47 protein-coding genes and 1 rRNA gene (1 of these 48 running past the window's edge) are annotated in these 56,466 nt (G+C 68.4%); 27 read left to right on the top strand and 21 right to left on the bottom strand.

From position 1 onward, the window contains the following. Positions 1–135, bottom strand: the 5' portion of a protein-coding gene (locus AC3WLF_RS05785) for a four-helix bundle copper-binding protein (protein WP_010814048.1). Its footprint begins 216 nt before the window's first position; 135 of the gene's 351 nt are visible here — the first part of the coding sequence; it begins with the start codon at positions 133–135; its stop codon lies beyond the left edge, outside the window. 322 nt (positions 136–457) lie between these two features. On the opposite strand from AC3WLF_RS05785, the gene AC3WLF_RS05780 reads away from it, so the two are divergent. Then, a complete protein-coding gene (locus AC3WLF_RS05780) occupies positions 458–832 on the top strand; it encodes a hypothetical protein (protein WP_010814047.1) in 375 nt (124 codons plus the stop codon). Between the two features lie 18 nt (positions 833–850). Here AC3WLF_RS05780 and AC3WLF_RS05775 read toward each other — a convergent pair whose 3' ends face one another. Next, on the bottom strand, positions 851–2,842 hold the full coding sequence (locus AC3WLF_RS05775) for a sensor domain-containing diguanylate cyclase (RefSeq protein ID WP_492357120.1): 1,992 nt from the start codon (positions 2,840–2,842) through the stop codon (positions 851–853). A gap of 229 nt (positions 2,843–3,071) precedes the next feature. Between AC3WLF_RS05775 and AC3WLF_RS05770 the strand changes: the two genes are divergently transcribed. From AC3WLF_RS05770 to AC3WLF_RS05755, 4 genes are all read left to right on the top strand, one after another. Further along, positions 3,072–6,347 carry a bifunctional diguanylate cyclase/phosphodiesterase gene (locus tag AC3WLF_RS05770; RefSeq protein WP_492357940.1) on the top strand — a complete coding sequence of 1,092 codons (3,276 nt, stop codon included), beginning with the start codon at positions 3,072–3,074 and terminating at the stop codon, positions 6,345–6,347. A 163-nt stretch (positions 6,348–6,510) separates the two neighbouring features. Further along, positions 6,511–7,605, top strand: a complete 1,095-nt coding sequence (locus AC3WLF_RS05765) for a putative 2-aminoethylphosphonate ABC transporter ATP-binding protein (protein WP_492319314.1) — start codon at positions 6,511–6,513, stop codon at positions 7,603–7,605. Beyond that, positions 7,602–9,329 carry a putative 2-aminoethylphosphonate ABC transporter permease subunit gene (locus AC3WLF_RS05760; RefSeq protein ID WP_492319313.1) on the top strand — a complete coding sequence of 576 codons (1,728 nt, stop codon included), beginning with the start codon at positions 7,602–7,604 and terminating at the stop codon, positions 9,327–9,329. The genes AC3WLF_RS05765 and AC3WLF_RS05760 overlap by 4 nt, the downstream gene beginning before the upstream one ends. Positions 9,330–9,391: 62 nt before the next feature. Continuing rightward, on the top strand, positions 9,392–10,420 hold the full coding sequence (locus tag AC3WLF_RS05755) for a putative 2-aminoethylphosphonate ABC transporter substrate-binding protein (RefSeq protein WP_492319312.1): 1,029 nt from the start codon (positions 9,392–9,394) through the stop codon (positions 10,418–10,420). Positions 10,421–10,502: 82 nt separating this feature from the next. On the opposite strand, the gene AC3WLF_RS05750 is transcribed toward AC3WLF_RS05755, so the two are convergent. Next, positions 10,503–10,826, bottom strand: a complete 324-nt coding sequence (locus AC3WLF_RS05750) for a PadR family transcriptional regulator (protein ID WP_492319311.1) — start codon at positions 10,824–10,826, stop codon at positions 10,503–10,505. A 516-nt stretch (positions 10,827–11,342) separates the two neighbouring features. On the opposite strand from AC3WLF_RS05750, the gene AC3WLF_RS05745 reads away from it, so the two are divergent. From AC3WLF_RS05745 to AC3WLF_RS05735, 3 genes are all read left to right on the top strand, one after another. Beyond that, entirely contained in the window at positions 11,343–12,272 is a 930-nt protein-coding gene (locus tag AC3WLF_RS05745) for a DMT family transporter (protein ID WP_492357122.1), read from the top strand. A gap of 76 nt (positions 12,273–12,348) precedes the next feature. After that, a complete protein-coding gene (locus AC3WLF_RS05740; protein ID WP_492319309.1) occupies positions 12,349–12,603 on the top strand; it encodes a type II toxin-antitoxin system RelE family toxin in 255 nt (84 codons plus the stop codon). Further along, the gene (locus AC3WLF_RS05735; RefSeq protein ID WP_492319308.1) at positions 12,587–12,916 is read left to right on the top strand and encodes a helix-turn-helix domain-containing protein; all 330 of its coding nucleotides are present in this window, start codon (positions 12,587–12,589) and stop codon (positions 12,914–12,916) included. The genes AC3WLF_RS05740 and AC3WLF_RS05735 overlap by 17 nt, the downstream gene beginning before the upstream one ends. A gap of 22 nt (positions 12,917–12,938) precedes the next feature. Here the strand turns inward: AC3WLF_RS05735 and AC3WLF_RS05730 are convergent, their stop codons facing one another. Both AC3WLF_RS05730 and fur read right to left on the bottom strand, forming a co-directional pair. After that, positions 12,939–13,202 (bottom strand): hypothetical protein, encoded by a 264-nt coding sequence (locus AC3WLF_RS05730; protein ID WP_010814037.1) that lies wholly within the window; start codon positions 13,200–13,202, stop codon positions 12,939–12,941. A 23-nt stretch (positions 13,203–13,225) separates the two neighbouring features. Continuing rightward, positions 13,226–13,714: a ferric iron uptake transcriptional regulator gene (fur, locus tag AC3WLF_RS05725; RefSeq protein WP_492319306.1), complete on the bottom strand. Its 489-nt coding sequence runs from the start codon at positions 13,712–13,714 to the stop codon at positions 13,226–13,228. A gap of 677 nt (positions 13,715–14,391) precedes the next feature. Here fur and AC3WLF_RS05720 point away from each other — a divergent pair. The 3 genes from AC3WLF_RS05720 to AC3WLF_RS05710 are packed head-to-tail and all read left to right on the top strand — an operon-like array spanning position 14,392 to position 16,675. Beyond that, positions 14,392–14,685, top strand: a complete 294-nt coding sequence (locus tag AC3WLF_RS05720) for a DUF3649 domain-containing protein (protein WP_492319305.1) — start codon at positions 14,392–14,394, stop codon at positions 14,683–14,685. Continuing rightward, on the top strand, positions 14,685–16,328 hold the full coding sequence (locus AC3WLF_RS05715; protein ID WP_492357939.1) for a PepSY-associated TM helix domain-containing protein: 1,644 nt from the start codon (positions 14,685–14,687) through the stop codon (positions 16,326–16,328). Before AC3WLF_RS05720 ends, AC3WLF_RS05715 begins: the two co-directional genes overlap by 1 nt. After that, on the top strand, positions 16,325–16,675 hold the full coding sequence (locus tag AC3WLF_RS05710) for a DUF3325 domain-containing protein (RefSeq protein ID WP_492319303.1): 351 nt from the start codon (positions 16,325–16,327) through the stop codon (positions 16,673–16,675). Before AC3WLF_RS05715 ends, AC3WLF_RS05710 begins: the two co-directional genes overlap by 4 nt. 19 nt (positions 16,676–16,694) lie before the next feature. Here AC3WLF_RS05710 and AC3WLF_RS05705 read toward each other — a convergent pair whose 3' ends face one another. From AC3WLF_RS05705 to AC3WLF_RS05695, 3 genes are all read right to left on the bottom strand, one after another. After that, positions 16,695–17,120 (bottom strand): PRC-barrel domain-containing protein, encoded by a 426-nt coding sequence (locus AC3WLF_RS05705; protein WP_492319302.1) that lies wholly within the window; start codon positions 17,118–17,120, stop codon positions 16,695–16,697. A gap of 199 nt (positions 17,121–17,319) precedes the next feature. Next, positions 17,320–18,423, bottom strand: a complete 1,104-nt coding sequence (locus tag AC3WLF_RS05700) for a porin (protein ID WP_492357938.1) — start codon at positions 18,421–18,423, stop codon at positions 17,320–17,322. A 423-nt stretch (positions 18,424–18,846) separates the two neighbouring features. Next, positions 18,847–19,764, bottom strand: coding sequence for a LysR substrate-binding domain-containing protein (locus AC3WLF_RS05695; RefSeq protein ID WP_010814030.1), 918 nt, complete (start codon positions 19,762–19,764; stop codon positions 18,847–18,849). 188 nt (positions 19,765–19,952) lie between these two features. Here AC3WLF_RS05695 and AC3WLF_RS05690 point away from each other — a divergent pair, with 188 nt between their 5' ends. Next, positions 19,953–20,975: a DUF1338 domain-containing protein gene (locus AC3WLF_RS05690; protein ID WP_492357125.1), complete on the top strand. Its 1,023-nt coding sequence runs from the start codon at positions 19,953–19,955 to the stop codon at positions 20,973–20,975. Positions 20,976–21,067: 92 nt separating this feature from the next. Here the strand turns inward: AC3WLF_RS05690 and fusA are convergent, their stop codons facing one another. Beyond that, complete coding sequence (fusA, locus tag AC3WLF_RS05685) at positions 21,068–23,173, bottom strand: elongation factor G (protein WP_492319299.1); 2,106 nt, start codon at positions 23,171–23,173, stop codon at positions 21,068–21,070. A 292-nt stretch (positions 23,174–23,465) separates the two neighbouring features. Between fusA and AC3WLF_RS05680 the strand changes: the two genes are divergently transcribed. Beyond that, positions 23,466–24,095, top strand: a complete 630-nt coding sequence (locus AC3WLF_RS05680; protein WP_492319298.1) for a response regulator — start codon at positions 23,466–23,468, stop codon at positions 24,093–24,095. A 68-nt stretch (positions 24,096–24,163) separates the two neighbouring features. Here the strand turns inward: AC3WLF_RS05680 and AC3WLF_RS05675 are convergent, their stop codons facing one another. Continuing rightward, entirely contained in the window at positions 24,164–24,937 is a 774-nt protein-coding gene (locus AC3WLF_RS05675) for a FadR/GntR family transcriptional regulator (protein ID WP_492319297.1), read from the bottom strand. Positions 24,938–25,092: 155 nt separating this feature from the next. Between AC3WLF_RS05675 and gudD the strand changes: the two genes are divergently transcribed. From gudD to AC3WLF_RS05660, 3 genes are all read left to right on the top strand, one after another. Continuing rightward, entirely contained in the window at positions 25,093–26,448 is a 1,356-nt protein-coding gene (gene gudD, locus AC3WLF_RS05670) for a glucarate dehydratase (RefSeq protein WP_492319296.1), read from the top strand. 82 nt (positions 26,449–26,530) lie between these two features. Beyond that, entirely contained in the window at positions 26,531–27,553 is a 1,023-nt protein-coding gene (locus tag AC3WLF_RS05665) for a Bug family tripartite tricarboxylate transporter substrate binding protein (protein WP_492352709.1), read from the top strand. A 100-nt stretch (positions 27,554–27,653) separates the two neighbouring features. Continuing rightward, on the top strand, positions 27,654–28,652 hold the full coding sequence (locus AC3WLF_RS05660) for a Bug family tripartite tricarboxylate transporter substrate binding protein (RefSeq protein ID WP_492319294.1): 999 nt from the start codon (positions 27,654–27,656) through the stop codon (positions 28,650–28,652). A 167-nt stretch (positions 28,653–28,819) separates the two neighbouring features. Here the strand turns inward: AC3WLF_RS05660 and AC3WLF_RS05655 are convergent, their stop codons facing one another. Together AC3WLF_RS05655 and kdgD are read right to left on the bottom strand one after the other, a co-directional pair. Next, positions 28,820–30,346 carry an aldehyde dehydrogenase (NADP(+)) gene (locus AC3WLF_RS05655; protein WP_492357937.1) on the bottom strand — a complete coding sequence of 509 codons (1,527 nt, stop codon included), beginning with the start codon at positions 30,344–30,346 and terminating at the stop codon, positions 28,820–28,822. Positions 30,347–30,449: 103 nt separating this feature from the next. Then, positions 30,450–31,364, bottom strand: coding sequence for a 5-dehydro-4-deoxyglucarate dehydratase (gene kdgD / locus AC3WLF_RS05650; RefSeq protein ID WP_492319292.1), 915 nt, complete (start codon positions 31,362–31,364; stop codon positions 30,450–30,452). 410 nt (positions 31,365–31,774) lie between these two features. Here kdgD and AC3WLF_RS05645 point away from each other — a divergent pair, with 410 nt between their 5' ends. Further along, positions 31,775–32,755 (top strand): DedA family protein/thiosulfate sulfurtransferase GlpE, encoded by a 981-nt coding sequence (locus tag AC3WLF_RS05645; protein WP_492319291.1) that lies wholly within the window; start codon positions 31,775–31,777, stop codon positions 32,753–32,755. A 25-nt stretch (positions 32,756–32,780) separates the two neighbouring features. On the opposite strand, the gene AC3WLF_RS05640 is transcribed toward AC3WLF_RS05645, so the two are convergent. The 6 genes from AC3WLF_RS05640 to AC3WLF_RS05615 form a co-directional block, all read right to left on the bottom strand. Then, entirely contained in the window at positions 32,781–33,737 is a 957-nt protein-coding gene (locus tag AC3WLF_RS05640) for a DUF1177 domain-containing protein (RefSeq protein ID WP_492357127.1), read from the bottom strand. Positions 33,738–33,795: 58 nt separating this feature from the next. Continuing rightward, positions 33,796–34,956 (bottom strand): porin, encoded by a 1,161-nt coding sequence (locus AC3WLF_RS05635; protein ID WP_492357936.1) that lies wholly within the window; start codon positions 34,954–34,956, stop codon positions 33,796–33,798. Positions 34,957–35,089: 133 nt separating this feature from the next. Next, positions 35,090–35,845 carry a dipeptidase PepE gene (pepE, locus tag AC3WLF_RS05630; protein WP_492352711.1) on the bottom strand — a complete coding sequence of 252 codons (756 nt, stop codon included), beginning with the start codon at positions 35,843–35,845 and terminating at the stop codon, positions 35,090–35,092. Between the two features lie 44 nt (positions 35,846–35,889). Beyond that, entirely contained in the window at positions 35,890–37,083 is a 1,194-nt protein-coding gene (locus tag AC3WLF_RS05625) for an aminotransferase class V-fold PLP-dependent enzyme (RefSeq protein ID WP_492357935.1), read from the bottom strand. Positions 37,084–37,150: 67 nt separating this feature from the next. Then, positions 37,151–38,758 carry an OPT/YSL family transporter gene (locus AC3WLF_RS05620; protein WP_492357934.1) on the bottom strand — a complete coding sequence of 536 codons (1,608 nt, stop codon included), beginning with the start codon at positions 38,756–38,758 and terminating at the stop codon, positions 37,151–37,153. A 64-nt stretch (positions 38,759–38,822) separates the two neighbouring features. Further along, on the bottom strand, positions 38,823–39,536 hold the full coding sequence (locus AC3WLF_RS05615; protein WP_492319285.1) for an IclR family transcriptional regulator: 714 nt from the start codon (positions 39,534–39,536) through the stop codon (positions 38,823–38,825). A 204-nt stretch (positions 39,537–39,740) separates the two neighbouring features. Between AC3WLF_RS05615 and AC3WLF_RS05610 the strand changes: the two genes are divergently transcribed. Continuing rightward, positions 39,741–42,524, top strand: a complete 2,784-nt coding sequence (locus AC3WLF_RS05610) for a hypothetical protein (RefSeq protein ID WP_492319284.1) — start codon at positions 39,741–39,743, stop codon at positions 42,522–42,524. Positions 42,525–42,536: 12 nt separating this feature from the next. Here the strand turns inward: AC3WLF_RS05610 and AC3WLF_RS05605 are convergent, their stop codons facing one another. Further along, positions 42,537–43,292: an IclR family transcriptional regulator gene (locus AC3WLF_RS05605; protein ID WP_492357933.1), complete on the bottom strand. Its 756-nt coding sequence runs from the start codon at positions 43,290–43,292 to the stop codon at positions 42,537–42,539. A 191-nt stretch (positions 43,293–43,483) separates the two neighbouring features. On the opposite strand from AC3WLF_RS05605, the gene AC3WLF_RS05600 reads away from it, so the two are divergent. From AC3WLF_RS05600 to AC3WLF_RS05565, 8 genes are all read left to right on the top strand, one after another. Then, the gene (locus tag AC3WLF_RS05600) at positions 43,484–44,524 is read left to right on the top strand and encodes an LLM class flavin-dependent oxidoreductase (protein WP_492357932.1); all 1,041 of its coding nucleotides are present in this window, start codon (positions 43,484–43,486) and stop codon (positions 44,522–44,524) included. Between the two features lie 216 nt (positions 44,525–44,740). Continuing rightward, entirely contained in the window at positions 44,741–46,747 is a 2,007-nt protein-coding gene (locus tag AC3WLF_RS05595; protein ID WP_492357931.1) for a sigma-54-dependent Fis family transcriptional regulator, read from the top strand. A gap of 235 nt (positions 46,748–46,982) precedes the next feature. Beyond that, complete coding sequence (locus AC3WLF_RS05590) at positions 46,983–48,062, top strand: ATP-NAD kinase family protein (RefSeq protein ID WP_492319280.1); 1,080 nt, start codon at positions 46,983–46,985, stop codon at positions 48,060–48,062. 71 nt (positions 48,063–48,133) lie between these two features. After that, positions 48,134–49,135, top strand: coding sequence for a thiamine pyrophosphate-dependent dehydrogenase E1 component subunit alpha (locus AC3WLF_RS05585; protein WP_492357930.1), 1,002 nt, complete (start codon positions 48,134–48,136; stop codon positions 49,133–49,135). A 36-nt stretch (positions 49,136–49,171) separates the two neighbouring features. Continuing rightward, positions 49,172–50,188, top strand: a complete 1,017-nt coding sequence (locus AC3WLF_RS05580; protein WP_492319278.1) for an alpha-ketoacid dehydrogenase subunit beta — start codon at positions 49,172–49,174, stop codon at positions 50,186–50,188. Beyond that, the gene (locus AC3WLF_RS05575) at positions 50,188–51,312 is read left to right on the top strand and encodes an acetoin dehydrogenase dihydrolipoyllysine-residue acetyltransferase subunit (protein WP_492319277.1); all 1,125 of its coding nucleotides are present in this window, start codon (positions 50,188–50,190) and stop codon (positions 51,310–51,312) included. Before AC3WLF_RS05580 ends, AC3WLF_RS05575 begins: the two co-directional genes overlap by 1 nt. Positions 51,313–51,391: 79 nt before the next feature. Continuing rightward, positions 51,392–51,733, top strand: coding sequence for a carboxymuconolactone decarboxylase family protein (locus AC3WLF_RS05570; protein WP_340525849.1), 342 nt, complete (start codon positions 51,392–51,394; stop codon positions 51,731–51,733). Positions 51,734–51,779: 46 nt separating this feature from the next. After that, positions 51,780–52,541, top strand: coding sequence for a lipoate--protein ligase family protein (locus AC3WLF_RS05565; RefSeq protein ID WP_492319276.1), 762 nt, complete (start codon positions 51,780–51,782; stop codon positions 52,539–52,541). A gap of 182 nt (positions 52,542–52,723) precedes the next feature. Here AC3WLF_RS05565 and AC3WLF_RS05560 read toward each other — a convergent pair whose 3' ends face one another. Both AC3WLF_RS05560 and AC3WLF_RS05555 read right to left on the bottom strand, forming a co-directional pair. Then, positions 52,724–53,545, bottom strand: a complete 822-nt coding sequence (locus AC3WLF_RS05560) for a hypothetical protein (RefSeq protein ID WP_492357134.1) — start codon at positions 53,543–53,545, stop codon at positions 52,724–52,726. Positions 53,546–53,978: 433 nt separating this feature from the next. Next, on the bottom strand, positions 53,979–54,368 hold the full coding sequence (locus AC3WLF_RS05555; RefSeq protein ID WP_010813534.1) for an OsmC family protein: 390 nt from the start codon (positions 54,366–54,368) through the stop codon (positions 53,979–53,981). Between the two features lie 564 nt (positions 54,369–54,932). Between AC3WLF_RS05555 and AC3WLF_RS05550 the strand changes: the two genes are divergently transcribed. Continuing rightward, positions 54,933–56,464 (top strand): 16S ribosomal RNA (locus AC3WLF_RS05550). The last annotated feature ends 2 nt before the right edge of the window (positions 56,465–56,466 follow it).

Here is a 56,466-nt window from a genome sequence, read left to right as displayed (position 1 = left end):
GCGCGCCATCTTGCGCACGTCCTGTTCTTCCAGGCAGGCCGCGGCGCACTTGAGTGCGGCAGCGGATGCGGCATTGCAGGCGGCAATGCAGTCGGCGTAGCGGGCGGCGTTTTCCTGCACGGTGGGTCGGATCATGGAACGTCCTCCTTCGGGGGTAGGTGGATGGGACCAGCATGCCCACGGTGCCGGAAGCGGCGCATCCGCACGTGCACGGGGCATCGTTATCCACAATAGCAGGCGCTGCCGGTTCCTGTCGGCCCGGTATTTGCTGCGCCCCGCTGGTTACAATGCCAACTGAGCGCAGCAGATCGGCGACGGCGCGCACGCAGCGCCGCCGTCACCTGCGACCATGGCCGGGCACCACCGGCCCGCATTGCGCATCTAACAGGCACGGTCCGGCCGCACTGGCGGGGCCGATGCAAACACACACCGGCAGCACGGGGAAGGAAGGCACATCATGGGCGAGGCAAAACGGCGGGGAACCCCCGAGGAGCGTGCGGCACAGGCACGCGCAAAGATCGAGGCCTTGCGCCCCGCCCAGCTGGTCTGCGGGCACTGCAAGACCGCGTTCGCGCAATTCGACGCGCTCGACGTGCCGGGCCTGCCCGGCATCGATGCCGTATTCGGCGGCGAATGCCCCGGCTGCGGCAACGACGTGGTGGTGTTCAAGGGCGCGCCCGATGCGGTGGCCCAGGCCATGATCGCGTGGGAGAAGATGCTGGGCGCCGATGCGCAGCTGGGCTACCAGTCCAGCGATGGCCGCCACGTGCCGTTCGAGCCCGAGGGGGCCGGCGGCGCGGCGTCGGACAAGCCCGGCGGCACCATCCACTGAGCCCCCGGCCGGGGCCGCCTACTGCGGGCTGAGCTCGCCCGCCAGTTCCGGCGGGCCGATCTCATAGCGCCCGCGGCCCGCGCCCTTGGCGCGGTATAGCAGCACGTCCGCCAGCCGCATCAGTTCGCGGTCCTGCGCCGGGCCGCCGTTGTAGAGCGCCACGCCGATGCTGACGTCCACGTCGGCGGATACGTCCTCGAAGTCGAAGGGCTCGTCCATCGCCTGCAGGATGGCCTGCGCCACGCGGCGTGCCGCGGCGGGCTGGGTCATGTCTTCGAGCACCACCGCGAACTCGTCGCCACCCAGCCTGGCGACGGTGTCGCGCTCGCGCACGCAGCGGCGCACGCGCTGGGCAAAGGTCTGCAGCAGCTGGTCGCCGGCGGCGTGGCCGTGGATATCGTTGACGGCCTTGAAGCGGTCCATGTCCAGGTACAGCAGGGCCATCAGCGTGCCATGCTCGCGGCTGCGCACCATCGCCGCGTGCAGCTGGCCCTCGAAGGCGCTGCGGTTCATCAGCTGCGTCAGGTGGTCGGTGCGCGACATGCGCGCCAGGCGTTGCGTCTCCAGCTTGCGCTGCGTGATGTCCTGCACGTGGATATGCACGCCCACCACCTCGCCGCCGTCGGCGCTCCATTCCGGGCGCAGGCTGCTCTCCATGCAGTGGTATTCGGGGTCGCTGTCTTCGGTTTCGAAGGTCACCGCAGTGCCCGCCAGCGCGCGCTGCATGAAGGGCTGCACGCGCGCGTAGCGGGCCTCGCCCAGGATTTCGCGCACGTGCCTGCCGCGCAGTTCCTCCGGCTTCAGGCCGAAGACACGTTCGTAGGCCTGGTTGTTGAACACATAACGCTCATCGGTGTCGATAAAAGCCAGCAGCGACGGCAGCGTGTCGGTCACCGCGCGCAGGCGCCGTTCGCTGCGGTCCAGCGCCTGGCGGCGCTCGCGCACGTCGCGCATCAGCTTGATGAAGGCGCGCGTCAGGTCGCCGATCTCGTCGCGCTGCTGCCGTGTCGGCAGCCGCTCGAACGCGGACAGGTCGTTGGCGCTGGCCTGCACCACCTTGTGCAGGCGCGCCAGCGGCGCCAGCTGGCGCCGCACCGCCAGCCAGATCAGCAGGGCCACCGCCGCCATGGCCACCCCGGCCATGCCCAGGAAGCGCTGCTGCATCTGGTGCAGCGGTGCGTAGGCCTCGCGCGCGGGCAGCAGCGCCACCAGTTCCCAGCCGGTGCTCGACATCAGGTAGCGCGCGATCACCGGCCGAGCCGGCGTGAGGAATTCCAGCGGCGCGGGGCTGTCATCCTCGCCGCAGGTATCGGCCACGGCCAGCGCCGGCTGGCGCGCCTGCGCGGGATCGGGATGGCGGATATAGACCGGCTTGGGGCCGGCCGATACCAGGCAGTAGTAGCCGGTGGTGCCAAGGCGGTTGTGCAGGATCTCGACCAGGAAGTTGGCGCTGGACAGGTCCAGCCAGCCGCCCACCAGGCCGACGAAGGTCCGGTTCGGCGTCAGCACCGGCACCGCCACCATCACCCCCATCTGGCCGTTGGTGCGCGAGCGGATGGGCGGCGACACCACGGGCGCGAGCGAGCGGGCGGCCTCGCGGAAATAGCTGCGGTCGCCAACCTCCGCCCCGCTGCCGCGGTTGCTGACGATGTTGCCCTGCATGTCGGCAACCAGCAGCGCGTTGAACGCGGCCGGCACCGGGATCGCTGCGGACAGCGCATCCAGCGCCCGCTCGCGCACCGCGGCGGCCTGCGCGCCGTGCGCCTGCGCCAGCAGGCCGCTGAGTTGCGCAGCCTGGTGCGACAGCAGCACGATGCGGTCGTTCATGGCGGTGTCGAGCTGGCTGGCGGTCAGCTTGACGACGGAGTCCTGCTGGACCTGCAGCGCATCGTGCAGGTCGCGGTGGGCATCGTACAGGGCGGTCAGTACGATGCCGGTGCCGAACACCGCGGCCAGCACGGTGGTGATGATCGCAATGCGCGCTTTCAGCGTGGGTGTGTAGACGGGCATGTAGGGCGCAGTTGGGGCGCCAGTGGCGCGGACTGTCGCGTACTTGTGGGGCATCTCCGGTGCAACCCTAACATACCCTGCCGTAGTGGGGCATGCGGTCTTTCCCCCGAACGGGTTCATCCCCGGCGGGGGTGTGCGGGCTGCCTGTGCCACGGTATAGTCCCCGGTTAATGCGAAGGCACGTCCACGCAGACGGCATGCCCCTGCTGCATGCCGGAACCGATCGACCATGAGACTGACTTCGCTTTCCCCTGCCCTGTTGTCATTGCTGGTCGCGGCCGGCGGCGCGCTGTTGACGGCAGGGGCATGGCTGCAGGCGGAGCGGCTCGAGCGCCGCGAGGCGCAGCAGCATTTCGACGCGCTGCTGGGACAGGCCGGCAGCGCGCTGCGCGAGCGCATGCTCGAGAACGAACGCCTGCTGCGCGGCGTGGCCGCCGTGCTGAGCGCCAACCCCGACACCTCGCGCACGCAGTGGCGCGACTATCTCTATACCGCCCAGCTCGACGACCTGCCCGCGGGCACCCAGTCAATCGGCTACGCGCCGCTCACGCCGTTGCAGCGCGTGCCGCGGCTGGTGCAGGCCGCCCGTGCCGACGGCCTCGCCGACTATGACATTCATCCCGGCGGCAAGCGCGACCTGTACGCACCGATCTTCTATATCGAACCGCTGGACGGGCGCAACACGCGCGCCGCCGGCTTTGACATGCTGTCCGAGCCGACGCGCCGGGCGACGCTGGAAGCCGCCCGCGACAGCGGCGAACCGCGGCTCACGCCCGGCCTGGCACTGGTCCGCGAAACCGAGGCGGCGCAGCGCCAGCACGGCGCGCTGGTATTCCTGCCGGTCTACGCCGGCGAGGCGCCGGTCAGTACGGTGGCGCAGCGGCGCCAGGCGGTGCTCGGCTATGTCTACGTGTCGCTGCGCCTGGGCGACCTGATGCGCGCAGTCGGCGCCCCGGCGGCGGCGGAACTGGAGCTGTCGCTGTATGAGGGCTCCCCGGCCGCTCCCGGGCCGATGCTGTCCGGCGGGCCGACCGAAGGCGAGCGCCGCGAGGACGGCAGTGCCGCGCTGCTGCAGGGCGAGCGCCAGCTCCAGTATGGCGGGGTCACCTGGACGCTGCGCGGCGCCACGCGCCCCGCCTTCGAAGCCGCGCATGGCCCGCGGCAGGCGTACCTGGTGCTGGCCGCGGGCACGCTGGCCACGCTGCTGCTGGCGTGGCTCGCCCATGCACTGGCACGCCAGGGCCGCGCCGCGCGCCAGCGTGAAGCGCAGGCCGTCCATGCCTGGGAAGATGACAACGCCATGCTGCAGGCGTGCATGGCGCAGTCGAACGACGGCTTCCTGCTGGCCGATGCACAGGGCGTGGTGGTGCGAGCGAGCGAGCGGGCAGGGCAACTGTTCGGCGCCGATCCCGCGGCACTGGCCGGGCGCAGCCTGGACACCCTGGTTCCCGGCGCCACCGGCGTAGTCCCCAGCGGCGCTGCCGCAGGGGCCGAGGCCCACCGTGAACTGGCGGGCGTGCGCGCAGACGGCAGCCGCTTCGCGCTGCGCGCCAGCGCCGCGCGCCTGCCTGCGGCCAACGCCTGCACCGCGCACTGGCTGTGGGCGGTCACGGACCTGGAGCCGGAACGGCGCGCCCAGCAGTCTGCCGCGGTGCAGGCCGCGCGCTATGCCGGGCTGCTCGACCATGCCGCCTTCTGCGTGATCACCTTCGATGAGGACGGGCTGATCACCGGCATCAACGCGGCTGGCCAGCGCATGCTCTGGTACAACGCCGCGGAACTGGTCGGCCGCATGCACATGACCGGCCTGCATGTTGCCGACGAACTGGCCGACCATGGCCGCGTGCTCAGCGGCGAGCTGGGCGAGCCGGTGCCGCCGGGACTGCCCGCCCTGGTGGCCAAGGCACGGCTTGGCCTGACCGACGAGCGCGAATGGACCTGGGTGCGCAAGGGCGGCTCGCGCATGCCGGTGCAACTGGCGGTGTTCGCCCTGCCGGCGCCCATCGAGGCTCCGGCCGCTGACGCTGCGCCAGCCGGGCCCGCCGATGGTGCCGATGGTGCCGATGGTGCCGATGGTGCCGATATGCCCCGCTCCGCGCCGTCGCCTGGCTACCAGGCCATCGGCTACGACCTGACCGAGCGCCGCCGCGTCGACAAATACATCCGCCACCTGGCGCTGCACGACCCGCTGACCGGCCTGCCCAACCGCGCCGAGCTGAGCGAGCGCGCGCAGGCGCTGCTGCTGCACGCGCGCACCCACGGCGAGCGCGTGGCCCTGCTGCTGCTCGACCTGGACCATTTCAAGCACATCAACGACTCGCTCGGCCACCCGGTCGGCGACGACGTGCTGCGCACCATGGCCGACCGCCTCAAGGGCGCGGTACGACAGGGCGACCTGGTGGCGCGCATGGGCGGCGATGAATTCGGCGTGGTGCTGGGCGGCCTGCGCCACGACAGCGAAGCCGAGCTGATTGCCGCCAAGATCCAGGCGCGCGTCAATGAAGAACTGCAGGCCGGCGGCCAGCGCCTGCGCGTGACGCCATCGATCGGCATGGCGATCTTTCCGGACGATGGCGATAGCCTGACCGAGCTGCTCAAGGCTGCCGATTCGGCTGTCTACGCGGCCAAGCACGACGGGCGCGCACAGTTGCGCCGCTTTGCCAGCGCCATGGCCGAGGCCTCGCTGGCGCGCTTCACCATCGAAGGGCTGCTGCGGCGCGCGCTCGCCGGCGATGAGTTCCGGCTGCGCTACCAGCCGATCGTCGATGCCGCGACCCTGGCGATCACCGGCGTCGAGGCGCTGATTACCTGGAACACCCCGGAACGCGGCGCCATGCAGCCGGCCGAGTTCATCCCCATCGCCGAGCAGAGCGGCCTGGTGGCGCCGCTGGGCGAATGGACCCTGGCCACCGCCTGCCGCGAAATCCAGGCCCTGCGCCAGGCGCTGGGCAGCGAGATCGAGGTCGCGGTCAATATCTCGCCACTGCAGCTGCGCCAGGCCAACTTCCCCGATACCGTGGCGCACTGCCTGCAGCAGGCCGGCCTGCCGCCGCAGGGACTGGTGATCGAGGTCACCGAAGGCATCCTGGTCGACGGCGGCGAGACCACCATCGAGACCTTCCGCCGGCTGCGCGAGCTGGGCGTGGGGCTGTCGATCGACGACTTCGGCACTGGCTACTCCGGGCTCAATTACCTGACCCGGCTGCCGATCAGCCGGCTCAAGATCGACAAGTCCTTTGTCGACGACGTGGCCACGCCCGGCCACGACCAGGCGGTGGCCGCGGCGATCATCGCGCTGGGCCACCAGCTGCACCTCAAGGTGATTGCCGAAGGGGTGGAGACGGCGGCGCAGTTCGAGTTCCTGCGGGCGCAGGGGTGCGACGGGCTGCAGGGGTTCCTGTTCAGCCAGGCGGTGCCGCACGAGGTGCTGCGGGAGATCCTGGAAAAGGGGATTCGCGTGCCGACCCCCACGTCTGCGGGCGCCACGGCGCTGCGCGAGTCCTGATCGTCCAGGGGCATCATTTATAACTTGCCGGCGTGCATGCGCCGCTGCCCCATCCCAAATCCCCCGATACCTCCATCGAAATACTTTGCCGATCTGCCACACGGCTGGCATCTGCGCTGCCTATGCTGGCGACCGATTCAACTGAGATTGCGGAGATTCGGTGATGCAGGCAGGCAAGTCCGGGGAGGGCCGGGCATTCCTGGCGGTGGAGCAGGTCAGCAAGCGCTTTGGCAGCTTCGTCGCGCTGGACGGCGTGTCGCTGTCGGTCGGGCAGGGGGAGCTGCTGTGCCTGCTGGGCCCGTCCGGGTGCGGCAAGACCACGCTGCTGCGCATCATCGCGGGACTTGAGCGCGAGGACGCAGGGCGCATCCATGCCGGCGCGCGTGAACTGACCGGCCTGCCGCCGCAGGCGCGCGACTACGGCATCCTGTTCCAGTCCTACGCGCTGTTTCCCAACCTGACCGTGGCGCAGAACGTGGCCTATGGCCTGCATGGGCGCGGCATGGGACGCACGCACCGCGACGCGCGCGTGGCCGAGATGCTCGACCTGGTCGGCCTGGCCGGCAGCGAGCGCAAGTTCCCGGGCCAGCTCTCCGGCGGTCAGCAGCAGCGCGTGGCGATGGCCCGTGCGCTGGCGCCGGCGCCTTCGCTGCTGCTGCTGGATGAGCCGATGTCGGCACTCGACGCGCGCGTGCGCGAACACCTGCGGCTGGAGCTGCGCCAGCTGCAGCGCAGGCTGAATATCACCACCGTGATGGTCACCCACGACCAGGAAGAGGCCATGACCATGGCCGACCGCATTGCCGTGATGGACGGCGGGCGCATCGTGCAGGCCGGCACTCCCGCCGAAATCTATGAGCAGCCGGCGTCGGCCTTTGTCGCCGGTTTTGTCGGGCAGGCCAACTGGCTGCCGGGGCGCAGCGCGCAGGCCGGGCGCTTCACCGTTGGCGAGGGCAGCCAGGCCGTCGAATTCCTGGTCGACACGCCGCAGCCGGCGGCATCCGCCGGCCGGCTGTGCTGCCGCCCGGAAGCGGTGCGGCTGGACCCGGATCCCGCCGAGCCCAACCGGCTGCTGGCGCGCGTGGTCGACCAGACCTACCTCGGCAACCGCTACCGGCTGGCGCTGGAAGCGGACCGCCTGCCGGGGCTGGCCCTGTTTGCCGACGTGGCGCGCGAAGCTCGGCACCGGCTGCCCGACGCGGGCGGCCACAAGTTCTGGATTGCGCTGCCCGCGCGGGCGTTGCGGGTGTTTGCATGATGCGCGCGGTCACTGTCGTCCTGCCCGCGGCTACCCAGGCAGTATCGCCGCGCGGCACCGGCCTGGCCTCCCGGCTGGCGCACGGTGCCCCCGCCGCGATGAAGTGGCTCTGGCTGGCCGGGCTGGCCGTCGGCCTGCTGCTGCCGTTGCTGGCGCTGTTCCGCCAGGCGTGGTTCGATGCGGCGGGGCAATGGGCGCTGGGCGCGCGCATGGCGGCGCTTGTGACCAGCCCCAACTTCCTGCCGATGCTCGGCCGCAGCGTGGCGGTGTCGCTGGCGGTGGTGGCGCTGGTGGTGCCGCTGGCATTTGGCTTTGCCTATGCGCTGCAGCGTTCCTGCATCGCACTGCGGCCGCTGTGGCGCGGCATTGCGCTGTTGCCGCTGTTTGCGCCGTCGCTGCTGCCGGCGATCGCGCTGGTCTACCTGTTCGGCAACCAGGGCATCTTTCGCGGCGCCTTCGGGCCGGGCGGCATCTATGGCTTCTGGGGCATCGTGCTGGGCGAGGCCTTCTACACCTTCCCGCATGCGCTGATGGTGCTGGTGGCGACATTGTCGCTGGCCGATGCGCGCCTCTATGAGGCGGCGCGCGCGATGGGCGCCAGCCCGTGGCGCACCTTCTGCACGGTCACGCTGCCGGGCGCGCGCCAGGGCCTGTTCGCCGCCGCCTGCCTGGTGCTGACGCTGGTGATCACGGACTTTGGCGTACCCAAGGTGGTGGGCGGCGGTTATCCGGTGCTGGCGCTGGAAGCGTACAAGGCCGTGGTCGGGCAGCAGCAGTTCGACCGCGGCGCGCTGATTGGCATGCTGCTGCTGGCGCCCGCGCTGCTGACCTTTGCCGTGGACATGGCAATGCAGCAGCGCCAGCGCACGCAGATGGGCAGCCGCGCGCAGGTGTATGTGCCGGCGCCCGCGCGCGGCCGCGACAGCGCGTGCCTGCTGCTGGTGGCGCTGGTCAGTGCCGCGCTGCTGGCAGTGATCGCCACTGCGGTGGGCGCGTCGCTGGTCAAGCTGTGGCCATACAACCTGGGCCTGACGCTGGCGCATTACGACTTCGACAACATGGACGGCGGCGGCTGGCTGGCCTACCGCAACAGCCTGAAGCTGTCGGCGCTGACCGCGCTGGCGGGCACGGCGGCGATCTTCCTGGGCGCCTGGCTGACGCTGCGCACGCGCGGCCCGGCCTGGCTGCACGGCGTGCTGCGCGCGGGCTTCCTGTTGCCGATGGCGGTGCCGGGGCTGGTGCTGGGCCTGGGCTATGTGTTCTTCTTCAACGCGCCCGGAAATCCGCTGCACGCGCTGTACGGCACCATGGCGCTGCTGGTGCTGTGCAACGTGGCGCACTGCTACACCACCGGCCACCTGACCGCGGCCGCGGCGCTGCGCCAGCTCGACAACGAGTTCGAGGCCGCGGCGCTGTCGCTCGGGGTGGCGCCGCTGGTGACGTGCTGGCGCGTGACGGTGCCGGTGTGCCTGCCGGCACTGCTCGATATCTTCCGCTACCTCTTCGTGTCGTCGATGACCACGGTCTCGGCGGTGATCTTCCTGTACAGCCCCGACACCGTGCTGGCGGCGATCTCGGTGCTGAACATGGACGATGCCGGCGACACCGCGCCCGCTGCCGCGATGTCGACGCTGATCCTGCTGACCTCGGTGCTGGCGGCCTTGCTGCTGCACGCGGTCTCGGCCGGCTGGCTGCGCCGCGCGCAACGCTGGCGCGCCGGCTGACCCTTGCCCGCTTCGCCGTACCCCTGCATTCCGGAACACTGACCGAACCCAAAGGAGAAACCATGTCCCGCATCACCAACCTTGTCGCGGCGCTTGCCGCCGCGGCCGCCCTGCCGATGCTGGCCGGCAATGCCAGCGCCGCCACCGTGCTGACGGTCTATACCGCGCTCGAAGCCGACCAGATCGCCGCCTACAAGACCGCGTTCGAGAAGGTGCATCCCGATATCGAAATCAAATGGGTGCGCGACTCCACCGGCATCGTCACCGCCAAGCTGCTGGCGGAAAAGGCCGCGCCGCGCGCCGATGCGGTGTGGGGCCTGGCCGGCTCCAGCCTGGCGATCCTGGACAAGGAAGGCATGCTCGACCCGTATGCGCCGAAGAACCTGGCCGCGATCGATGCCAAGTACCGCAGCCCGGCCAACCCGCCGGCATGGGTCGGCATGGACGTGTGGGGCGCGGCGATCTGCTTCAACACCGTGGAGGCGCAGAAGCAGGGCCTGCCCAAGCCGACCTCGTGGGCCGACCTGACCAAGCCGATCTACGCGGGCAAGGTGGTGATGCCGCACCCGGCCTCGTCGGGCACGGGCTTCCTCGATGTCAGCGCCTGGCTGCAGATGATGGGCGAGCAGAAGGGCTGGCAGTACATGGATGCCCTGCACAAGAACATCGGCCTGTACACGCACTCGGGCTCCAAGCCGTGCAAGATGGCCGCGCAGGGCGAGTTCCCGATCGGCATTGCGTTCGAGTACCGTGCCATGAAGTCGAAGAAGGAAGGCGCGCCGATCGATATCGTGCTGCCTGGCGAAGGCCTGGGCTGGGACATCGAGGCCACCGCCATCGTCAAGGGCACCAGGAACCTGGACGCCGCGCGCAAGCTGGCTGACTTCTCGGCCTCGCGCGAAGCGATGGCGCTGTATGAGAAGAACTTTGCCGTGCTGGCCGTGCCCGGCATTGCCAAGCCCGATGCGCTGCTGCCCGCCGACTACGAAAAGCGCCTGATCAAGAACGACTTCCGCTGGGCGAGCGACAACCGCGACCGCATCCTGGCTGAATGGAGCAAGCGCTACGAAGGGAAGGCGGAGAAGAAGTAAGGCACAAGGCGCGCCTCGCGGCGAGGAGATGGCCCGCAGAAACGGGTACGCTCCCCGCGCCGCGGCAGCCGCGCTGGCCGGATCAGGCCTGGCGCGGCACTTCGTCGGTGGCCGGCTGGCCGGCGTGCAGGCGGCGGTAGAGATCGTCGATGCGCTGGCGGCTGGCCTGCAGTTCTTCTCGACCGCGCTCGGTCAGCAGGTAGACCCGGCCGATGCCGTCGCGCAGCACGCTTTCCAGATAGCCTTCCATTTGCAGGGCGCGCAGCAACGGGCGCACTGAACCGATATCGACCTGGAAGCCGTATTCCAGCAACATGTCGGCAAGCATGGCCACTGTAGCCGGGACTTCGAGCGCAAATTGCAGGACGTAGACGCGGGCCAGCAGGCCCAGGAACTGTCGTTTCATGTGGACTGGCAACGCGGCAGGCGCCGCGCCGGTTGACGCAGGCGGCGTCCGGAGCTCGGTGTTTGCAGGCGTTGTGATGCCGGCGGCGCGGCAGCCTGTCATCCTGTTGGACTGGTGCGCATGCGCCTGATAAGGCGCATTTTACCCTTTGGACAAAAAAGAAGCCGCCAGGAGCCCTGGCGGCTTGTCGGGAATGCGTCGGAGGGGTCAATTAACTCTGGCGCAGACCAGAGTTTAATTTAATCGAAGGCGGCTTGTCACGCCTCGGTAACAGCGCCCCCTCCAGCGTGGGGTGATGATGAAAGGCTCTGTAAGAAAAGTGACGAGTTTGCGCGACATTGTGCGGAGAACGGCGCTCAAAAATGTTGTAAATCAGTCAACACCACTTGGATTCCTGCCGGAAAGCGGGTCGCCATCGTGGCGACGGCGGGGCACAGGTCCGAATCCGGCTTGCGGTATGCGCCGCACAGGCGTCAAATCGCGGCAACCTTCAACCCGCGCCTCCCGGTTCCCCTGATGAAACCCGCCGATCTCGCCCGCTTGCTTGCCCTGGCCGCCATCTGGGGGGCCAGTTTCCTGTTTATCCGCATCGGCGTGCCAGTGCTGGGACCGATGCCGACCGCCTTCGCCCGGGTGCTGATCGGGGCGCTCACGCTGGCGGCATGCCTGCCGCTGCTGAAGCTGCGCTGGGATTTGCAGGGCAAATGGCCGGCGGTGCTGGCGCTTGGTGTGGTCAATTCCGGTATCCCGTTTGTCATGTACGCCATCGCCGCGCTGTGGCTGCCGGCCGGTTATTCGGCCGTGTTCAATGCCATGACCCCGCTGATGGGCGTGCTGATCGGCGCGCTGGCGTTTTCCGAACGGCTCACGCGCGCCAAGGCCGCGGGCGTGCTGCTGGGCGTGGCGGGCGTCGCGGTGCTGACCCGCACCGGACCGGTGGCGTTCTCGGCGGACGTGCTGCTGGGCGCGCTGGCCTGCCTGCTGGCCACCGCCTGCTACGGGCTGTCCGGCTTTCTCGCGCGGCGCTGGATCACGCAGCGCGGCGGCCTCGACAGCCGGCTGGTTGCCGCCGGCAGCATGGTCGGCGCCACCGTGTTCCTGCTGCCCTTCTGCCTCGCCGCGCTGTGGCGCCACAACACGCTGCCCGCTGCCGGCGCCGGCGTGTGGGCGGCCATGCTGGGGCTGGGCGTGCTGTGCACGGCGCTGGCCTACATCCTGTATTACCGACTGATTGCCGACCTGGGCCCGGTGCGCTCGCTGAGCGTCACCTTCCTGATCCCGCCGTTCGGCATCGTCTGGGGCGCGCTGTTCCTGGGCGAGGCACTGTCGTGGGCGCACGCTGCGGGTGGCGCGCTGATCGGGGTGGCGGTGTGGCTGGTGTTGCGGCCGGTGGCGGGGGTGGAGCAGGGCGTCAGTCCGGCAGCTGGTGTAGCGGTCAAACGTTGAGCTCCTCCGGGTAAGAATAAACTTATATTCATTGCCATAGTGTCTTTGTTGCCTATAATTTTCTTATATTCGAGTGATGAACTCGATATATTGGGCAACGAAGGCCACGAGGCAAGTCCGAAAGCTCGACAAGCCAATGCGCGTCGCGATCCTTGATGCGATTGAGGGCTTGGGGCATATGCCGAACTGCCAATATGTCAAAGCGCTAGCCAACCATGCCTATGGCTATCGGCTCAGAGTCGGCAACTACCGGGTGCTGTTCGACTGGGACGGAGCGATACGAATCGTGGAAATACAGGAAGTGAGAAAGCGGGATGAACGCACCTACTAACATCCAGACGATCATCGGGCCGGATGGCAAGCCGGCGTTTGTCGTGATTCCCTATGGGGACTACGTCTCGCAATATGCGCGCGCCAGTGATCTGGTTCCGCATGCGGTCGTGCGTCGCGTGCTAGCCGATGACGTGCCGCCTCTGCGCGCCTGGCGCGAGCATCTTGGCCTGACCCAGGCAGACGTCGCAGTGCGCCTCGGCATTTCACAGCCAGCCTATGCGCAGCAGGAGAACAGCACCCGCCTGCGCAAGACCTCGCGTGAGCGCATTGCCGCCGCACTCGGCATCACTGCAGCGCAGCTCGATATCTGAGCCAGGACGCCAGGCCACTGACTCAGGCCTGTGCCGCCGTGCCCGCCGCCACGTTGTACTGCTCGCGCACCATCATCACCACGCGGCGCGCCTGGCGCAGGTGACGCACGGCGTCGGCTTCGCTGCGTTCGGGGAAGTCGACTTCGGCGCTCCAGTTGCAGCCGGTGTGGTCGGGCCGGTGCACGCAGACCGCGCGCAGCTGGCAGTCGTGGCAGCCGGGCTCCTGCCGCAGGCACAGGTTGATCAGGCGTTTCAGTTCGGACAGGGGCTTGTTCAGGCGCTCCATGGATGGCTCCGTCAGGTGCGCGCTTACGCCCGGGCGGGCAGCTCCGGCGTGGGCTCGGCCTCGGTGGCGCCGGCCCGGCATTGCGGGCAGACGCCATACAGCACCAGCATGTGCTCGCGCAAGACAAAGGCGTTGTCGGCGGCTACCTGGCGCTGGCGCTGTTCGATGCTTTCATCGCGGAATTCCTCCACGCGGCCGCAGGCGACGCAGATCAGGTGGTCATGGTGGCCGCCTTCGTTGAGTTCGAACACGGCGTGGTCGGACTCGAAGCTGTGCCGCAGCAGGATGTCGGCCTGCACCAGCTGGTTGAGCACGCGATACACCGTGGACAGTCCCGCATCCTCGTCCTGGGTCAGCAGGATGCGGTAGACGTCTTCGGCGCTCAGGTGGCGCTGGGCGCTGGTGCGGAACACTTCAAGGATCCGCATGCGCGGCGACGTGGCCTTCAGGCCGGCGCGCTTGAGATGGATCGGGTTTGTGCTCTCGAATGACATGGCGGAAGGCATTGGCATGCGGCTGGCGCCCCGCGCGCAGGGCGGCGCCCGGCCTGGCGCCGCGCACTGGCGGCGTCGATGGCTTGGCGGGATTTCAGGCTGAAGCGCCAGGGCCGGACCAGCGCTGGCGCTCCCGTCCCTGGCGGCGCGCCGTGCCTGCACGACGCGCGGAATAAAAAGGTGGCCTGGCTTGTCACCGGAAGACGCGATCGGGAAAGCGGGGTCTGGTTGCTTTCCCGATCTTCCGAAGACTGGCTACTGCCAAACGCTCCGCGTGACGGAGCGGTCCCCACAAAAGTCGGTGTCGAATGCCGCAGCGGCGGCATCCGGAAAATCCTGTCGTTCCTGCCAGCTTCGGTTGCTGCCGCGTGCCGCGGCGCGCCGGAGCTGGCCGGTCTGCCTGTCGGCTGGTGCATCGTGCGTCAGGCAGTGATCGCATAGTAAATGGGAATCGATCTCATTACAAGGAAAATTTTACGGGTGGCCTCGTTTTTTGAGGGTGACCCGGTGGCGCAATGTACGACCTTGAGGTCAGTAATGAGAATTGTTATCATTCTTAACGATTTCTTGCCCCGGTCCTGCGCCATGTATCGACTTTCCTCCCGCCATCGACGCCCCGTCTCTGGCATGCCGCTGCAGTCGGCCCCAGCCATGACGGCCGGCCTGGCCTGCGGCGCAGTACTGCGCGTGCCGGCATGAGCCAGGCCCACGCGTCCGGCTGGCGCTATCGCGCCGGGGTAGCCTCGCGCGCGGTCGCGGCCATTGCTGGCGGCTACGCGCTGGCGGCGTTGGCCACCGCGGCCCTGTCCGTGTGGCTGCCGATGGCGCGGCCCGATGCCGTGACCACGGCCACGCTGCTGTCCTTTGCGATCTATGCCGCGGCGGTGGTCTGGGTCTTCGCGGTGCGCAGCGCGTGGCGAGCCTGGGCCGGGCTGGCGCTGCCGGCAGCGCTGCTGTTGGCGCTGCTGGCCGTGGGACGGGGCGGCTGATGCGCGCGGGTTTCAGGCAGTCGATGGCATGGCTCCATACCTGGAGTGGCCTGCTGGTGTGCTGGGTGTTGCTGCTGATGTTCTGCGGCGGCACCGCCAGCTATTTCAAGGAAGAGATCTCGCTGTGGATGCGGCCCGAGCTGCATCGCACCGCGCCCGCCGCCGAGGTGCCGGCCGCGCAGGTGGCGCAGAACGCGGTGCGCTACCTCAGCCGGCAGGCACCGGATGCCGCGCGCTGGTTCATCACGCTGCCCGACGATCGGCGCCAGGCCGCCACCGTGCGGTGGGTCTACAAGCCGGGCCAGGCGCCGCGCGACGCCGACGGCAAGCCGCGCCGGTTCGACAGCCGCTTGCTCGACCCGGCCACCGGCGCGCCGCTGCAGGCCGCGCGCGAGACCCGCGGCGGCGAGTTCCTGTACCGGCTGCATTTCGACCTGCACTACATGCCGGCCAAGTGGGCGCGCTGGATCGCCGGCTTCTGCGCCATGTTCATGCTGGTAGCCATCGTCAGCGGCGTCATCACGCACCGGCGCATCTTTGCCGACTTCTTCACGTTCCGGCGCGGCAAGGGCCAGCGATCCTGGCTCGATGCGCACAATGCGCTGGCGGTGCTGGCGCTGCCGTTCCACCTGATGATCACCTACACCGGGCTGGTCACGCTGCTGTTCATGTATATGCCCTGGGGGATCGAGGCCGCCTACCGCGGCGGCGAGCGCGCTTTCCAGGCCGAGGCGATGCTACGTCCGCGGCCAGCCAGCTCAGCGGGCACGCCCGCCGCGCTGGCAAGCGTGGCAGACATGGTGGCGCAGGCGGAACGACGCTGGCAGGGGGCCGCGCCGGGGCGCATCACCGTGAACCTGCCGGGCGATGCCAATGCCACCGTGGCGCTGACCCGTGCCGAGCCGCCTACGCTGGCACACGATGCGTCCACGCTTGAATTCTCCGGCACCAGCGGCGCCATGCTGCGCGCGTACGCAGAAGACAAGTCAGCGGCAGAGCTGACGCGCAGCGTCATGACCGGCCTGCATATCGCCGGCTTTGCTTCACCAGGCCTGCGCGCGCTGTTCTTCCTGTGCGGTCTTGCCGGCACCGCCATGGTGGCTACCGGGGCGATCCTGTGGGCGGTACGCACGCGCCAGCAGCAGGCCAAGGCGCTGGCTGCAGGGGCACGCCCCAGCGCTGGCCTGCGCCTGGCCGAGGCGCTGAACATCGGCGCCATCGCCGGCCTGCCGATTGCCTTTGCCAGCTACTTCTGGGCCAACCGCCTGTTGCCGGTGGAACTGGCGCAGCGGCCCGAGGCGGAGATCCGCTGGTTCTTCATCGCCTGGGCCGCCAGCGCGCTGCTGGCGCTGCTGCGCCCCGCGCGCGGCATGTGGCGCGCGCAGTTGTGGGTGGGGGCGGCGCTGTTCGGGGGCGTCCCGGTGCTCAATGCCCTGACCACCGGATCGCACCTGGGCGTGAGCTTGCTGCAGGGACGCGGGCCGGCGGCGGTGGCTGGCTTCGACCTGGTGACGCTGGCGCTCGGCATCGCGCTGGCAGCCGCGGCCTGGATGGCCGGACGCAGGCAGCCGGCACCGCGGCGCACGTTGCGCCAGCCGCAGAAGGTGGCCGAAGTGGCTGCCGTCAAGCAGGAGCCCGCATGAATATGCTGGCTGCCTTCGCACTGTCGCTGTCAGGATTCGCCGCACTGGCGCTGTCGCTCGACCGCCACCATGCCGATATCCATGGCCGCGGCAGCATGCCGTCGCGGCGCGCCGTGGCCGGGCTGCGCGCGGCGGGTGCCGGCGCGCTCGCGCTGGCCTGGTCGCTCCATGTTGCTGCCGACGGCGGGCCGCTGGGAACGGTGTCGTGGCTTGGCACGCTGACCGCCAGCGCGTTTGCCGTGGCGCTGGGCCTGTCCTATGCGCCACGCGCGGTGCAGCGCCTGCTGCCGGGCGTGGCGGGTATCGGCCTGGCCGCGCCGGCCGCGCGCTGGCTGCTTGCCACCTGAGCGTAGCCCCTGCGCAGGCCTACAGCGGCGGGGACACCCAGTACGGGTCACGGCCGTAGTATTCGTGCAGCGACTTGCCCCACTGGGGATCGGCCATGCTCGGCCAGCTGTCCTTGTTGAAGCCCGGTGCGGATTTGAGCCGGTCTGCCGTCACCGCAATCCGGAAGCATTTCTCGTCGGTGTCCATGACCAGTGCATTCCATGGGATGGCGTGCAGCGTGTCGCCGATGCCGAGGAAGCCGCCGGTGGTCAGCACCGCGTAGGCGATGCGGCCGTGCGGCACGTCCAGCATGATTTCGGAAATCTTGCCGACGTGTTCGCCATCGGATGAATAGGCCTTGGTGCCGTCAAGGCTCGATGCCGCCATCACTTCAGGGCCCGGGCCTTCGCCCACGCCTGAACCGATGATGGCCGCGCCTGCACTGGTGGGAGGTTGGTTCGGCATGCTGTGCTCCTTGTCGCAAGAGTTGGAATGCATGGCATGCGCAATGACCATGCCTGCGCCGTTTGTGGCGCAGTACGCATGGGGCTGAAGTTGCCGGCTGCCGCCGTGGTAATTCTTTCGTGCGGCATGGAAAAAAAGGCGCGTCAGCATGGCGCTGCGCGCCTTCCTGCAGCGGCACCCGGTGGAGCCGCCGCGATCCTCAGAAGTGATGCCGCATGCCAAGCATGACGCCCACGCGCGTGGTGCTGTCCACGCCCGCGGCGGGCGCGCCGGCCCAGTATTCGGTCTCGCGTCCGACCGCGCCGCCGCGCGCGTGCACGGCATCGGCTTCCAGGTACAGGCTGGTGCGCTTGGACAACGCATAGTCGGCCACCACGGCGATGCTGTCAGCGTTGCCGCTGCCCAGCAGCGCCGGCACGTCCTGGAACTGCGTAGTCACGTTGCCACCCTGCCAGTAGCGGTAGTAGGCGCCCGAGACGTGCAGCGCCGGCGTGAGCTGGTAACCGAGGCCGGCAAAGGCAATATTGAAGCGAGCGTCGCCCGCCGATTCGCGCCGGCCCATATGTCCGAGGTAGGCCGTGGCCTTGCCGAAAGCGTAGGAGCCGCCCACCGAGTAGTTGCGCACGGTGTTGCCGCCGTCGGCGCTCTTGCGCTGGTCATAGGCCGTGCCCAGCGCCAGCGCGCCCTGCTGGAACATCAGCCCGCCCCCCAGCGTGGTGCCGCGCGCCAGGCTGCCGGGCTGCTCGCCGGCGCCGTAGTCCAGCTGCAGCGTGAGCGGGCCTGCGGTCTTCTTGTAGACCACGCTGTTGTTGATGCGGTAGTCCTGGAAGAAGATGTCGCCGCCGATATACAGCGGGTCGGACCAGAAATTGCCCCAGCCCTGGTCCAGCGGATTGAAGGCCCAGCCAATATTGTTCAGCGCGTTGTACTGGCGCCCGAAGGTCAGGCTGCCCCAGTCGCCGGAAAGTCCCGCATAGGCCTGGCGCCCGAACAGCGCGTTGTAGCTGGAGCGGCCGTCGTCACTGCCGATGCCGGCCTCGAGCTGGAAGATGGCGTGGTTGCCGCCGCCCAGGTCTTCATCGCCCTTCAGGCCGAAGCGGCTGCCGACCATGCCGCCGGAGACCAGTGCGGCCTGGCGGTTGTGGTGGCCATCCAGGTTGGAGGTGTAGCGCACGGCGGAGCTGGCGATGCCGTACAGGGTCACGCCTGGCTCGGCGTGGGCGTTGGTGCCGGTGAGGGCGGCAAGGGCGACGAAAGGCAAAAGCCCGGCCGCCAGCAGCCAGTGGCTGGCTGTCTGGTTCATGGATTTCCTCCGGAAGTCCGAGCCGCCCCGGTGCTTGCAGCGCGCCGGCGCGGTTCCGTCAGGCCGATGGCCTGCGGGTTCCAGTCCCGCGCGGGGGCGCGCGGGTCGTCATCGGGCGCAGCGCAACGGATGCGCAGGGCCCGGGCGAAGGTCGAAGTGGGCGGCGATGCCTGGTTGGCGGCGAATGCCGGCAGTGTTGCCGGGCAAGCCTTGGGCAGCGCCGGTTGCCGGCGCCACGGGAGCGGCCCGAAGGCCATTGAGCGGGTTCGCCGGCGCCCGCTTCGGCAGTCATGGCGGCCAGGGCCGATATGACCGGGGAGGCATGTTCCGGGTCGTCCCGGGTGCGGCGAACAGGCGCTAGTTTACCTGCATTGCGCAAACGCCCCCGGAAAGTGCGTCATGGGGCGCAGCGAGGCGGCGCGATCAGTTGCCGGCAGCGGTGGCCGGCGCATCGCGCGACAGGCCCAGGATCCAGTTGCGGAAGGCCGCCAGCGCTTCGGATTCGGGCCGGCCCTCCGGATAAGCAAAGTAGTAGCCCTGCTGTTCGTCCAGCATGCCCGCCAGCGGGATCACCAGCTGGCCGGTCTGCAGCTCGCGCTCGATCAGCAGGCGCGGCGCCAGGCCGATGCCAAGCCCGGCCGTAGCGGCGGCCGTCATCATCGTGAACAGTTCGTAGCGCGGCCCGCGCGAGGCGGCCAGGTCATAGGCCCAGCCCTGTGCCGCGTACCAGTCGCGCCAGGCGTTGGCGCGCGTGCTCAGGTGCAGGTGGCGGCAGCGCGCCAGGCTGGCGGCGTCGGTCACGGGATGCCCGGCCAGGAAGGCGGGACTGCACACCGGCACCATGCCGCCTTCGCGGAAGATCACGCCGCCGCGCGTGCCGGGCCAGAACTGGTCGCCGAAATAAATCGCCGCGTCATAGGCGCATTCCTGGAACGAGAACGGCTGCGAGCGCGCCGCCAGGTTGACCGTCACATTGGGATGGCGCCGCGCAAAGTCCGGCAGGCGCGGGATCAGCCATTGGGTGGCAAAGGTGGGCACCACCGCCAGCTCCAGCGTGTAGCCCATGGCCCGGCCGGTGGTGATTTCCAGCGTGTCGCGCTGCAGGTGGTCCAGGTGCCGGCGAATGCGCGCGGCGTATTCGCGCCCGGTATCGGTCAGCTCCAGGCGCCGGCGCACGCGCGTGAACAGCGCCACGCCCAGGCGCTGCTCCAGCTGCGCCACCTGCCGCCCCACCGCGCTGTGCGTCAGCGCCAGCTCTGCCGCGGCGCGGGTAAAGCTGCCCAGCCGCGCCGAGGCCTCGAAGGCCTGCAGCGCGCCCAGGTTGGGGATGTCGTTTCTCATGGGACTGCGAGGGAAGGAAGGCTGACAGTATAAACAGCGGCGCCAGGCCGCACCGCTACCGCGGTCGTGCGCCGCACGCACAACGTTGTGCGCAATGCGCGCTTGTGCGCGCCATGGGGGTGCCCCTATCCTGCCCCGCGTATCGTCGCCAGCCCGGCTGCCATCCCAGTGTTCACCTGTTTGCGCCCATGACCTCCAATCTCTCCACGCTTCTCACCGCCAACGTCGGCGCCGCCCGCGCCGCGCAACTGCTCGCGCTGGTCACCTTGCCCGCGGATCTGCCGCAGGCCCCGCAGGGCCGCGCCAGCCGCGCGGAAATCGCCCAGGCCCTGAACATGGTGCTGTTCGGCGGCATCCTCGAGCGCGTGCCGAGCGGCCGCGCCTACACCGACGACGTTGCCGCCGCCGGCGGCAAGGTCACCTTCGACCACGGCGCGCTGCGCACGGTCAAGTGGCGCGACAACGGCGCGCTGCCCGAAGGCGAGGCCGCCTTCACCCGCATCCTGCGCCCGCTCGGCTACGTGCTCAACGGCACCTATCCGCTGGACCGCATCGGCATGACCGGCCGCTCATACGCGCATGCCGACGCGCCCGAGGACATCGCCCAGTTCTTCCTCAGCGAATTCCATCCGGAACGCTTCAGCGAAGCCTTCCGCGCCGCCGTCAGCCGCGTCACCGGCACCTCCGCCGACCCGCTCACGCCGCGCGCGCAGACCCTGCTGTGGCAGCTGGAGCGCGACGGCGCGCTGGACCTGGTTGACGGCGCCGAGCTGGTCGGCCTGCTGGTGCCATGCTTCGAGCGCCAGCACGCCACCCCGAGCCTCGCCGACTATGAAACCCTGCTCAGTGAATCGGCGGAGATGGCCTGGGTCGCCACCGAAGGCAACGCCTTCAACCACGCCACCGACCGCGTCGACGATGTGTTCGCGCTCGCCGAGCAGCAGAAGCAGCTGGGCCGGCCGATGAAGGACAAGGTGGAAGTCTCGCGCAGCGGCCGCGTCAAGCAGACCGCGTTCCGCGCGGATACGGTGCGCCGCGCCTTCGTCGGCGCGCACGGCGAGACGATGGAGCGGGACGTGCCGGGATCGTTCTACGAGTTCATCACGCGCGACCGCTTTGCCGATGAAGCGGCAGCGCCGCAGCGTTATGACCTGGGGTTTGATGCCGGGAATGCGCAGGGGATCTTCAAGATGACGGCGGCGGCCTGCTGATCGCGATCAAGGAGGAGGGCACGGGTGCGTGGATGCGCCGGCCCTCTGCCCCGGCCCCTCTCCCGCACGCGGAGGAGAGGAGCAAACCATTGTTACCCCCGCTTCGTCGATATCACCGCCTCAGCCACATTGGCCGGCGCCTCGGCATAGTGCTTGAACTCCATCGTGTACGTCGCGCGCCCCTGCGTCAGCGAGCGCAGCGTGGTGGAGTAGCCGAACATGGTTGCCAGCGGCACCTCGGCGCGCACGATCTTGCCGCCGCCACCGGCGATGTCTTCCATGCCGTGCACCATGCCGCGTCGTGACGACAGATCGCCCATCACGTTGCCGGTGAATTCCTCAGGCGTTTCCACCTCGACGGCCATCATCGGCTCCAGCAGGACGGGTCTGGCCCGGCGCATGCCTTCCTTGAACGCCATCGAGCCGGCCATGCGGAATGCGTTCTCGTTCGAGTCGACGTCATGGTAGGAGCCGAACACCAGCGTGGCCTTGATGTCGACGATCGGGTAGCCGGCCAGCACGCCTGACTGCAGGGTCTCGCGGATGCCCTTGTCCACCGCGGGGATGAATTCGCGCGGCACCACGCCGCCCTTGATGGCATCGACGAACTCATAGCCGCCGCCGTGCGGCATCGGCTCGAGGTTGAGCACCACGTGGCCGTACTGGCCGCGTCCGCCCGATTGCTTGATGAACTTGCCTTCCACGTCCTTGACCGGCTGGCGGATGGTCTCGCGGTAGGCCACCTGGGGCTTGCCGACCGATGCCTCCACGCCGAACTCGCGCCGCATGCGGTCGACCAGGATTTCCAGGTGCAGCTCGCCCATGCCGGAGATGATGGTCTGGCCGGATTCCTCGTCCGTGGTCACGCGGAAGGACGGGTCTTCCTGCGCAAGGCGGTTCAGCGCAATGCCCATCTTTTCCTGGTCGGCCTTGGTCCTGGGTTCCACTGCCTGCGAGATCACCGGTTCCGGGAAGCTCATGCGCTCCAGGATGATGACCTTGTCGGGGTCGCACAGGGTGTCGCCGGTGGTCGCTTCTTTCAGGCCGACGGCCGCGGCGATGTCGCCGGCGCGCACCTCCTTGATCTCCTGGCGCACGTTGGCGTGCATCTGCAGGATGCGGCCCAGGCGCTCGCGCTTGGCCTTGACCGGGTTGTAGACGGTGTCGCCGGATTTGACCACGCCGGAATAGACGCGGAAGAAGATCAGCTGGCCGACAAAGGGGTCGGTCATGATCTTGAACGCCAGCGCGGCAAAGGGCTCGTCGTCGTTGGGATGGCGTTCGGCTTCGCGGTCGTCTTCGGTGTGGCCCAGGATGGCCGGCACGTCGGCGGGCGAGGGCAGGTAGTCGATGACCGCGTCCAGCATGCTCTGCACGCCCTTGTTCTTGAAGGCGCTGCCGCACAGCATCGGCACGATCTCGTTGGCGATGGTGCGCTTGCGCAGGCCGCGCTTGATCTGCTCCTCGGTCAGCGGCTCGCCCGACAGGTACTGGTTGAGCAGCGTCTCGTCGGCCTCGGCGGCGGCTTCGACCATCTTGTCGCGCCATTCCTGTGCGGTCGCCAGTAGCTCCGCCGGGATGTCCTGGTAAGCAAAGCGCACGCCCTGGCTGGCATCGTCCCAGACGATGGCCTTCATCTTGACCAGGTCGACCACGCCCTGGAAATGGTCCTCGGCGCCCAGCGGGATCTGGATCGGCACGGCGCGGCCCTTGAGGCGGTCGGCGATCTGCGTCTGCACGCGGAAGAAGTCGGCGCCGACGCGGTCCATCTTGTTGACGAAGGCAATGCGCGGCACCGCGTACTTGTTGGCCTGGCGCCAGACCGTCTCGGACTGTGGCTGCACGCCGCCGACGGCGTCGTAGACCATGCAGGCGCCGTCAAGCACGCGCATGGAGCGCTCGACTTCGATGGTGAAGTCGACGTGTCCCGGCGTATCGATGATGTTGATGCGGTGTTCGGGGTAGTTGCCGGCCATGCCTTTCCAGAAGGCAGTGGTGGCGGCCGACGTGATGGTGATGCCGCGCTCCTGCTCCTGCTCCATCCAGTCCATGGTGGCCGCGCCATCGTGCACTTCGCCCAGCTTGTGGTTGACGCCCGTGTAGAACAGGATCCGTTCGGTCGTCGTGGTCTTGCCGGCGTCGATATGCGCGCTGATGCCGATGTTGCGGTAGCGCTCGATGGGGGTCTTGCGAGGCACAGTGTTCTCCATGGATGAAACACGCTGGAATAGAGTAGCACCACTGGCTGTTTGCCGTTGTCCCTGCCGTGCGCAGGGGCACACCGCCACCGCCCGGTGCTCCGGCATGAGCGCGTGTCTGAGGCGGGCCTAGGATTCGGCCTCATGCGAAACCGATTTCTCCCATCCTGCCAGCGTCCGCGGCTCCCTATACTGGCGCAGCGTCGCGCCCCGCGTGTTGATCGCCCTGCCATCCCATGCCCGGGCAGAATGCGCGCCGTCGCCGATGCGTTCCCGGACTACGAAGCCACGCATGACAACCATCCTGATCGTTGACGACCATCCGGCGATGCGGCTGGTGCTCAGGCACCATCTGCTGCAGCTGCTTGGCGTAGACGAGGTGATCGAAGCAGACAACGGACAGTGCGCCATCGAGCTGGTGCGCGCGCGCACGCCGGACCTCGTGCTGCTCGACCTGGACATCCCGCGCTCCAGCGGGCTGGATGTGGCGCCGCGCCTGCGCGCGATCCATCCGCAGGTGCGCATTCTGGTGGTGACGGCGCTGGACCCGGCGGTGTTCATCAGCCGCTCATGGCAGGCCGGTGCGCAGGGCTTCGTCAGCAAGACCCAGGACATCAAGGAAATCCTGCGTGCGGTCGAGGCGGTGCTGGCGGGCTATACCGTGTTCCCGATGCTCAGCCGCGGCGGCGCGCCGCGCCAGGCCATGTCGGCGGATGAGGAGATCCTGCGGCGCCTTTCCGACAAGGAACTGGTAGTGCTGCAGATGCTGGCGCGCGGCATGTCCTACAAGGCCATCAGCGCCAGCCTCTTTATCAGCAACAAGACCGTCAGCAGCTACAAGGCACGCATCATGGGCAAGCTGCAGGTCTCGTCCCTGGTGGAGCTGGTGGACTTTGCGCGGCGTTGCCGGCTGACCCCTTAATTCCTGGTCGTTATCATTAGACATCGTATGACTTGGCGGGCGCACCACACCCAGTGCGGGTGCGCCGCTCAGCCCTGGGCACCGGCCGGCGCCGAGGCCTTGCGCAGCCGTTCGCGGCTGTTGGTCAGGTGCATGCGCATGGCGGCCTTGGCCCCGTCGGGGTCGCGGCGCTCGATCGCGTCGTAGATGTTCTCGTGCTCGATGCTGACGCGGTCCAGGTACTGCTCGCGCTCGGGCGTGCTGACCTGCAGGCGGCTGCGCGGGATCACCATGGTGCCCAGGTGGCCCATGATGTCGGTGAAGTAGCGGTTGCCGGTGGCGCGTGCAATCGCCAGGTGGAAGGCAAAATCGCTCTCCACGGCGTCGTTGCCGGCGCCGGCACTGCGCTTGAGCTCGTCCAGCGCCTGGCGCATCGCGGCCAGCTGCGCGTCGGTGCGGCGCGACGCGGCCAGGCCCGCGGCCTCGGCCTCAAGGCTGACGCGGAATTCCAGCATCGCCATCACATCCATGGCCGTGCCCAGCGCGTCCGGCCCGATGCGGAAGGGCGAGGGTACCTCGGCCGCGCGCGCCAGCACGAAGGTGCCGATGCCGTGGCGCGTCTCGACCAGGCCGCTGGCCTGCAGCCGCGACAGCGCCTCGCGCACCACGGTGCGGCTGACCCCCATCGACGCCATGATCTCCGACTCGGTCGGCAGCTTGTTGCCGGGCTTGAGCTGGCCCTGGCGGATTTCTTCGCCAAGGGCTTGCACCACTTCTTCGGCAAGCGTGCGTCCGCGGCGGCGCAGCGGCGCTTGCGGCGCAGAAACGGGCGGAACGGACTGGGCGGAGGTGGAGTTCGGCATGGTGGATACGGGCGGGGTTTCCCGGACTTGACCGGTTCGAGATGGCCTCATTATACTGGGTTATCAGTCATACGATGACAGATAACATACGCGATGTGATGGTCCGGGTGAACGATACTGCGCCTGCCATCGGAAATGCCGGAGACAACCCAGAGATGACCCCAACCGCCGCCCCCATGGCGTCCGCCCACACCCCGGTCGTGACCGAACTGACCGTGGTGCCCGTGGCCGGGCATGACAGCATGCTGATGAACCTGTCCGGCGCCCATGGCCCGTGCTTCACCCGCAATATCGTGATCGTGCGCGACAGCGCCGGCCACACCGGCGTGGGCGAGGTCCCGGGCGGCGAGGGCATCCGCCAGACGCTGGAAGACGCGCGGCCGCTGCTGGTGGGCCAGCCCATCGGCCAGTACCAGTCCATCCTGAACCGCGTGCGCGCGGCATTCGCCAGCCGCGACGCCGGCGGCCGCGGCCTGCAGACCTTTGACCTGCGCATCACCATCCATGCCGTGACGGCACTGGAGGCGGCGCTGCTCGACCTGCTCGGCCAGCACCTCGAGGTGCCGGTGGCCGCACTGCTCGGCGAAGGCCAGCAGCGCGACGCCGTGGAGATGCTCGGCTACCTGTTCTATATCGGCGATCGCCAGCGCACCACGCTGGACTACCGCACCGAGCCTGATGCCGACAACGCGTGGTTCCGCCTGCGCAATGAAGTGGCGATGACGCCCGAGGGCGTGGTGCGCCTGGCCGAAGCCGCTTACGAGCGCTATGGCTTCAACGACTTCAAGCTCAAGGGCGGCGTGCTGAGCGGCGACGAAGAGATGGAAGCGATCCTGGCGCTGGCCGAACGCTTCCCCAAGGCGCGCATCACGCTGGATCCCAACGGCGCCTGGTCGCTGGCAGAGGCCGTGCGCCTGTGCCGCGACAAGCGCGGCGTGCTGGCCTATGCCGAGGACCCGTGCGGCGCCGAAGACGGCTATTCCGGGCGCGAGATCATGGCCGAGTTCCGCACCGCCACCGGCCTGCCCACCGCCACCAACATGATCGCCACCGACTGGCGCCAGATGGGGCACGCGGTGCGGCTGCAGTCGGTCGACATCCCGCTGGCGGACCCGCACTTCTGGACCATGCAGGGCTCGGTGCGCGTGGCGCAGATGTGCGCCGAATGGGGCCTGACCTGGGGCTCGCACTCGAACAACCACTTCGATATTTCGCTGGCCATGTTCACCCACGTGGCGGCCGCCGCGCCGGGGCGCGTCACCGCCATCGACACGCACTGGATCTGGCAGGACGGCGAAAACCTGACCCGCAACCCGCTGCGGATCGAAGGCGGCCTGGTGCAGGTGCCCAAGACCCCGGGCCTGGGCGTGGAGCTCGACATGGATGCCCTGGCGCGCGCGCACGAGCTGTACCAGCGCAAGGGCCTGGGCGCACGCGACGATGCCGCGGCGATGCAGTTCCTGATCCCCGGCTGGAAGTTCAACAACAAGGCGCCCTGCATGGTGCGCTGACGCAGTACCGGCAACGCCCAACCGGCCGCTGCCGTGATCGGCACGGCCGGCTCATCTGATAAAGACACTGCAGGAGACAACGATGTACACGTTCCAACGCCAGCGCGCCCCGCGCCTGCCTCACTGGCTGCGCGCCTTTGCGCTCGGCTCTGTCGTCACGGTGGCGGCCCTGACCGTCAGCGCCGCCGCATACGCCGCGCCACAGGACTGGCCGCAACGCCCGGTATCGGTGGTGGTGCCGTTCCCGCCGGGCGGCTCCAGCGACGCCATCGCGCGCATGCTGACCGTGCCGCTCAATGAAAAGCTGGGCCAGCCCTTCGTCATCGACAACCGCCCCGGCGCGACCGGCGCTATCGGCGCCACCTTCGTCAAGCGCGCGCCAGCGGACGGCTACACCATGATGGTGGCGTCGATCGGCGTGTACGCGGTGAACCCGTTCCTGCAGAAGAACCTGGCCTATGACCCGGCCAAGGACTTCGACCTGCTGACCGTGGCGGTGCGCGCGCCCAATGTGCTGGTGGCCAATCCGCAGTTCCCGGCCAACACGCTGCAGGAACTGGTGGCCTACATGAAGAAGAATCCGGGCAAGGTCAGCTTTGCCTCGTCCGGCGCAGGCTCGTCCGACCACCTGACCGCGGCGCTGTTCTGGCAGAAGAGCGCCACCGACGGCCTGCACGTGCCCTACAAGGGCGGCGGCCCGGCCATCTCCGACCTGCTTGCCGGCCAGGTCGACGTGTCGTTTCAGAACGTCAACGCCGTGCTGCAGCACATCCGCACCGGCAAGCTCAAGGCCATGGCGGTGACCTCCGACAAGCGCTCGCCGGTGCTGCCCAATGTGCCGACCATGGCCGAGGCCGGCGTGAAGGATGTGGAGGTGTACTCGTGGCAAGGCGTGGCCGCGCCGCGCGGCCTGCCGCCCGAGGTGAAGAGCCGCCTGCACGGCGCGCTGGTGTCATCGCTGAACGACCCGAAGATGCGCCAGAAGCTGTCCGAGAGCGGCTTCGAGGTGGTGGCCAACACGCCCGAGCAGTTCAACCAGTTCGAGGCGCAGGAGCTGCAGCGCTGGAAGACCGTGATCGAGAAGGGCAAGATCGCGCTGGACTGAAGCCATCGCACTGAACCCATACACTGCAGCACAGAACGCGCCGGGCATGCACGCATCGCGTGCCGCGCCGGCGCTCGCGTCATCGACAGGAGACAACAGCATGACCCAGGGACGCCGCACCTTCCTCAAGCAATCCTCCGCACTGGCCGCCGGTCTGGCAGCCGGTCCGCTCGCGGGCCTGTCATCGGCTGCGCACGCCGCGCAGGACTGGCCCACCCGCCCGATCCGCCTGGTGGTGCCGTACACCGCCGGCGGCTCGTCGGACATCATCGCGCGCCTGATCAGCAAGCAGCTGGGCGAGGCGCTGGGCCAGTCGGTGGTGGTGGACAACCGCCCCGGTGCCAACGGCAACGTCGGCGCGGCACTGGTCGCGCAGGCCACCGACAACCACACGCTGATGCTGTGCGATATCGGCGCGCTGGCGATCAGCCCGTCGGTCTATACCAAGCTGACCTTCAATATCGCCAAGGACCTCAAGCCGGTGTCGATGCTGGCCTACTCGCCGCACCTGCTGGTGGTGCATCCGTCGGTGCAGGCGGCCAGCGTGAAGGAACTGGTGGCGCTGTCGCAGCGCAGCCAGCTCAACTTTGCCGTGACCGCCATCGGCAGCGCGCCGCACCTGGCCGGCGTGGCGGTGGAGCAGGCCACCGGCGCCAAGTGGCAATACGTACCCTACAAGGGCGGCTCGCAGGCCATTGCCGATACCGTGGGCGGCAGCGCCCAGGTGCTGATGAACGGCATGCTGGCCACGCTGCCGCACGTGCAGTCGGGCAAGCTCAAGCTGATCGCCCAGTCCAAGCGCACGCGCATGCCGCTGCTGCAGAACGTGCCGACCATCGCCGAGCAGGGCGTGCCGAATTTTGAATCCGGGACGTGGCAGGGCGTGATGGCTCCGGCCAGCATGCCCGATGCAATGGTGGCGCGCCTCAGCGGCGAGTTGATCCGCATCATCCGCGCGCCGGATCTGCGCGCGCAGCTGGTGGCCCAGGGGGCGGAGGTGGTGACGATGACGCCCGGGGAGACCGGGAAGTTCTTTGTTGCCGAGCAGGCGCGATGGGCGGGGGTGGTGAAGCAGGCGGGGATCAAGCTGGAGGCTTGATCTGGGGCTAGCGGGCCGTAGCTGGTTCTTCGCAGATTTGCGGGGTGTTTTTGTTGTTGCCAAGGGCGACAACCGACCGCATGGCAACAAGCCAAAGCAGGGCTTCCCAAATCTAGCGAAGACCCCCCAATAAGAAAAAGGCCCCGCGCACTGCGGGGCCTGCGCGATCAACCCTTCACCGCTTCCGGCAACAACGCCTGCGGCAGGTTCTGATAACAAACCGGCCGCAAGAACCGGTCAATCGCCGTCGCCCCCACCGAAGTCGAACGCGCATCCGAAGTCGCCGGGAACGGCCCGCCATGCACCATCGCATAGGCAACCTCAACCCCAGTCGGATAGCCATTGCACAGCACCCGCCCGGCCTTGCGTTCCAGCACCGGCAGCAGGCGCCGCGCGGCCGCGTGGTCGGCATCGTCGAGCTGCATCGTCGCCGTCAGCTGGCCTTCAAGCTGCCGCGCCACCGCCAGCATCTCTTCAAGATCGCGGCACACCACCAGCACCGTCGACGGCCCGAACACCTCGGCCTGCATCCGGTGATCCGCCATGAACTGCGCCGCGGTGGTCTCGAACATTACCGGCCGCCCCTGGTTGGCCCCGTTGCCGTCGACGCCATCGCCAATGCGTTGCAGGCCGTCGAGCGACGACAGCTGCGCCACGCCTTGCTCAAAGGCGGCATGGATGCCGGGCGTCAGCATGGTCGCCGCCGGCTTGCCTTGCAGCGCGCCGAGCGCCGCGGCGCGGAACTTGTCGAGCGCGGGGCCTTCAATGCCGATCACCAGCCCGGGGTTGGTACAGAACTGGCCGACGCCCATCACCAGCGAATCTACCAGCTGGCGGCCGATGTCCTCGCCGCGCGCATCGAGCGCCGCGGGCAGCAGGAACACCGGATTGATGCTGCTCATCTCCGCATACACCGGGATCGGCTGCGGGCGGCGCTGGGCCGCCTGCATCAGCGCCAGGCCGCCGGCGCGCGAGCCGGTGAAGCCCACCGCCTGGATTGCCGGATGCGTGACCAGTGCCGTGCCGATGGCATTGCCCGCCCCGACCAGCAGCGAGAACACGCCGTCGGGCAGGCCCGCGTCCTGCACGGCCTGCTGGATCACGCGCCCCACCAGTTCCGACGTGCCCAGGTGCGCCGGGTGCGCCTTGACCACGACCGGGCAGCCCGCGGCCAGCGCCGAGGCAGTGTCGCCGCCGGCCACGGAGAACGCCAGCGGGAAGTTGCTGGCGCCGAACACTGCTACCGGACCGATGGCGATGCGCTGCATGCGCAGGTCCGGGCGCGGCGGGTTGCGCTCGGGCAGCGCGGGGTCGAAGGTAGCCTGCTGCCAGCGGCCTTCGCGCAGCACGGTGGCGAACAGGCGCAGCTGGCCGGCGGTGCGGCCGCGCTCGCCCTGCAGGCGCGCGATTGGCAGCGCGCTTTCCAGGTGGGCGCGTTCGATCAGCGTGTCGCCGAGCGCCTCGATGCCGGTGGCGATGGCTTCGAGCAAGGCCGCGCGCTGCTCTGGCGTGGTGTTGCGGTAGGTGTTGAAAGCGGCTTCGGCCAGCGCACAGGCGCGCTCGACCTCAGCCTGGCCGCCGCCATGGAAGCCAGGGCCCAGGGCTTCGCCGGTGGCGGGATTGATGGCCTGCAGCAGGGCTTCGGTGCCGCGCACGGCTTGCGCGCCGATCAGCATGTCGCCGGTGATGTGCATGGAAGGATTCCTTGTCAGCGTTTGGAACGGGAACGCCGGCCGGAGGGCAAGTGCCCCGCGGCCGGCCTGTCGATATGCAATGCGAGGACGGCTTGCTTGCCGCTTACTGCGGGCCGAGCTTGTTGACCAGCGCGCCCAGCATCTCCATCTCCTCGCCGGTCAGGTCGGTCAGCGGCGCGCGCACCGGGCCGCCGTCATGGCCCACCAGTCGGGCGCCGGCCTTGACGATGCTCACGGCATAGCCGGCCTTGCGGTTGCGGATGGCCAGGTAGGGCAGGAAGAAGTTGTCTAGCAGGCGGCCCACGGTGTCGTGGTCATCCGCGGCGATGGCGCGGTAGAAGTCCATCGCGGTCTTGGGGATGAAGTTGAACACTGCCGACGAATACACCGGCACGCCCAGCGCCTTGTAGGCCGCGGCATAGACCTCGGCCGTGGGCAGGCCGCCGAGGTAGGAGAAGCGGTCGCCCAGCTTGCGGCGGATGCTGACCATGGCCTCGATGTCGCCCACGCCGTCCTTGAAGCCGACCAGGTTGGGGCAGCGCTCGGCCAGGCGCGCGAGTTGCGTCGCATCCAGCTTCGAGTTGGCGCGGTTGTAGACGATCACGCCGATATCCACCGACTTGCAGACCTGCTCCACATGGGCGGCGATGCCGTCCTGGCTGGCTTCGGTCAGGTAGTGCGGCAGCAGCAGCACGCCGGCCGCGCCCAGGCGCTGGGCTTCCTGCGCGTAGGCGATGGCGGTGCGGGTCGGGCCGCCGGCGCCGGCCAGGATCGGCACCTTGCCGGCGCAGGTGCGCACGGCGGTGTCGACCACGGCCGAGTAATCCTGCGGCGTCAGCGAGAAGAACTCGCCGGTGCCGCCCGCAGCGAACAGCGCGGTGGCGCCGTACGGGGCCAGCCACTCCAGCCGCGCGGCGTAGGACTGCGGCGCGAAGTCGCCCTGGGCGTCGAAGTCGGTGATGGGGAAGGACAGCAGGCCTTCGGAGACGATTTGCTTGAGTTCGTTGGGTGCGAGCATTGCGGCAATCCTGAGCGGGCCAGTGGCCCCGGTGGCAGTGGCGGCTGACTGCGGCGGTGCAGGTCATCCGAGTTATCAGTCATCGTATGACAAGGTCCTGGCGAAGGCAATAGGGCTGGCGATCATTCGGGGTTAACCGGGATGCGGCCGGCGTTTTCGCTGGGAAGTCCTGCCGGCGAGCAAAAAAGGACAGAAACATGCAGTCAGGGGCACTTCAAGCATGGATGGCGGCCGTCGTACCGTGGGTGAGCTCCGGTGGGGCAGGCGTGTGATGTTGTAGGACAACGTAAGTCGGAGTGGTTTCTGCCAGCGCGCCTGCCACTCAGGAAATTTGAAACACCCATGCAAAGCTGGCGGTGCACGGGCCCCCGGCGACTGGCACACTGGCATCCTGGACTGACGGGGAGAACATGGTGGGAGAGTTACAGGCCTTGCTGGAAAACCACGGGCTGATGCTGGTGTTCCTGAATGTGCTGGTCGAGCAGGCCGGGCTGCCGGTGCCGGCCTACCCGATGCTGTTCGTCGCCGGCGCGCTGGGCGTGCAGGAGACCGGGCCGTCGATCGGCGCGGTGCTGGCTGCTGTGATCTTCGCCTGCCTGATTGCCGATACCGGCTGGTACTTCGCCGGGCGCCGGCTGGGGCAGCCGATGCTGCGCACGATCTGCCGGGTATCGATTTCGCAGGACTCATGCATCCGCCAGACCCAGTCGCTCTACCTGCGCGTGGGGCCGCGCTCGCTGGTGATTGCCAAGCTGCTGCCCGGTGCCGGGGCCTTGTCCACCGCGATGGCGGGCATGACCGGCACGCCGTTGCCGGTGTTCCTGTTCTATGACGCCATCGGCGCGCTGGTCTGGGCCGGCAGCGGCCTGCTGATCGGCGTGGTGTTCAGCGATTTCATCGATGCCATCCTGGAGGCGTTCAGCGCCTACGGGCATATGGCCGTGGTGGGGCTGTTGGTGGCGTTCGCGCTGTTCCTGGCGTGGCGCTGGTGGCGCCGCTTCCGGCTGCTGCGCCGCACGCGGCGCGTGCCGCGCATGACGGTGGATGAGCTGGAAGCGCGCCGGCTCGCCGGCAGCCTGCCGGTGGTGATCGACGTGCGCGCGCACGGCGACACGCCGATGGAGCGCATCCCCGGCTCGGTGGTGCTCGACATGCAGGGCGCGCTGGACAGCCTGGACGCGCTGGGCGTGCCGCACGCCGGGGCCGACATCGTGGTCTATTGCGCCTGCCCCAATGAACTGTCCGCCGCGCTGCTGGCCGAGCGCCTGCGGGTGGCCGGCTACCCGAAGACCTGGGCGCTGGCCGGCGGCTTCGACGAATGGAAGCGGCGCCACGGCGGCACCGCCCCGACCGAGGCGGCCAACCAGCCAGGGCCGGCCGAAGCCGCCTGAACCTGCCAGGCCGCCGGCGCTGCGCTCAGCGCTTGCCCGCGGTCTGGAATACCGACAGGTCCGGGTAGGCCGCGCGGATCTTCTCCCACTCGGCGGCATTGAAGAACTGGCACTTGCCGGCGCCGAAGCGCTTGGACACCTCCACGCAGAAGCGCACGGCTTCGGCGATGTCGATCTCATGGTTGGCCGAGGTCGCGCTGCCCGACACCACCGACTGCGCCGTCACCGCCACGCCGACCACCGGCGCTCCGGTGGCCACGTGCGGCTGCATGATGCTGTTGAAGTGGTACAGGCCGTTGTGGTACGGCGTGATGTCCTGTTGCGAGATCGGGAAGGTCACCGCCGGGCAGCCGGTGGTGGACTCCATGGTCGCCACCAGGTCCGGCGCCACGCGCAGGATGTAGCCCTGCATCGCCGTCGGCGAAATCGCAAAGCCGCGGTGCTTGATGATGCTGTTGCCCTTGGACGCATCGATCGACAGGATCGCGTCCATCTCCGGCGGCACCTGGTAGTTGTTCATGGTGTCGGACGAAACCGGCATGCCCATGAACGGCACCGGGTCGTGCGGCTGCATCGAGACATTGGTCGACAGGTGCGTGGTCACGATCACGTCACCCGCCAGGTGGTCGCCGCGCGCCTTCATCTGCGCCAGCTTGAGCGCCACCGCCAGGCAGCCGATCGGGCCGTCGGCGTCAGACACCAGCCCCACCAGTTCCGGGCGCGCGCCGATCGCGCCATTGCGGCCGATCACGCCCAGCGTCGGCGCACTGCCGCCGCCACGCTTGCCCGTGGTGCCGGGGATCACGATAGTGATGAAGTCGGTGGTGTTGGCCGTGTTCTCGGGCGGGGCGTTGTGGATCGTGGTCACTTCCACGCTCACGCCGGCGCCGGCATAGGGCGCGAACAGTTCGCTGACGACCGCACCGTTGGCGTGCGGGTTGTCCAGGGCTTCATGAATGACCAGCGTCTGCTGCAGGGCCATGGCTTTCTCCAAATGACGTGCCCTGCCCGCGCGGCGCGGGCAGGGCGTCTACAAAAAGTCAGAACTGGTGGCGCAGGCCGACCATCACCGTGGTCTGGCTGTCGCGCCCGTCCAGCGGCTTGCCGCTGCCGCCGGTCCAGCTGGTGGTGTTGTTGCCGAACAGGCCCGACCAGTCGCCGTGGACACGGTCGTAGGCCAGCGCCAGGTAGGCATCGGTGCGCTTGCTGAAGGCGTAGTCGGCGACCGCGTAGGCAGTGGTGCGGTTGCCGCTGAAGCCGTCGGCACGGGTGCGGTTGTGCATCACGCTGCCGATCAGCGTGACGTTCCCGGTGACCGGGTAGCTCGCGCCCAGCGTGAAGAAGTCGTCGTGGCGGCTGCCGCCGAAGACCGAGCTGATGGCGGCGCGGCTGGTCGGCGTGGCCGCGGTGGACATGCTGGTGATGGTGGCCGTGTCGGTGCCGCCCTTGGACGAATCGAAGCCAGCGTCGCGGTCGCTGTGGATGTAGTTGGCGAACAGGCTGGCGCGGCCGACCGCGGCCTTCAGGCCGGCCAGGTAGATGCGTGCTGCGCGGCTCTGGCTGTCGCGGGTCTGCTGGAAGTCGCCCACTGCGGTGATCGGGCCGGCCGCGTACCTCACGCCGAACGACATCGACGAGGTCGCGCGGGTGTTGCCCGCGGTTTCGCCCAGCGCATATTCGGCGATCACCGACACCGGACCGAAATTGCCGGTATAGCTGACGGCGTTGTCGTAGCGCTGGCCGGTCAGGTAGACCATCCACGCATTGGACGGCGCCGCGCCCACGCCGAGCGGGTCGACGTAGTACAGCATGGTGTTGGCCGTGGTGTACTGCCGGCCCAGCGCCAGCTCGCCCCACTGGTTGCCGATCTTCACGTAGGCCTGGCGCCCGAACAGCTGGCCCTGCTGGTCCAGCCTGCCGGTGTCGGCCAGCAGGCCGTTCTCCAGCACGAAGCCGGCCTTCATGCCGCCGCCCAGGTCCTCGATGCCCTTCAGGCCGAAGCGGCTGCCCGACAGGAAGCCTTCGCCGCCCTGCTGCAGCCCGATCTGGGCATCGCCCGCGGGGTTGGAATGGGTCTGGTAGGTCAGCGCGGTGTCGATCACGCCGTACAGCGTCACCCCGGACTGCGCCATCGCGGCGGCCGGCAGGCCCAGCAGCAGCGGCAGTGCCAGGCGGGCGGCGTGGCGGATGGTGTGGCTCATCTTGTTTTCTCCTCCAAAGGGCAAAAGGGGGCCCGCGCGGGCGGCACGGCGCGGCCCGCGGGGCGGTTCTTCTTTGTTGTGCCCGGGGCAGGCCCGGGTCAGTGCGTCAGCGGCTCAGGGCAGTGCCGCCGGCTCAGGCAGCAAAGCCCGGCCAGTCCTGCATCCCGGCCGGACCGGTGATCTGCGACAGCGGGAAGGTCTCGCCTTCGCGAATCGTTTCGACCTTGCCTTCGGCCGGGAACCACAGCGCATGGCGCTCGCCCAGCACGGTGCCGCGGGTGCCGTCCGAGAACAGCGCCGAACCTTCCGGCAGCGCAAACACGTGCTCCGGCGCGTTGATGTGCAGGAACTCGGCCAGGCGCTCTTCGCGGCTTTCGCCGTTGTGGCCGGCGGGCTTGCCGCTGATGAAGTGCGGGTTGATCTGGAACGGCACCAGCCCCAGCGCGCGCAGCGACGGCGGCTGCACGATGGGCATGTCGTTGGTGGTGCGGATGGTCGGGCAGGCGACGTTGCTGCCCGCGCTCCAGCCTACGTATGGCGTGCCCGCGCGCACCCTGGCGCGGATCGCGTCGACGATGCCGGCGTCGTACATGCGCTTGAGCAGCGCAAAGGTGTTGCCGCCGCCGACCGCGATGGCCTCGGCCTGCTCCACGGCGCGCAGCGGGTCGGCGCTGTGGTGGATCGATTCCAGCGCGTAGCCCAGCGCCTCGAACACCGGCTTGACCATGCCTTCATAGGTGTCGAAGCTGAAGGTCACGCCGGCGAACGGCACGAACAGCACCTTGCGCGGCTCGCGCCTGAGCAGCGTGTGGATCTGCTCGCCGGCGTGCTCGAGGTAGCCGAGGTTGTCCTTGCGCGAGCTGCTCATCAGGAGGATGCGTTGGGTCATGTCTTGGTTTCCGTCAGGAGAGTCTGGTGAAGTTCAATGCGGGATCAGGCGATCGCGGCGCGGATCAGCGCGGCCACGCGGTCGATCTCTTCATGCGTGTTGAAGTAGTGCAGCGAGACGCGCGCCATGGTGGACACGCCGTAGCGCGCCAGGATGGCGTCGGCCATGAAGTTGCCGGCCTCGATGATGCAATGCTGCGCTTCCAGCGCGGCGACGATGCGCGCCGGGTCCACGCCGCGCACATTGAACGGCACGATGCCGATGCGGTTGGCCACGTCGGCCGGGCCGTACAGCTCGAAGCCGGGGATCGACGCGAACTTCGCCACCGCGTACTCGGTCAGGTCGCGCACGCGCGCCTCGATGGCGTCGATGCCGATGGCGGCGGCGTAGTCGATGGCGGTGCCCATGCCGAGGATCGCCGGCACGATCGGGCAGCCAGCCTCGAAGCGCCTGGCGCCAGCGACCAGCGACAGCGCGCCGGTGGCGCGGTCATAGGCGCCGTTCCACCAGCCCACCAGCGCGGGCTCGACCTGCTCGATCAGCGCGCGGCGCACATACAGGAAGCCCGCACCCTCGGTCGCGCGCAGCGCCTTGCGGCCGCAGCCAGCCAGGAAATCGCAGTCCAGCTCGGCCACGTCCGAGCGCAGCATGCCCACGCTCTGCGCCGCATTGACCAGCGACAGCACGCCGTGGCGGCGCGCCACCGCGCAGATCTGCGCGGCCGGCTGCACCGCACCCGTCGAATTGGGCAGGTGCGAGAAGGTGAGCAGGCGCGTGCGCGGGGTGACGGCGGCCGCGAACGCCTCGGGCGCAAGCAGCCCTTCCGCATTGGCCGCGACCATCTTCACGACGATGCCGTGCGATTGCTCCAGCCGGCGCCAGGGCAGCAGGTTGCTCAGCATTTCGGTGTCGGCCACCAGCACTTCGTCGCCGGCGTTCCAGGCGATGCCGCGCGCGACGATCGAGATGCTCTCGGTGGCGTTCTTGGTGAAGGCGACTTCGTCGGCGGCGCAGTTGAGCAGCCCGGCCAGCTTGCCACGCACCGCTTCAACGCGCGCATAGGTCTCCTTGCGGAAGGCCGGCAGGTAGATGCCGACATGGCCGGTATCGAGCAGGTAGCTGCGCACGGTATCGAGCACCGCGTCGGGCGGCAACGAGGCCGCGGCGGTGTCGAGATAGATGGTGGAGGCCGTCAGCGGGGTGTCGGCGCGGATGGCCTGGATGGCTTGGATATCCATGGAACGTCTCGGGTAATGACAGGCGGGACGCGGCGGCCGCGCCCCGAGGTAAGACTCAGTTGCGCACTTACTTGCGCAGCTTGGTGACGGAGCCGAAGAAGCTGAACAGCGCGTCGCCGGCAATCACGCCGCCGGCAAAGGCGCTCATCTCGGCCACGTGCTTGTCGCCGCGCAGGCGCTGCAGCACGAAGCGGATCGCCAGGCCGGCCAGCACTGCCCAGCCGGCCAGCGGCGAGGCAATCAGCATGCCGGTGGAGAGCAGGATGCCGAGCTGGCGCCTGGAGCCGCCGATCAGCTGCAGCAGCGCGCCGGGGATGGCCCAGATCACCAGGTTGCGGGCAATCTCCGCCGACGAGCCCGCCTTGATCGAGGCCGCGTAGACGCGGTCCACCGGCGGGACCAGGTTTTGCGCGAAGAAGGTGCCGTGGAACACCAGCACCACCACCGCGGCCACCGCGAAGCCGATCATCGCGGCCAGGAACTGCTGCTTGCGCCCGGCCAGCTCGGCCTCCATGTCGCGGCCCTCGCCACGCAGCAGGTAGCCGGTCTTGAGGTCATAGCCCATGTCGGCAAAGGCCGGGCCGGTGGCGGCGGAGAAGCCCACCAGCACCGCCAGCGCCGTCGGCGGGAAGCCGATCAGGATGCCGATGGTCAGCGTGATCAGCGCCACCGCGAAGGCCGGGAACCAGCCCGAATGCATCGCCGCGATGCCGACGATCAGCTCATGCACATAGGCGGCAAAGGCGGCATAGAGCACGAACACCACCAGCATGCCCAGCGACATGTCAGAGACATGGCCGGCCAGCACCGAGATCAGCAGCGCAATCGCCAGGTAGATCAGGAAGCCGCCCGACAGGATGCGGCTGGCGCGCGAGGCCGGGACTTCGATGGTGCCCGTGTCCACGGCCGGGGCATGGCGCGCGCGGCGGATTTCATTGGCGACCTGGAACAGCGCGACGATGCCCGCGCCGATCATCAGGCCGTGCGGGATATAGGCGCGGGCGATGTCGATGCCGGTCAGCGCCACCGAATAGCCACGCACCAGCAGGCCGATGCCGAACATGGTCAGTGCCGCCAGGTTGCCCAGGAAAGCGGCGCCGAACGCGGACATCGGCACGCCCAGCCAGGCGCCGCCCACGCCCACGGCAATGCCGAGGCCCAGGAACGCGGCCTTGCGCCCGCCGCGGTCGCCGGCCCAGATGGCCTCGGCCGTGGCGATGCCGGCCGGCCAGGTGCCGGTGGCGGGGAAGATCTTGCTGCCGAAGAGGAAGTACAGCATGGCGCCGTCGACGAACATGGCGATCACCGCGCCGATCAGCATCGGCGTGGCCAGTTCCGGCATGCCCATCGCGTAAGGCACGCCGATCGGGATCATCAGCGAGTTGGCGGCGCCGAAGGTGGCCGACGAGATTGCCGTCTGCACCAGGTTCTGCCGCTCCAGCACGCGGAAGCGCCGCGTGATCTCGAGCGGGATGCGCGAGAACACGATCGCGATCAGCGCGCCGATGATCGAGGTGTTGGCCGAGATCCCCAGCGACACGATCAGCTGCATGCCGATCATGGCGCCGAATACCGACAGTCCCACGGAGACCAGCAGCAGCAAGGGCTCCATGAAGCGTGTCCGTGTTGCAGGCTGCGCCGCCATCGGCGCGTTCAGTTGTGTTGGCATGGTCATGTTGTCCACCGCTCCCCGTAGTGTTGTCTGGTTTTGTCTGTTGTGTGTGATGCCTGGCGCGCGCTCAGCGCATGAAACCCGCCACCGGGCCGATGGTGTTGCGCGCGGTGCGCAGCGCCTCCAGCAAGCGCGGCACCGCCTCAGGCGTCAGGCGCTGCAGCGGGCCGGCGATGGCCAGCGATCCCACCACCGCCCGGCTGTCGCGGTGGCGCAGCGGCAGCGCCAGCCCGGCCACCGTGGCGGCGGATTCCTCGCAGGTGTAGGCCCAGCCGTCGGCGCGGATCTGCGCCAGCCGTGCTTCCGGCTCGGGCGCGTCGCCCGTTACCTGGCGCCGGAACGCTTCCGGCTGGAATGCCAGGATGGCCTTGGCGTGCGCGCCGGCGTCCAGCGTGAAGCGCTGGCCCACTTCGATCGAAAAGCGCAGCTGGTGCTGGCTCTGGGCGATATCCGTGCACAAGCCCTCGCCACCGTCCAGCCACGACAGGAACACGGTCTCGCCGCATTCGCGCGCCAGTGCTTCCAGCGCCGGTTGCACCACCTCGGCCGGCGAAAACGTCTTGCGCATCACTTGTCCCAGCTCGAACCAGCGCAACCCCAGGCCGTAGCGGCCAAGCGCGTCCTGCACCAGGAAGCCGTTGGCGGCAAAGGTCGCCAGCACGCGGTGCACCACGGCGTGGTGCACGCCGCTGTGGCGCGCCAGTTCGCGCACGCCCCAGCTGGGCTGGCGGGCGGTGAAGTGGGTCAACAGCGCCAGGGCGCCGTCCAGGGTCTTGAGCATGGCGGGGTGGTTGCGTCGACTGCTGTTGTCTCTATATAAGAGACAACGTCTCTGATACAGAGAAATGCTAGGCCTCGTCCCGGCTCTCAACAATCAGGGTTAACGCGGGGCTGGCTGGCGGCGCCGGGCGAGTGCCGGCGGCGGCAACGGCGGAGCGCCGCCGCCTATACTTGGCGCAGACCGACTGTTACCGGGAGGACGCGCATGGCCGCGGAACACCACGGAACCGGCGGATCCGGCGACGAGGCCACCCGCATCGCCCAGCGCCGCCGCCAGCTCGGCATTGCGCCGCGCGCCGGCGACGGCCAGCGCAACTGGGCCCTGGCGCTGGCCGGCGGCGGCATCCGCAGCGCCACCTTCTGCCTGGGCGTGATGCAGGCGATGGCGGGCACCGCGATGCCCGCCAAGGCGGCAGCGCCGGCCCCCGCGCCGGAAGCCGCGACACCGGCGGCGGCCACCGCCGCCGCGGCGCAGACCGTGCCGGGCCTGGCCTCGCTGCTGGCGCAGTTCGACTACCTGTCCACCGTCAGCGGCGGCGGCTACCTCGGCGCCTTCTTCGTCAGCCTGTTCGTGCCCGGCCGCCTGCGCCGCGGCGCGGGCCCGGTCCAGGCCGCCACCGACGCCTATCACACGCTGCAATGCGAGCCGCCGGGGCGCATCCATACCTCGGTGTCCTACGCCGCCGACCCTGGCCGCGGCGCGGTCGCATGGCTGCGCGAGAACGGCCGCTACCTGTCGCCCACCGGTGCCGGCGACAACCTCTATGCCGCCGCGCTGGTGGTGCGCAACTGGCTGGCCATGCATTTCGTGATCGGCAGCGCGCTGCTGGTGCTGCTGGCTGTGCTGGCGCTCGGGCAACACGTCGCGGTGGGGGTTTCCTACGGATTGGGGCGCTATGAGATGGACCTGCTGCACGACGCGCGCCAGGCCTTCAACCAGGGCGAATGCGCGATCTGGTGGAGCACGCTGCTGTGGCTGCCGCTGGCCACCGCGCTGGCTGGCGCGGTGCCGCCCGGGCTGGCCTACTGGCTGATCTACCCGCGCGCCAACGATCCGCAGGCGACGGCCCGCTTCCTGAGCCCCGCGCCGCTGCTCGCCACGCTGCTGGGCCTGATGCTGCTGGCCGCGGCGCGCTGGTCCGAATGGCTCGGATCGGGGCTGGTCATCGGCGAGCTCTTTGCCGTGCTGGGCGTGCTGACCCTGCTGGGCGTGCTGTGGTGCCTGGCGCTGCTGCAGGGCGAGCCGCGCACCGTGGCCGCCTACCGCGTGCGCACCACGCGCGCACTGCGTGGCGCGCTGACGCTGACCCTGTGGCTGGCGGCGCTGGGCATTGCCGACACCATCGCACGCACCGCTTACCTGTTTGCCCACCAGGCCCACCACCAGTGGGGCGCGGCGCTGCCCGCAACTGTGCTGGGCGTGCTGGTCTGGCTGGTGCACTACGGCTCGCGCTGGCTCGATGCCGGCCGCAAGGGCCGCGCCGACACGCCCTGGCGCGCGCTGTGCGCGCGGCTGCCGGTGTCGCTGCTGGCGGGCGCGGCCGCGGCGGTGCTGGCGCTGCTGCTGTTCGTGCTGTGGTCGTGGCTGGTGCTGTGGGTGCGCTGGGACGGGCGCGAGCCGGTCGACTGGCTGGTGTTTGGCAACGCCTATACCGGCCCGGCGCTGGCCACGTTCACCGTGGTGAGCCTGGTGCTGGCGCTGGTGGCGGGGCGCTTCTCCGGCTTCCTGAACCTGTCGACGCTGCAGCCGTTCTACGCGGCGCGGCTCACGCGCGCGTTCCTGGGCGCGTCCAACGGGGAGCGCTTCGCGGCTCCCGACCCGAGTGCCGACCGCGACGGCAGCCAGCGCGCCCGCTTCAGCGTGGCCGAGCCCGTGCCCGGCGACCAGCTCAGCCTGAACGCGTACTACGATCCGCGCGTGCTGGCGCCGCTGCACCTGATCAACGTCACGCTGAACCTGACCGTCGATCCGGCCGCGCAACTGGTGCAGCGCGACCGCAAGGGCATGCCGCTGTGCCTGGCACCCGGACCCTGCGTGGCGCAGGCCGGTACGGCGGCGGCGCTGCCGCCGGACGCCTACGCGCGCTTCACCATCGACGGCTGGGCTTGCTGCCCGGATGTGTCCTGGCCTTCGTCGGGCAAGCTGGCCGAATCGCGCACCGTGGGCGACTGGATCGCGATCTCGGGTGCGGCGGTGTCCACCGGCCTTGGGCGCGCGACCACGCTGGGCACCTCGCTGCTGCTCGGCCTGGCGAACCTGCGGCTGGGCACATGGTGGCCGTCGTATCCGGCCAGCCACGCGCGCGAAGGCGGGCGCCGGGGCCGCGCGCGGCGCCATCCGGAACGCGCCACGCATCCGTGGCTGGCCGCGGGCATCGCGCTGTTCCGCACGCAGTACTACCTGGGCTGCGAACTGAGCGCGCGCTTCCACGGCACGCGGCGCGGCTGGCAGTACCTGTCCGATGGCGGGCATTTCGACAATACCGGCGTGTACGAGCTGCTGCGCCCGGGCCGCGAGGTCGCGCTGATCGTGCTGTGTGATTGCGGGAGCGACCCCGACTACCGCTTCGGCGACCTGGCGAACCTGATCCGGCTGGCGCGCATCGACCATGGGCTGGAGATCGTGGTCGATACCGAGGCTGCCACCACGCACCCGGTGCTGAGCCGTGTCTTTGGCGTACCGGATGATTTCCTGCCGGGCGCTCCGACCGGCGACAAATGCGCGGTGCTGCTCAACGTCTTTCGCACCGGCCCGGAGTGCGGGGCGCCCCGCGCGCGCACCTGCCGCATCGTGCTGCTCAAGCCGCGGCTGGTGTCATGGGCGCCGGCCGACGTGCGCCACTACGGCGCGACCCATCCCGCGTTTCCGCAGGAGGCCACCGGCGACCAGTTCTTCGATGAGGCGCAATGGGAGAGCTATCGCGCGCTGGGCCATGCGATCGGCCAGCGCGTGCTGGGCGGGGCCGTGGGCAAGGCCCTGCTGGTGTGAGGGGACAGCGCGTCAGCGCACGAAGCCGATGACGTCTTCCAGCCGGCCGCTGGCATCGCGCAGCGCCTCCAGCAGGCGCGGCACCGCGGCTTGGTCCAGCCGCTGCTGCGGCCCGGCGATGGCGACCGAGCCCACCACCGCGCTGCGGTCGCGCGACCGCAGCGGCAACGCCAGGCCGGCCACGCTGGCGGCGGCTTCCTCGCGCGTATGGGCCCAGCCGCGCTCGCGCACCTCGGCCAGCTGCTGCTCGATGCGCTCGCGGTCCAGCGTCGTGTGGGGGGCGATGCGCGCCAGCCCCTGGCGGTAGACCTCATCGCGGAAGGCATCGTCCTGGAAGGCCAGCATGGCCTTGGCATGCGCGCCCGCATAGAGCGGGAAGCGCTCGCCCAGCTCGATCGAAAAGCGCAGCTGGTGCTGGCTCTGCACCAGTCCCACGCACAGGCCCTCATGGCCATCGAGCCACGACAGGAACACGGTCTCGCCGCTTTGCGCGGCGAGCTTTTCCAGCACCGGGCGCACGATCTCGTCGGGCGAGAAGCTTTTGCGCACCACCTGTCCCAGCTCGAACAACCGCAGTCCCAGCGAATATTTGCCGGTGGCCGCGTCCTGCACCAGGAAGCCATTGGCGGCAAACGTCGCCAGCACGCGGTGCACCACGGCGTAGTGCACGCCGCTGTGCTTGGCCAGCTCGCGCACGCCCCAGGTCGGCTGGCGCACGGTGAAGTGCGTCAGCAGGGCCAGCGCACCGTCCAGTGTCTTGAGTGTCATCGCTTGTTCCTTGGCATCGGGCTGCATGGTACGGGCAAGCGCGGCGCGACTCAATCCTTCCCGCGCCCCCGTGATACCCACGCCGCCCGAAGGGCCGCGATCAGGCTGCCAGCACGATCGCGCCATGGTCTCTAAGATAGCGGGCCATACGCATTGCCCGCGTGCGGCACCAGCCGCCCGCCATCCACCACATGAATCACGACTCTATCCCCAACGGCGCAGGCGTGGCCTGGTCGGTGCTGGACCTGGCCCCCATCCCTGAAGGCAGCGATGCCGGCCATGCCATGCGCAACTCGCTCGACCTGGCCCGCCATGCCGAGCAGCTGGGCTACCACCGCTACTGGCTGGCCGAGCATCACAACATGCCCGGCATTGCCAGCGCCGCCACCGCCGTGCTGATCGGCTATGTCGCCAACGGCACCAGCACCATCCGCGTGGGCTCGGGCGGCGTGATGCTGCCCAACCATTCGCCGCTGGTGATCGCCGAGCAGTTCGGCACGCTGGCCTCGCTCTACCCGGGCCGCATCGACCTGGGCCTGGGCCGCGCGCCCGGCACCGACCAGGCCACTGCGCGCGCCTTGCGCCGCCACCTGTCGGCCGACAGCGCCGATACCTTCCCGCAGGACGTGGAAGAACTGCAGGCCTACTTCGACGACGTGCGCCCCGGCCAGCGCCTGCGCGCGGTGCCCGGCGCCGGGCTCAAGGTGCCGATCTGGCTGCTGGGTTCGAGCCTGTTCAGCGCGCAGCTGGCGGCGGCGATGGGCCTGCCGTTCGCCTTTGCCTCGCACTTTGCGCCGGGCTTCATGCGCCAGGCGGTGGACCTGTACCGGCGCACCTTCCGGCCCTCCGAAGCGCTGGACCGGCCTTATGTGATGCTGGGCCTGAACGTGTTTGCGGCCGAGACCGGGGACCAGGCGCGCCGCCTGTTCAGCTCGCTGCAGCAGCAATTCCTGGCGCTGGTGCGCGGCACTCCGGGGCAGCTGCGCGCGCCGGTGGACGATATCGAAGCGCTGTGGAACGAGAGCGAGGCCGACCATATCCGCCGCTCGCTGGCGTGCTCGGTGGTGGGCGATCCCGACGCCGTGCGTGCCGGCATGCAGCGCTTTGTCGATGACCTGCGCCCGGACGAGCTGATGCTGACCGGGCAGATCCATGACCACCAGGCGCGCCTGCGCTCGTTCGCCATCGCTGCCGATGCGGCGCGCAGCCTGAAGACCTCATCGGCGCTCTGAGCGCCTGCGGTCCTGCGGTATGGCGTGCGCCGCACTTGCGGCATGCGCCCGCGAGCGCCGCTCTAATCCTGTTTGCGTACCGCTGATCCGCTCGGATACATTAGAAGGCCCGAGACACAGAGGCGCGGCTTCCGCAGCACGCGCCCGACAGTCCGCCCGATCCATCACCCCATCCATCACCCATGGGGCCGACGGCAGCGACGACAGGAGACAGCGATGGACCTGCGGCAACGCGAGCACATCGAGACGGTGGTCCAGGCCACCACATACCTTGCCCCGCCGGCCGTGCTTGCGGACCGGATCGCGCACGACGCCATCATCCAGAACTCATGGCGCCGCTGCGTGCACCAGTACGGCCTGGATCCGTCGCGCATGCAGGAGGCGCGCATCTTGCCGCAGCCGCGCCTGCGCGAACACCAGGAACGCATCGACGACTTCGCGCGCATCGCGCGCCACGGCCTGCAGAGCCTGTATGGGCAGGTGGCGGGCCTGGGCTATGTGGTGCTGCTGACCGATGCCCAGGGCGTGACCGTCGACTATATCGGCGAGGCCCGCAGCGACGCCGCGCTGCGCCACGCGGGCCTGTACCTGGGCGCCGAGTGGAGCGAGAGCGGCGCCGGCACCTGCGCGGTCGGCACCGCCCTGGCCACGGGCCAGGCGCTGACGGTGCACCAGGCCGACCATTTCGACGCCACCCATATCCCGCTGACCTGCACCGCCGCGCCGCTGTTCGACACGCACGGCAACCTGCACGCCATCCTCGACATCTCCGCGCTGACCTCGCCGCAGGCCAAGGACAGCCAGGGGCTGGCGCTGCAGATGGTGCGCATCTACGCCGCGCATATCGAGAACGCCAACTTCCTGCGCGCGCACCGCCGCGACTGGATCCTGAAGCTGAACGTGGCGCCGGAGTTTGTCGACGTCAATCCCGAATACCTGCTGGCGCTGGACGAGGCCGGCCGCATCGTCGGCCACAACCACCGCGCCAGGCTGATGCTGGAAGGCGAGCTGGGTGGCGCACCGGGCGCCACCGTGCTGGGCCAGCGGTTCGAGACGCTGTTCGACGCGCGCCTGGAGGACCTGGGCCACTATGTCTATTCGCGCCCGAGCGAGCAGCGCCTGGTGGCGCTGACCCGCAGCGGCGGCCTGCTGTACCTGAGCGTGCTGCCGCCGGCGCTGCGCTGGCAGGCGCCGCCCGCCGAAACGCAGGTGGCGATGCCGGATGCGCTGGCGGCGCTGACCGGCGGCGATGCCGCGCTGCAGCAGCAGTTGCAGCGCGCTGCGCGCCTGGTCGATTCGCCGATCAACCTGCTGATCCACGGCGAGACGGGCAGCGGCAAAGAGTTCCTGGCCAAGGCGCTGCATCTTGCCAGCGCCCGCCGCGGCGGGCCGTTCGTAGCGGTGAACTGCGCGGCGATCCCTGAAACCCTGATTGAAAGCGAATTGTTCGGGCACCTGCCCAACAGTTTCTCCGGCGCAGGCCCGCGCGGCAAGCGCGGCCTGATCCAGGAGGCCGACGGCGGCACGCTGTTCCTGGACGAGATCGGCGACATGCCGCGCGAGCTGCAGTCGCGGCTGCTGCGCGTGCTGGCCGAGGGCGAAGTGCTGCCTGTCGGCGCCGCGCGGCCGGTGCCGGTGCGGCTGCGGGTCATTTCCGCCACGCACCACAGCCTGGAGCAACTGGTGGCCGACGGGCGCTTCCGCGAGGACCTGTACTACCGCCTCAACGGCGCGCGCTTCACGCTGCCGCCGCTGCGTGCGCGCACCGACCTGGACTGGCTGGTCCGCAAGCTGCTGCAGGAAGGGGGCGCAGAGGGCAGCGAGATCACGCTGTCGCCCGCGGCACGCGAGCGGCTGCACCGCCACCGCTGGCCCGGCAACCTGCGCGAACTGCGCAACGTGCTGGAGTACGCGCGCGCGGTCTGCGCCGACGGCTATATCGATGTGCCGGACCTGCCTGACAGCCTGGCGGGACCCGCACCGTCCGCCGCCCTGCCGCAGCCAGGGCCCGCCCAGTCACCCGCTGCCGCACCGTTCGATCCGCACCAGTTGCCGCCGGAAGGCATGCTGCTGATGCAATACCTGCGCGCGTCCGGCTGGAACCTGAGCGCGGTCGCGCGGCAGATCGGCGTCAGCCGCATGACGCTGTACCGGCGCATGGAGCGCTACGGCATCCAGTCGCCCAACCGGCGCGACGGCGGCCCGGAGCCCACCGACGCATAAGCCGGCAGGCAGCACGGCGCACGCGCGCCATCCCTGCGATACGGTTGTCCATCCCCTGTACACCTGCGCTGTGACACCTGTCACAGCGCAGCGTCGTTTTTGCCCTGCCGCCTCGGGGTAATCCCTCGGATCCGACCCCGCCGAGGCCGCTGTTTCCCCTGTTTTCACTGCCTGCGCGCACTGGCACAGCCATTGCAAATACGCCTGGCAAGACAACGACAACAGGAGACAGGCAATGGGGCACGCAGCAGGCGCCAGCGCGCAGATCGCGCCAGTGGTCGGCATCATCGCCAACCCGATTTCCGCGCGCGACATCCGTCGTGTGATCGCCAACGCCAACAGCCTGCAGCTGGCCGACCGCGTCAATATCGTGCTGCGCCTGCTGGCCGCGCTGGCCTCCTGCGGCGTGGAGCGCGTGCTGATGATGCCCGACCGCGAAGGCCTGCGCGTCATGCTGGCGCGGCACCTGGCACGCCGGCAGGGGCCGGACTCGGGCCTGCCCGCGGTCGACTACCTCGACATGCCGGTCACCGCGCGCGTCGACGACACCCTGCGCGCCGCGCGCTGCATGGCCGATGCGGGCGTGGCCGCGATCATCGTGCTGGGCGGCGACGGCACCCACCGCGCGGTGGTGCGCGAGTGCGGTGCTGTGCCGATCGCGGGCCTGTCGACCGGCACCAACAATGCCTACCCCGAAATGCGCGAGCCCACCATCATCGGGCTGGCCACCGGCCTCTATGCCACGGGCCGCATTCCCCCTGCGCAGGCGCTGGCGTCGAACAAGCGGCTCGACATCGTCATCCGCGACGGCAACGGCGGCTTTCGCCGCGATATTGCACTGGTGGATGCGGTGATCTCGCATGAGCACTTCATCGGCGCACGCGCCTTGTGGAAGACCGACACGCTTGCCGCCGTCTACGTGTCCTTTGCCGACCCCGAGGCCATCGGCCTGTCATCCATCGCCGGGCTGCTGAAGCCGGTGGGCCGGCGCGAAGAGGGCGGCCTCGCGATCGAACTGGCCGCGCCCGGCGAAGGCGAATTCGACCTGTGCGCGCCGATCGCACCCGGCCTGATGTGCACCGTGCCGGTGGCCGGCTGGCAGCGGCTTGAACACGGCCGTCCCCATCGCGTGCGCCAGCGCAGCGGCATTGTCGCGCTGGACGGCGAGCGCGAGCTGGCCTTTGGCCCGGACGACGAAGTCACCGTCACCCTGCATGACCACGCCTTTCGCAGCATCGACGTCGCGGCCTGCATGCGCCATGCCGCGCGCCACCACCTGATGCGCAGCCTGCCGCAGCCCGCCGCGGTGGGATGACGCGCGGGCACCGCGTCCGCCCGCTTTTCCCCTTTCTTGAAGTGCAACACCTGAAAACGAAGGAGACAGACATGACAGCCAGAGCTTCTCAAGATTCCGCCGCGCTGCCGCTCGACAAGGAGACGTTGCTGACGGTGTACCGGAAGATGCGCACCATCCGCGATTTCGAAGAACGCCTGCACGTGGACTTCGGGCGCGGCGACATCCCGGGCTTCGTCCATCTATACGCGGGCGAGGAAGCCGCGGGCGTCGGCATCCTGCACCACCTGGACGATGGCGACCGCATCGCCAGCACGCACCGCGGCCACGGCCACTGCATTGCCAAGGGCGTCGATCCGGTGGCGATGATGAAGGAGATCTACGGCAAGAAGGGCGGCTCGTGCAATGGCAAGGGTGGCTCGATGCATATCGCCGACCTGTCCAAGGGCATGATGGGCGCCAACGGCATCCTGGGCGCAGGCGCGCCGCTGATCTGCGGCGCCGCGCTGGCTGCCAAGTTCCGCGGCAAGGGCGAGGTCGGCATCACCTTCTGCGGCGACGGCGCCTCCAACCAGGGCACCTTCCTGGAAAGCCTGAACCTGGCCGCGGTCTGGAACCTGCCGGTGATCTTCGTGATCGAGAACAACGGCTATGCCGAATCGACCTCGCGCGATTACGGCACCGCGGTGGACAGCTACGTGGACCGCGCCGCCGGCTTCGGCATCCCGGGCGTGACGGTGGACGGCACCGACTTCTTCGCGGTCCATGAAGCGGCCGGCGAAGTGATCCGGCGCGCGCGCGAAGGCGGCGGACCGTCGCTGCTCGAATGCAAGATGGTCCGCTTCTATGGCCACTTCGAGGGCGATGCGCAAACCTACCGCGCCGCCGGCGAACTCGACGACATCCGCGCCAACAAGGATTGCCTGAAGCTGTTTGGCCGCGCCGTGACCCAGGCGGGAGTGGTCGCGCGCGAAGAACTCGACACCATCGACCGCGAGGTCGCCGCGCTGATCGAGCATGCCGTGCAGGAAGCCAAGGCCGCGCCGCAGCCCGGGCCCGAAGACCTGCTCACCGACGTCTACGTCAGCTACTGATCCGCCACGCGCTAACCCAATATCAGGAGACAAACCATGGCTCGCAAACTGAGCATCAAGCTGGCGATCAACGAGGCGATCGACCAGGAAATGACCCGCGACCCCAGCGTCATCATGCTGGGCGAAGACATCGTCGGCGGCGCCGGCGCGGACGGCGAGAAGGACGCCTGGGGCGGCGTGCTGGGCGTGACCAAGGGCCTTTACGCCAAGCACGGCGACCGGCTGCTGGACACGCCGCTGTCTGAATCCGCTTACGTGGGCGCCGCCATCGGCGCCGCGGCCTGCGGCATGCGCCCGATCGCCGAGCTGATGTTCATCGATTTCATGGGCGTTTGCTTCGACCAGATCTTCAACCAGGCGGCCAAGTTCCGCTACATGTTCGGCGGCAAGGCCGAGACCCCGGTGGTGATCCGCGCGATGGTCGGCGCGGGCTTTCGCGCGGCCGCGCAGCACAGCCAGATGCTGACGCCGCTGTTCACGCATATCCCCGGCCTGAAGGTGGTGTGCCCGTCCACGCCGTACGACACCAAGGGCCTGCTGATCCAGGCGATCCGCGACAACGACCCGGTGATCTTCTGCGAGCACAAGAACCTGTACGGCCTGGAGGGCGAGGTGCCAGAAGGCGCCTACGCAATCCCGTTCGGCGAGGCCAATATCGTGCGCGACGGCAAGGACGTGTCGATCGTCACCTACGGGCTGATGGTGCATCGCGCGCTCGAAGCGGCGGCAACGCTGGCCAAGGAGGGCATCGAGGCCGAGATCGTCGACCTGCGCACGCTCTCGCCGCTGGACATGGACACGGTGCTGGAATCGGTCGAGAACACCGGCCGCCTGGTGGTCGTGGACGAGGCCAGCCCGCGCTGCAATATCGCCACCGATATCTCCGCGCAGGTTGCGCAGCAGGCCTTCGGCGCGCTCAAGGCCGGCATCGAGATGGTGTGCCCGCCGCACACGCCGGTGCCGTTCTCGCCGACGCTGGAGGACCTGTACATCCCCAGCGCCGCGCAGATCGTCGCCGCCGCGCGCAAGACCATGAAGGAGGGCAAGCACTGATGGCAACCGAAATTTCCCCCACGATTATCCCGATCGTGATGCCCAAGTGGGGCCTGTCGATGAAGGAAGGCACGGTCAATGCCTGGCTGGTCGACGAAGGAACCGTGATTACCGTGGGCCTGCCGATCCTGGATGTGGAAACCGACAAGATCGCCAATGCGGTGGAGGCGCCCGACGCGGGCACGCTGCGCCGCAAGGTGGCGCAGGCCGGCGACGTGCTGCCGGTGAAGGCGCTGCTCGGCGTGCTGGCACCTGCGGAGGTGAGCGATGCGCAAATCGATGACTATGTCGCGGCTTATGAGACGCCGGCGGACGACGCTGGCGAAGAAGACGCCGCTGCCGCGTACCAGTTTGCCGACGTCGACGGCATCCGGGTCCGCTATGCCCGCAAGGGTGGCGGCGCCGAAACCGTGCTCTTCATCCACGGATTTGGCGGAGACCTGGACAACTGGCTGTTCAACCTCGATCCCCTGGCCGACGCGTACACCGTGGTGGCGCTCGACCTGCCCGGCCACGGACAGTCGTCGCCGCGGCTCGCGGGCGCGACGCTGGCGCAGATGGCCGGCTTTGTAGCGCGCTTCATGGACGAGACCGGGATCGAGGCGGCGCATGTGGTCGGCCATTCGATGGGCGGCGGCGTGGCGGCGCAACTTGCCGTCGATGCACCGCAGCGGGTGCTGTCGGTGGCGCTGGTGTCGCCGGTGGGCTTTGGCGACGCCGTCAACAGCGGCTATACCGAAGGCTTCGTCAGTGCCCAGTCCCGGCGCGAGCTCAAGCCCGTGGTCGAACTGCTGTTCGCCGACGCGGGGCTGGTCAGCCGCCAGATGCTGGACGACCTGCTGCGCTACAAGCGGCTGGACGGCGTCACCGAGGCGCTGACGGCGCTGGGGCAGGGGCTCTTCGGCGGCGGCCGCCAGAGCGAGCAGCCTGGCCAGCGGCTGGCCAACAGTGGCAAGCGCGTGCTGGTGGTGTGGGGAGGTCAGGACCAGATCATCCCGGTCGCGCACGCTGAAGCCGCGCCGCCGGGAGCCACCGTCAAGGTCTTTGCCGATGCTGGCCACATGAGCCAGATGGAGAAGGCCAATGACTTCAACGCGCTGCTGAAGATGCATCTGGCCGGCTGATGCCGCGCGCGGATGGCGCCGCCCAGGGCGCCATCCGCGCGGCCAGCTCGCCTTGTTCGAATTCAAGACAGGAGACCTCATGACCACAGACCTGAAGACCCGCCTGACCGAGATCAACAAGCAATTCGGTGCGCTCGGCCAGGCCCAGCCCGCCGCCATGAGCGCCTTCCAGGGCGTGATGAAGGCCGCCACGCAGGACGGCAGCCTGCCCGCCGCCGTCAAGGAACTGGTTGCCGTCGCGCTGGCGGTGCAGAAGGGCTGCGACGACTGCGTGCTGTTCCACACCAGCCAGGCGCTGCGCCATCGCGCCACGCGCGAGCAGCTGGCCGAAGTGCTGGCCATCAATATCGAGATGGGCGGCGGACCGGGCGCCATGTACGCGTCGAAGGCGCTGGCGTACTTCGATGCGCTCAATGCCTAGTGTTGCTAGACTCGGCACGTTGCCATCCGGAGGCTGGTGCCATCCCATGCCGTTTGAATTTGTCGATGCGGCCCATGCCGGGCAGGCGGGCAGCGACCCGCTGCAGGATGAGCTGGCCTTGCTCGACCTCGCGGCACAAGGCCGGCAGGTGGCGCAGCTGTGGGAGGCGCCGCTGTCGCTGGTGGTGCCGCGCACCTACCTGCGCCATGCCGCGCTGGAAACCGCGCGCGCCGACTTCGCGCAGCAGGGATGTCCGGTATTCCTGCGCATGTCGGGCGGCGGGCTGGTGCCGCAGGGCCCTGGCATCCTCAACCTGAGCCTGGCCTACACAGTGGAACAGCCGCCGGGCGCGCGCAGCGACGCGGTCTACCTGCACTTGTGCGAGGTCATCGGCGACGCGCTGCAATCGCTGGGCGTCGACACGCACTGGCAGGCGGTGGCCGGTTCCTTCTGCGACGGCCGCTACAACCTGGCCTGGGGCCCGCCCGAAGCCGCGCGCAAGATCGCCGGCACGGCGCAGTACTGGCGCCGCGCACCCGCGGCCATGCAAGCGCCCGACGGGCAGCGCCACCTGGTGCTGGCCCATGCGGTGCTGCTGGTCAGCGCCGACCCCGTGCAGATCAACGCGCGCGCCAATGCGTTCGAAGCTGCCATCGACAGCGGCCGGTGCTATGACGCGGGCAAGGTCGTCAGCGTGCGCGAGGCATTGTCGGCCAGCGGCCGCGCGGTCGATGACGACGCCGCGCTGATGGCGCAGGTATCGGATGCGCTGCGGCGAAGCGTGGGGCAGACGCCGCCACCGGCGTAGCCGCTTGACCGGGCGGCGCTAATTGGCGATCCCCAAAAAAATCGCGGCCCACGCGGGGCCGCCAAAAATCGGGAATGCGAGGCGTGTCAGATGCCTCAGGAGACGTTATCGACACAATGCGGGCCACCGAGACCCCACTTCGGTGGGGTCTATCGAGCACAATCATTGAGGCGAGTGATCGCTTACGCGATCAGGTAGGCAGAGTGCGGATCCGGCCGGATGGCAGCGCGCAGCTTGCGCACGCTGGCTTCCAGTTCGGCATGGGCGGCATCGAGCCAGGCCACCCGATGGCGCACCGGATCCTTGGCCGACAGGTCGCTGGCGGCGATCTCGCGCAGGAAGTAGCGCACCATGCTGCCGGCGCGCGCCGGCACGGGCATCATCCCCAGCAGTTGATGCTTTGCCAGCAGCCGGCGGCTGACTGCATGCCGCAGCCCTGCCCAGGCGGTACGGCCCAGCGCGATGTACAGCGCATCCGTGCGCATCTGGCGCACGGCTCCCAGGAACTGCGCTTCGAATACCTCGCGCAGCATCGGGGTCTCCAGCAGTTCTTCCAGTGGGCCGTCGAACGCCAGACCGCGCCGCGTGGTGGCATGCGGCAGCAAGGCAAGCGGTTGCAGGCGCTCGAATCCATCGTTCCACAATGCCGCGGCGTGCGGCAGGCCGACCAGTTCGGGCACCCGGAAGTGGTCAAGCATGCGGATCAGGTTAGGCCGCACCAGCTTGCCGCCCAGTTCGACGCGCCGCTTGTTCTCGCGCTGAATTACGCTGCCAGGTGCATGGGCGCGCATCAGTTCTTCGGTGACGGCGGCGGCCAGCCGCACATGGGCGTGGCCGGGCGTGGTGCTGACCAGCACCAGAGGTGCCTGGATGTTCAGGTATTCGCAGGGCACGTAGTGCATGGCGTAGGCGCCGTCCTGTGCCACCACAACCGGTTTGGCGATCACGCCGACTGCGCCCGCAAGCCGAACCTGCGCGCAATACGCTTCGATGAAGTTGGTCAAGGAATCCCCCCGCTCGCTTCGATGTATCGGCGCTTTCTGTTGGCGCCTTCTACTTGTTCTGCTTTCCGTTCATGGTAAGCCTGCGGTGCATGGCAGATAAAGCGTACGGCGCCGGTTTGCCCGGAAAGCGACGAAACCTTGGTGGGCCAGCCAACACACCGGGGCAGGATGCCCCTCGAACGGGTGGGGCACGCGCCTGGTCCACGCCAGGTACGGTATCGCACCACGTGCGTCAGGACGATGACATCGGGCAGGAGGGAATCGGCCGGAACGGGGCCGCCGCGACGGTAGGTCGCCGGAAAGAAAAGACCGGACACGTCCGTGTCCGGTGAACCCATTTGCTGACTCAGGACGTGTCACAGCCTGAGGCATAAATGATAACGATTATCATTTGAGCTGACAATAGCAGAGAGCGGGATCTTGCCAGGGTGGGTCAGGCAATCGACGTCTGGATGGAAAACTGTCCCGACAAGGTCTTGTGCACCGGGCAGCGATTCGCCACGCGGAGCAGGTCATCCAGGATCTGGGGCGTGAGTTCTCCGCTGACCTTGACCTCCCGGTTCATGGTGTAGGTCCCGTTGGCCTCTTCATGACCGACCGATACATGGACTTCGGTGATGGCGTAGCCCTTGCGTTTGGCGTACAGCTGCAAAGTCAGCGTGGTGCAGGCGGCCAGGGCCGAATCCAGCAGGTCATGCGGGTTCGGGTATTGGGTGTCGCCGCCGGCAGATGCATCCAGGTCGGCCTGCCACTCGGCAGTCCCGTTGGTCAGGTGGCAGATGCTGTTGCCCTGGCTTGGTTGCCAGGTCGCTTGGATAGTCATCAAACGTCCCCATCTATAAAGAGCGGCCCGGTGGGCCGGAACAGCCATTCTATAAGCAGCGCCCGACGACAGCTGAAGTGGCTTGGAATGCCTTTTTTAGGCGGGTTGGCTTTTTTTCGAAGAACCCCTTGCCAACCCCGCTGCGGTCACTTAATATTCGCCCCCTCGCAACACAACGCAGCGCTGCAAAGCAGACGCAGCAAGGGTTGCGGGGTCGACCGGGATGGTTGGCGCAGCGAAGTTGGCGCGCTGGCCGCAGCAAAAAAAGATGCTGAAACGGTTGACGAAACGAGGAAAGCTCTGCATAATCTCGTTTCTCTGCTGCAGACAACGCAGCGGCGCTGAACGGCAAAGCCGGCGGCGAAGTTCTTTAACAACCAAACAACCGATAAGTGTGGGCGCTGGGTAGCGGACGCCACTGTCTTCGGACAGTGTTGCTTCACAAGTTATACAGTGCTCGCACAGCAAAACGTGACTGGGTCTTCGGATCTGGTCAGTCAGTTTTCTGAGAGTGAGCGACCGCTCGAAAGAGCGAGGGAGCCGCGAGGCTTCCACACAGAGATTGAACTGAAGAGTTTGATCCTGGCTCAGATTGAACGCTGGCGGCATGCCTTACACATGCAAGTCGAACGGCAGCACGGGCTTCGGCCTGGTGGCGAGTGGCGAACGGGTGAGTAATACATCGGAACGTGCCCTGTAGTGGGGGATAACTAGTCGAAAGATTAGCTAATACCGCATACGACCTGAGGGTGAAAGCGGGGGACCGCAAGGCCTCGCGCTACAGGAGCGGCCGATGTCTGATTAGCTAGTTGGTGGGGTAAGAGCCTACCAAGGCGACGATCAGTAGCTGGTCTGAGAGGACGATCAGCCACACTGGGACTGAGACACGGCCCAGACTCCTACGGGAGGCAGCAGTGGGGAATTTTGGACAATGGGGGCAACCCTGATCCAGCAATGCCGCGTGTGTGAAGAAGGCCTTCGGGTTGTAAAGCACTTTTGTCCGGAAAGAAATGGCTCTGGTTAATACCCGGGGTCGATGACGGTACCGGAAGAATAAGCACCGGCTAACTACGTGCCAGCAGCCGCGGTAATACGTAGGGTGCGAGCGTTAATCGGAATTACTGGGCGTAAAGCGTGCGCAGGCGGTTTTGTAAGACAGGCGTGAAATCCCCGAGCTCAACTTGGGAATGGCGCTTGTGACTGCAAGGCTAGAGTATGTCAGAGGGGGGTAGAATTCCACGTGTAGCAGTGAAATGCGTAGAGATGTGGAGGAATACCGATGGCGAAGGCAGCCCCCTGGGACGTCACTGACGCTCATGCACGAAAGCGTGGGGAGCAAACAGGATTAGATACCCTGGTAGTCCACGCCCTAAACGATGTCAACTAGTTGTTGGGGATTCATTTCTTCAGTAACGTAGCTAACGCGTGAAGTTGACCGCCTGGGGAGTACGGTCGCAAGATTAAAACTCAAAGGAATTGACGGGGACCCGCACAAGCGGTGGATGATGTGGATTAATTCGATGCAACGCGAAAAACCTTACCTACCCTTGACATGCCACTAACGAAGCAGAGATGCATCAGGTGCCCGAAAGGGAAAGTGGACACAGGTGCTGCATGGCTGTCGTCAGCTCGTGTCGTGAGATGTTGGGTTAAGTCCCGCAACGAGCGCAACCCTTGTCTCTAGTTGCTACGAAAGGGCACTCTAGAGAGACTGCCGGTGACAAACCGGAGGAAGGTGGGGATGACGTCAAGTCCTCATGGCCCTTATGGGTAGGGCTTCACACGTCATACAATGGTGCGTACAGAGGGTTGCCAACCCGCGAGGGGGAGCTAATCCCAGAAAACGCATCGTAGTCCGGATCGTAGTCTGCAACTCGACTACGTGAAGCTGGAATCGCTAGTAATCGCGGATCAGCATGCCGCGGTGAATACGTTCCCGGGTCTTGTACACACCGCCCGTCACACCATGGGAGTGGGTTTTGCCAGAAGTAGTTAGCCTAACCGCAAGGAGGGCGATTACCACGGCAGGGTTCATGACTGGGGTGAAGTCGTAACAAGGTAGCCGTATCGGAAGGTGCGGCTGGATCACCTCCTTTCT

Source organism: Cupriavidus sp. FW306-01-F10A (assembly GCF_058782785.1).
The sequence above is the reverse complement of the archived record's forward strand: the minus strand, read 5'-3'. Positions and strand labels throughout refer to the sequence as shown.

What these genes read in the sequence shown, in the direction of transcription:
- AC3WLF_RS05585 (WP_492357930.1), top strand. Translation starts at nt 48,134, where the DNA reads ATGACAGCCAGAGCTTCTCAAGATTCCGCCGCGCTGCCGCTCGACAAG.
- AC3WLF_RS05620 (WP_492357934.1), bottom strand. Translation starts at nt 38,758, where the DNA reads ATGACCATGCCAACACAACTGAACGCGCCGATGGCGGCGCAGCCTGCA.
- AC3WLF_RS05625 (WP_492357935.1), bottom strand. Translation starts at nt 37,083, where the DNA reads ATGGATATCCAAGCCATCCAGGCCATCCGCGCCGACACCCCGCTGACG.
- AC3WLF_RS05735 (WP_492319308.1), top strand. Translation starts at nt 12,587, where the DNA reads ATGAACGCACCTACTAACATCCAGACGATCATCGGGCCGGATGGCAAG.
- AC3WLF_RS05760 (WP_492319313.1), top strand. Translation starts at nt 7,602, where the DNA reads ATGATGCGCGCGGTCACTGTCGTCCTGCCCGCGGCTACCCAGGCAGTA.
- AC3WLF_RS05675 (WP_492319297.1), bottom strand. Translation starts at nt 24,937, where the DNA reads ATGCCGAACTCCACCTCCGCCCAGTCCGTTCCGCCCGTTTCTGCGCCG.
- fur (WP_492319306.1), bottom strand. Translation starts at nt 13,714, where the DNA reads ATGCCAATGCCTTCCGCCATGTCATTCGAGAGCACAAACCCGATCCAT.
- AC3WLF_RS05705 (WP_492319302.1), bottom strand. Translation starts at nt 17,120, where the DNA reads ATGCCGAACCAACCTCCCACCAGTGCAGGCGCGGCCATCATCGGTTCA.
- AC3WLF_RS05730 (WP_010814037.1), bottom strand. Translation starts at nt 13,202, where the DNA reads ATGGAGCGCCTGAACAAGCCCCTGTCCGAACTGAAACGCCTGATCAAC.
- AC3WLF_RS05750 (WP_492319311.1), bottom strand. Translation starts at nt 10,826, where the DNA reads ATGAAACGACAGTTCCTGGGCCTGCTGGCCCGCGTCTACGTCCTGCAA.
- AC3WLF_RS05570 (WP_340525849.1), top strand. Translation starts at nt 51,392, where the DNA reads ATGACCACAGACCTGAAGACCCGCCTGACCGAGATCAACAAGCAATTC.
- AC3WLF_RS05680 (WP_492319298.1), top strand. Translation starts at nt 23,466, where the DNA reads ATGACAACCATCCTGATCGTTGACGACCATCCGGCGATGCGGCTGGTG.
- AC3WLF_RS05600 (WP_492357932.1), top strand. Translation starts at nt 43,484, where the DNA reads ATGAATCACGACTCTATCCCCAACGGCGCAGGCGTGGCCTGGTCGGTG.
- AC3WLF_RS05605 (WP_492357933.1), bottom strand. Translation starts at nt 43,292, where the DNA reads ATGACACTCAAGACACTGGACGGTGCGCTGGCCCTGCTGACGCACTTC.
- pepE (WP_492352711.1), bottom strand. Translation starts at nt 35,845, where the DNA reads ATGACCCAACGCATCCTCCTGATGAGCAGCTCGCGCAAGGACAACCTC.
- AC3WLF_RS05690 (WP_492357125.1), top strand. Translation starts at nt 19,953, where the DNA reads ATGACCTCCAATCTCTCCACGCTTCTCACCGCCAACGTCGGCGCCGCC.
- AC3WLF_RS05615 (WP_492319285.1), bottom strand. Translation starts at nt 39,536, where the DNA reads ATGCTCAAGACCCTGGACGGCGCCCTGGCGCTGTTGACCCACTTCACC.
- AC3WLF_RS05660 (WP_492319294.1), top strand. Translation starts at nt 27,654, where the DNA reads ATGACCCAGGGACGCCGCACCTTCCTCAAGCAATCCTCCGCACTGGCC.
- AC3WLF_RS05665 (WP_492352709.1), top strand. Translation starts at nt 26,531, where the DNA reads ATGTACACGTTCCAACGCCAGCGCGCCCCGCGCCTGCCTCACTGGCTG.
- AC3WLF_RS05580 (WP_492319278.1), top strand. Translation starts at nt 49,172, where the DNA reads ATGGCTCGCAAACTGAGCATCAAGCTGGCGATCAACGAGGCGATCGAC.
- AC3WLF_RS05595 (WP_492357931.1), top strand. Translation starts at nt 44,741, where the DNA reads ATGGACCTGCGGCAACGCGAGCACATCGAGACGGTGGTCCAGGCCACC.
- AC3WLF_RS05575 (WP_492319277.1), top strand. Translation starts at nt 50,188, where the DNA reads ATGGCAACCGAAATTTCCCCCACGATTATCCCGATCGTGATGCCCAAG.
- AC3WLF_RS05695 (WP_010814030.1), bottom strand. Translation starts at nt 19,764, where the DNA reads ATGAGAAACGACATCCCCAACCTGGGCGCGCTGCAGGCCTTCGAGGCC.
- AC3WLF_RS05755 (WP_492319312.1), top strand. Translation starts at nt 9,392, where the DNA reads ATGTCCCGCATCACCAACCTTGTCGCGGCGCTTGCCGCCGCGGCCGCC.
- AC3WLF_RS05700 (WP_492357938.1), bottom strand. Translation starts at nt 18,423, where the DNA reads ATGAACCAGACAGCCAGCCACTGGCTGCTGGCGGCCGGGCTTTTGCCT.
- AC3WLF_RS05745 (WP_492357122.1), top strand. Translation starts at nt 11,343, where the DNA reads ATGAAACCCGCCGATCTCGCCCGCTTGCTTGCCCTGGCCGCCATCTGG.
- kdgD (WP_492319292.1), bottom strand. Translation starts at nt 31,364, where the DNA reads ATGCTCGCACCCAACGAACTCAAGCAAATCGTCTCCGAAGGCCTGCTG.
- AC3WLF_RS05775 (WP_492357120.1), bottom strand. Translation starts at nt 2,842, where the DNA reads ATGCCCGTCTACACACCCACGCTGAAAGCGCGCATTGCGATCATCACC.
- AC3WLF_RS05770 (WP_492357940.1), top strand. Translation starts at nt 3,072, where the DNA reads ATGAGACTGACTTCGCTTTCCCCTGCCCTGTTGTCATTGCTGGTCGCG.
- AC3WLF_RS05715 (WP_492357939.1), top strand. Translation starts at nt 14,685, where the DNA reads ATGCGCGCGGGTTTCAGGCAGTCGATGGCATGGCTCCATACCTGGAGT.
- gudD (WP_492319296.1), top strand. Translation starts at nt 25,093, where the DNA reads ATGACCCCAACCGCCGCCCCCATGGCGTCCGCCCACACCCCGGTCGTG.
- AC3WLF_RS05720 (WP_492319305.1), top strand. Translation starts at nt 14,392, where the DNA reads ATGAGCCAGGCCCACGCGTCCGGCTGGCGCTATCGCGCCGGGGTAGCC.
- AC3WLF_RS05555 (WP_010813534.1), bottom strand. Translation starts at nt 54,368, where the DNA reads ATGACTATCCAAGCGACCTGGCAACCAAGCCAGGGCAACAGCATCTGC.
- AC3WLF_RS05645 (WP_492319291.1), top strand. Translation starts at nt 31,775, where the DNA reads ATGGTGGGAGAGTTACAGGCCTTGCTGGAAAACCACGGGCTGATGCTG.
- AC3WLF_RS05610 (WP_492319284.1), top strand. Translation starts at nt 39,741, where the DNA reads ATGGCCGCGGAACACCACGGAACCGGCGGATCCGGCGACGAGGCCACC.
- AC3WLF_RS05635 (WP_492357936.1), bottom strand. Translation starts at nt 34,956, where the DNA reads ATGAGCCACACCATCCGCCACGCCGCCCGCCTGGCACTGCCGCTGCTG.
- AC3WLF_RS05740 (WP_492319309.1), top strand. Translation starts at nt 12,349, where the DNA reads ATGAACTCGATATATTGGGCAACGAAGGCCACGAGGCAAGTCCGAAAG.
- AC3WLF_RS05565 (WP_492319276.1), top strand. Translation starts at nt 51,780, where the DNA reads ATGCCGTTTGAATTTGTCGATGCGGCCCATGCCGGGCAGGCGGGCAGC.
- AC3WLF_RS05640 (WP_492357127.1), bottom strand. Translation starts at nt 33,737, where the DNA reads ATGGCCCTGCAGCAGACGCTGGTCATTCATGAAGCCCTGGACAACCCG.
- AC3WLF_RS05765 (WP_492319314.1), top strand. Translation starts at nt 6,511, where the DNA reads ATGCAGGCAGGCAAGTCCGGGGAGGGCCGGGCATTCCTGGCGGTGGAG.
- AC3WLF_RS05710 (WP_492319303.1), top strand. Translation starts at nt 16,325, where the DNA reads ATGAATATGCTGGCTGCCTTCGCACTGTCGCTGTCAGGATTCGCCGCA.
- AC3WLF_RS05655 (WP_492357937.1), bottom strand. Translation starts at nt 30,346, where the DNA reads ATGCACATCACCGGCGACATGCTGATCGGCGCGCAAGCCGTGCGCGGC.
- AC3WLF_RS05780 (WP_010814047.1), top strand. Translation starts at nt 458, where the DNA reads ATGGGCGAGGCAAAACGGCGGGGAACCCCCGAGGAGCGTGCGGCACAG.
- AC3WLF_RS05590 (WP_492319280.1), top strand. Translation starts at nt 46,983, where the DNA reads ATGGGGCACGCAGCAGGCGCCAGCGCGCAGATCGCGCCAGTGGTCGGC.